The sequence below is a fragment of the Pseudomonas oplopanacis genome (genome assembly GCF_057128725.1).
Genome location: NZ_JBSKHV010000001.1, coordinates 852,846 through 910,516 on the forward strand (window position 1 = coordinate 852,846; position 57,671 = coordinate 910,516).

General features: G+C 60.1%; 46 protein-coding genes (2 of these 46 cut by a window edge). 23 read left to right on the forward strand and 23 right to left on the reverse strand.

What is annotated here, in order from left to right:
* The 4 genes from xdhA to guaD form a co-directional block, all read left to right on the forward strand.
* Nucleotides 1-780, forward strand: the 3' portion of a protein-coding gene (gene xdhA, locus ACWKV5_RS04065) for a xanthine dehydrogenase small subunit (protein ID WP_483840262.1). It extends 675 nt beyond the left edge of the window; 780 of the gene's 1,455 nt are visible here — the last part of the coding sequence; its start codon lies off the left edge, out of view; it ends in the stop codon at nucleotides 778-780.
* Nucleotides 773-3,172 (forward strand): xanthine dehydrogenase molybdopterin binding subunit, encoded by a 2,400-nt coding sequence (gene xdhB / locus ACWKV5_RS04070; protein ID WP_483840263.1) that lies wholly within the window; start codon nucleotides 773-775, stop codon nucleotides 3,170-3,172. Before xdhA ends, xdhB begins: the two co-directional genes overlap by 8 nt.
* Before the next feature lie 116 nt (nucleotides 3,173-3,288).
* Entirely contained in the window at nucleotides 3,289-4,134 is an 846-nt protein-coding gene (gene xdhC, locus ACWKV5_RS04075) for a xanthine dehydrogenase accessory protein XdhC (RefSeq protein WP_483840264.1), read from the forward strand.
* An 8-nt stretch (nucleotides 4,135-4,142) separates the two neighbouring features.
* Entirely contained in the window at nucleotides 4,143-5,447 is a 1,305-nt protein-coding gene (gene guaD, locus ACWKV5_RS04080; protein WP_483840265.1) for a guanine deaminase, read from the forward strand.
* 179 nt (nucleotides 5,448-5,626) lie between these two features.
* Here guaD and ACWKV5_RS04085 read toward each other — a convergent pair whose 3' ends face one another.
* A complete protein-coding gene (locus ACWKV5_RS04085; protein WP_123434268.1) occupies nucleotides 5,627-6,391 on the reverse strand; it encodes a GntR family transcriptional regulator in 765 nt (254 codons plus the stop codon).
* A 271-nt stretch (nucleotides 6,392-6,662) separates the two neighbouring features.
* Between ACWKV5_RS04085 and ACWKV5_RS04090 the strand changes: the two genes are divergently transcribed.
* Entirely contained in the window at nucleotides 6,663-7,853 is a 1,191-nt protein-coding gene (locus ACWKV5_RS04090) for a benzoate/H(+) symporter BenE family transporter (protein WP_483840266.1), read from the forward strand.
* A 65-nt stretch (nucleotides 7,854-7,918) separates the two neighbouring features.
* Here the strand turns inward: ACWKV5_RS04090 and ACWKV5_RS04095 are convergent, their stop codons facing one another.
* Complete coding sequence (locus ACWKV5_RS04095) at nucleotides 7,919-8,263, reverse strand: YggL family protein (RefSeq protein ID WP_007896965.1); 345 nt, start codon at nucleotides 8,261-8,263, stop codon at nucleotides 7,919-7,921.
* A 236-nt stretch (nucleotides 8,264-8,499) separates the two neighbouring features.
* Between ACWKV5_RS04095 and dacB the strand changes: the two genes are divergently transcribed.
* Nucleotides 8,500-9,960 carry a D-alanyl-D-alanine carboxypeptidase/D-alanyl-D-alanine endopeptidase gene (dacB, locus tag ACWKV5_RS04100; protein ID WP_483840267.1) on the forward strand — a complete coding sequence of 487 codons (1,461 nt, stop codon included), beginning with the start codon at nucleotides 8,500-8,502 and terminating at the stop codon, nucleotides 9,958-9,960.
* Nucleotides 9,961-10,095: 135 nt separating this feature from the next.
* Here the strand turns inward: dacB and ACWKV5_RS04105 are convergent, their stop codons facing one another.
* Together ACWKV5_RS04105 and rlmKL are read right to left on the reverse strand one after the other, a co-directional pair.
* Nucleotides 10,096-12,495: a sensor domain-containing diguanylate cyclase gene (locus tag ACWKV5_RS04105; RefSeq protein ID WP_483840268.1), complete on the reverse strand. Its 2,400-nt coding sequence runs from the start codon at nucleotides 12,493-12,495 to the stop codon at nucleotides 10,096-10,098.
* Nucleotides 12,496-12,637: 142 nt separating this feature from the next.
* On the reverse strand, nucleotides 12,638-14,908 hold the full coding sequence (rlmKL, locus tag ACWKV5_RS04110) for a bifunctional 23S rRNA (guanine(2069)-N(7))-methyltransferase RlmK/23S rRNA (guanine(2445)-N(2))-methyltransferase RlmL (protein WP_483840269.1): 2,271 nt from the start codon (nucleotides 14,906-14,908) through the stop codon (nucleotides 12,638-12,640).
* A 531-nt stretch (nucleotides 14,909-15,439) separates the two neighbouring features.
* Here rlmKL and rmf point away from each other — a divergent pair.
* Nucleotides 15,440-15,655: a ribosome modulation factor gene (rmf, locus tag ACWKV5_RS04115; RefSeq protein WP_003223300.1), complete on the forward strand. Its 216-nt coding sequence runs from the start codon at nucleotides 15,440-15,442 to the stop codon at nucleotides 15,653-15,655.
* Nucleotides 15,656-15,872: 217 nt separating this feature from the next.
* Here the strand turns inward: rmf and ACWKV5_RS04120 are convergent, their stop codons facing one another.
* Nucleotides 15,873-16,892: a quinone-dependent dihydroorotate dehydrogenase gene (locus ACWKV5_RS04120; protein WP_483840270.1), complete on the reverse strand. Its 1,020-nt coding sequence runs from the start codon at nucleotides 16,890-16,892 to the stop codon at nucleotides 15,873-15,875.
* Nucleotides 16,893-17,121: 229 nt separating this feature from the next.
* On the opposite strand from ACWKV5_RS04120, the gene ACWKV5_RS04125 reads away from it, so the two are divergent.
* The 8 genes from ACWKV5_RS04125 (at nucleotide 17,122) to cobA (ending at nucleotide 28,739) form a co-directional block, all read left to right on the forward strand.
* On the forward strand, nucleotides 17,122-18,333 hold the full coding sequence (locus ACWKV5_RS04125; protein ID WP_483840271.1) for a CmpA/NrtA family ABC transporter substrate-binding protein: 1,212 nt from the start codon (nucleotides 17,122-17,124) through the stop codon (nucleotides 18,331-18,333).
* Between the two features lie 15 nt (nucleotides 18,334-18,348).
* The gene (locus ACWKV5_RS04130) at nucleotides 18,349-18,924 is read left to right on the forward strand and encodes an ANTAR domain-containing response regulator (protein WP_310260607.1); all 576 of its coding nucleotides are present in this window, start codon (nucleotides 18,349-18,351) and stop codon (nucleotides 18,922-18,924) included.
* Nucleotides 18,925-19,253: 329 nt separating this feature from the next.
* Nucleotides 19,254-20,465, forward strand: a complete 1,212-nt coding sequence (locus tag ACWKV5_RS04135) for a nitrate/nitrite transporter (protein ID WP_483840272.1) — start codon at nucleotides 19,254-19,256, stop codon at nucleotides 20,463-20,465.
* 7 nt (nucleotides 20,466-20,472) lie between these two features.
* Entirely contained in the window at nucleotides 20,473-22,146 is a 1,674-nt protein-coding gene (locus ACWKV5_RS04140) for a bifunctional protein-serine/threonine kinase/phosphatase (RefSeq protein ID WP_483840273.1), read from the forward strand.
* 321 nt (nucleotides 22,147-22,467) lie between these two features.
* Nucleotides 22,468-24,921, forward strand: coding sequence for a nitrite reductase large subunit NirB (gene nirB / locus ACWKV5_RS04145; protein ID WP_483840274.1), 2,454 nt, complete (start codon nucleotides 22,468-22,470; stop codon nucleotides 24,919-24,921).
* Nucleotides 24,918-25,235 (forward strand): nitrite reductase small subunit NirD, encoded by a 318-nt coding sequence (gene nirD / locus ACWKV5_RS04150; protein WP_483840275.1) that lies wholly within the window; start codon nucleotides 24,918-24,920, stop codon nucleotides 25,233-25,235. Before nirB ends, nirD begins: the two co-directional genes overlap by 4 nt.
* Nucleotides 25,235-27,952, forward strand: a complete 2,718-nt coding sequence (locus tag ACWKV5_RS04155; RefSeq protein ID WP_483840276.1) for a nitrate reductase — start codon at nucleotides 25,235-25,237, stop codon at nucleotides 27,950-27,952. Before nirD ends, ACWKV5_RS04155 begins: the two co-directional genes overlap by 1 nt.
* 10 nt (nucleotides 27,953-27,962) lie before the next feature.
* Nucleotides 27,963-28,739, forward strand: coding sequence for a uroporphyrinogen-III C-methyltransferase (gene cobA, locus ACWKV5_RS04160; protein ID WP_483840277.1), 777 nt, complete (start codon nucleotides 27,963-27,965; stop codon nucleotides 28,737-28,739).
* A gap of 76 nt (nucleotides 28,740-28,815) precedes the next feature.
* Here cobA and ACWKV5_RS04165 read toward each other — a convergent pair whose 3' ends face one another.
* The 8 genes from ACWKV5_RS04165 to ppsA form a co-directional block, all read right to left on the reverse strand.
* Nucleotides 28,816-29,859, reverse strand: a complete 1,044-nt coding sequence (locus ACWKV5_RS04165) for an OmpA family protein (RefSeq protein WP_483840278.1) — start codon at nucleotides 29,857-29,859, stop codon at nucleotides 28,816-28,818.
* A 107-nt stretch (nucleotides 29,860-29,966) separates the two neighbouring features.
* Complete coding sequence (gene sigX, locus ACWKV5_RS04170) at nucleotides 29,967-30,557, reverse strand: RNA polymerase sigma factor SigX (RefSeq protein ID WP_008146300.1); 591 nt, start codon at nucleotides 30,555-30,557, stop codon at nucleotides 29,967-29,969.
* Between the two features lie 86 nt (nucleotides 30,558-30,643).
* Entirely contained in the window at nucleotides 30,644-31,468 is an 825-nt protein-coding gene (locus ACWKV5_RS04175) for a mechanosensitive ion channel family protein (RefSeq protein ID WP_008048604.1), read from the reverse strand.
* A gap of 2 nt (nucleotides 31,469-31,470) precedes the next feature.
* Nucleotides 31,471-31,719 (reverse strand): hypothetical protein, encoded by a 249-nt coding sequence (locus ACWKV5_RS04180; RefSeq protein WP_027922557.1) that lies wholly within the window; start codon nucleotides 31,717-31,719, stop codon nucleotides 31,471-31,473.
* Nucleotides 31,720-31,782: 63 nt separating this feature from the next.
* Nucleotides 31,783-32,778 carry a zinc transporter ZntB gene (locus tag ACWKV5_RS04185; protein WP_483840279.1) on the reverse strand — a complete coding sequence of 332 codons (996 nt, stop codon included), beginning with the start codon at nucleotides 32,776-32,778 and terminating at the stop codon, nucleotides 31,783-31,785.
* A gap of 24 nt (nucleotides 32,779-32,802) precedes the next feature.
* Nucleotides 32,803-33,294 (reverse strand): ribonuclease E activity regulator RraA, encoded by a 492-nt coding sequence (rraA, locus tag ACWKV5_RS04190; protein ID WP_027922555.1) that lies wholly within the window; start codon nucleotides 33,292-33,294, stop codon nucleotides 32,803-32,805.
* 121 nt (nucleotides 33,295-33,415) lie between these two features.
* Complete coding sequence (locus ACWKV5_RS04195) at nucleotides 33,416-34,405, reverse strand: alpha/beta fold hydrolase (protein ID WP_483840280.1); 990 nt, start codon at nucleotides 34,403-34,405, stop codon at nucleotides 33,416-33,418.
* Nucleotides 34,406-34,496: 91 nt separating this feature from the next.
* Entirely contained in the window at nucleotides 34,497-36,872 is a 2,376-nt protein-coding gene (gene ppsA, locus ACWKV5_RS04200; RefSeq protein ID WP_046027056.1) for a phosphoenolpyruvate synthase, read from the reverse strand.
* A 174-nt stretch (nucleotides 36,873-37,046) separates the two neighbouring features.
* Here ppsA and ppsR point away from each other — a divergent pair, with 174 nt between their 5' ends.
* Nucleotides 37,047-37,865, forward strand: a complete 819-nt coding sequence (gene ppsR, locus ACWKV5_RS04205) for a posphoenolpyruvate synthetase regulatory kinase/phosphorylase PpsR (RefSeq protein ID WP_483840281.1) — start codon at nucleotides 37,047-37,049, stop codon at nucleotides 37,863-37,865.
* Between the two features lie 113 nt (nucleotides 37,866-37,978).
* Here the strand turns inward: ppsR and ACWKV5_RS04210 are convergent, their stop codons facing one another.
* The gene (locus tag ACWKV5_RS04210; RefSeq protein WP_483840282.1) at nucleotides 37,979-39,388 is read right to left on the reverse strand and encodes an aminotransferase-like domain-containing protein; all 1,410 of its coding nucleotides are present in this window, start codon (nucleotides 39,386-39,388) and stop codon (nucleotides 37,979-37,981) included.
* A 136-nt stretch (nucleotides 39,389-39,524) separates the two neighbouring features.
* Here ACWKV5_RS04210 and ACWKV5_RS04215 point away from each other — a divergent pair, with 136 nt between their 5' ends.
* On the forward strand, nucleotides 39,525-40,433 hold the full coding sequence (locus ACWKV5_RS04215) for a DMT family transporter (RefSeq protein ID WP_483840326.1): 909 nt from the start codon (nucleotides 39,525-39,527) through the stop codon (nucleotides 40,431-40,433).
* On the opposite strand, the gene prpD is transcribed toward ACWKV5_RS04215, so the two are convergent.
* From prpD to ACWKV5_RS04245, 6 genes are all read right to left on the reverse strand, one after another.
* Nucleotides 40,402-41,886 carry a 2-methylcitrate dehydratase gene (gene prpD, locus ACWKV5_RS04220; RefSeq protein ID WP_483840283.1) on the reverse strand — a complete coding sequence of 495 codons (1,485 nt, stop codon included), beginning with the start codon at nucleotides 41,884-41,886 and terminating at the stop codon, nucleotides 40,402-40,404. The two genes, ACWKV5_RS04215 and prpD, sit on opposite strands and share 32 nt — an antisense overlap.
* A 205-nt stretch (nucleotides 41,887-42,091) precedes the next feature.
* Nucleotides 42,092-43,282 (reverse strand): 2-methylaconitate cis-trans isomerase PrpF, encoded by a 1,191-nt coding sequence (gene prpF / locus ACWKV5_RS04225; protein WP_483840284.1) that lies wholly within the window; start codon nucleotides 43,280-43,282, stop codon nucleotides 42,092-42,094.
* Between the two features lie 66 nt (nucleotides 43,283-43,348).
* A complete protein-coding gene (gene acnD / locus ACWKV5_RS04230; protein ID WP_483840285.1) occupies nucleotides 43,349-45,943 on the reverse strand; it encodes a Fe/S-dependent 2-methylisocitrate dehydratase AcnD in 2,595 nt (864 codons plus the stop codon).
* Nucleotides 45,944-46,147: 204 nt separating this feature from the next.
* The gene (prpC, locus tag ACWKV5_RS04235) at nucleotides 46,148-47,275 is read right to left on the reverse strand and encodes a bifunctional 2-methylcitrate synthase/citrate synthase (protein WP_483840286.1); all 1,128 of its coding nucleotides are present in this window, start codon (nucleotides 47,273-47,275) and stop codon (nucleotides 46,148-46,150) included.
* Nucleotides 47,276-47,317: 42 nt separating this feature from the next.
* Complete coding sequence (gene prpB / locus ACWKV5_RS04240; RefSeq protein ID WP_483840287.1) at nucleotides 47,318-48,208, reverse strand: methylisocitrate lyase; 891 nt, start codon at nucleotides 48,206-48,208, stop codon at nucleotides 47,318-47,320.
* Nucleotides 48,205-48,921 carry a GntR family transcriptional regulator gene (locus ACWKV5_RS04245; RefSeq protein ID WP_483840327.1) on the reverse strand — a complete coding sequence of 239 codons (717 nt, stop codon included), beginning with the start codon at nucleotides 48,919-48,921 and terminating at the stop codon, nucleotides 48,205-48,207. Before ACWKV5_RS04245 ends, prpB begins: the two co-directional genes overlap by 4 nt.
* Nucleotides 48,922-49,223: 302 nt before the next feature.
* Here ACWKV5_RS04245 and rloA point away from each other — a divergent pair, with 302 nt between their 5' ends.
* From rloA to pabB, 4 genes are all read left to right on the forward strand, one after another.
* A complete protein-coding gene (gene rloA, locus ACWKV5_RS04250) occupies nucleotides 49,224-49,760 on the forward strand; it encodes a retropepsin-like aspartic peptidase RloA (protein WP_483840288.1) in 537 nt (178 codons plus the stop codon).
* 5 nt (nucleotides 49,761-49,765) lie between these two features.
* The gene (rloB, locus tag ACWKV5_RS04255) at nucleotides 49,766-51,301 is read left to right on the forward strand and encodes an osmotic stress tolerance membrane protein RloB (protein WP_483840289.1); all 1,536 of its coding nucleotides are present in this window, start codon (nucleotides 49,766-49,768) and stop codon (nucleotides 51,299-51,301) included.
* Entirely contained in the window at nucleotides 51,301-52,287 is a 987-nt protein-coding gene (locus tag ACWKV5_RS04260; RefSeq protein WP_483840290.1) for an alpha-L-glutamate ligase-like protein, read from the forward strand. The genes rloB and ACWKV5_RS04260 overlap by 1 nt, the downstream gene beginning before the upstream one ends.
* A gap of 225 nt (nucleotides 52,288-52,512) precedes the next feature.
* Nucleotides 52,513-53,850 (forward strand): aminodeoxychorismate synthase component I, encoded by a 1,338-nt coding sequence (gene pabB / locus ACWKV5_RS04265; RefSeq protein ID WP_483840291.1) that lies wholly within the window; start codon nucleotides 52,513-52,515, stop codon nucleotides 53,848-53,850.
* A 100-nt stretch (nucleotides 53,851-53,950) separates the two neighbouring features.
* On the opposite strand, the gene thrH is transcribed toward pabB, so the two are convergent.
* The gene (gene thrH / locus ACWKV5_RS04270; RefSeq protein WP_483840292.1) at nucleotides 53,951-54,568 is read right to left on the reverse strand and encodes a bifunctional phosphoserine phosphatase/homoserine phosphotransferase ThrH; all 618 of its coding nucleotides are present in this window, start codon (nucleotides 54,566-54,568) and stop codon (nucleotides 53,951-53,953) included.
* A gap of 173 nt (nucleotides 54,569-54,741) precedes the next feature.
* Here thrH and ACWKV5_RS04275 point away from each other — a divergent pair, with 173 nt between their 5' ends.
* Entirely contained in the window at nucleotides 54,742-55,482 is a 741-nt protein-coding gene (locus tag ACWKV5_RS04275; RefSeq protein WP_008027340.1) for a phosphoadenylyl-sulfate reductase, read from the forward strand.
* Nucleotides 55,483-55,650: 168 nt separating this feature from the next.
* Here the strand turns inward: ACWKV5_RS04275 and ACWKV5_RS04280 are convergent, their stop codons facing one another.
* Nucleotides 55,651-56,574, reverse strand: coding sequence for a LysR family transcriptional regulator (locus tag ACWKV5_RS04280; protein WP_483840293.1), 924 nt, complete (start codon nucleotides 56,572-56,574; stop codon nucleotides 55,651-55,653).
* Nucleotides 56,575-56,699: 125 nt separating this feature from the next.
* On the opposite strand from ACWKV5_RS04280, the gene ACWKV5_RS04285 reads away from it, so the two are divergent.
* The gene (locus ACWKV5_RS04285; RefSeq protein ID WP_140667164.1) at nucleotides 56,700-57,446 is read left to right on the forward strand and encodes a 3-oxoacyl-ACP reductase family protein; all 747 of its coding nucleotides are present in this window, start codon (nucleotides 56,700-56,702) and stop codon (nucleotides 57,444-57,446) included.
* Nucleotides 57,447-57,518: 72 nt separating this feature from the next.
* Here the strand turns inward: ACWKV5_RS04285 and ACWKV5_RS04290 are convergent, their stop codons facing one another.
* On the reverse strand, nucleotides 57,519-57,671 hold the end of the coding sequence (locus ACWKV5_RS04290; RefSeq protein WP_483840294.1) for an HAD-IA family hydrolase. It continues 543 nt past the right edge of the window; 153 of the gene's 696 nt are visible here — the last part of the coding sequence; its start codon lies off the right edge, out of view; its stop codon occupies nucleotides 57,519-57,521.

Sequence of the window (57,671 nt, forward strand, 5' to 3'; positions counted from 1 at the left end):
GACCTGGCGCTGGAAGTCACGCAATTCCACCGCACCTTGCCGGTGATGATTTACGTCGGCAACGTGGCCGAGATGAAGCGCATCGAGCGTTTCGACGATCGCCTGGAAATCGGCGCCGCCACCGCCCTCTCCGACTGCTACGAAGCGTTGAAAGCCGAGTACCCGGACTTCGGTGAATTGCTGCAACGTTTTGCCTCGCTGCAGATCCGCAACCAAGGCACCCTCGGCGGCAACATCGGCAACGCCTCGCCCATCGGTGACTCGCCGCCCCTGCTGATCGCCCTGGGCGCGCAAATCGTCCTGTGCAAAGGCGAAACCCGCCGCACTATGGCCCTGGAAGATTACTTCATCGATTACCGGGTCACCGCGCGTCAGGAAAGTGAGTTCATCGAGAAGATCATCGTGCCGCGTGCCAGCGCCGAACAACTGTTCCGCGCCTACAAGGTGTCCAAACGTCTGGACGATGATATTTCCGCTGTGTGCGCCGCGTTCCAGATCCGTCTGGAAAACGGTGTGATCGCCGATGCCCGTGTCGCCTTTGGCGGTATGGCAGCCATCCCGAAACGTGCCAGCGCCTGCGAAAAAACATTGCTCGGGGCGCCGTTCAACAACGCCACCGTCGAACGCGCCTGCGCCGCACTGGCCGAAGATTTCACCCCGCTGTCGGACTTCCGCGCCAGCAAGGAATACCGCCTGCTCAGCGCGCAAAACCTGCTGCGCAAATACTTCATCGAACTGCAAACACCGCACATCGAGACTCGGGTGACCGCTTATGTCTAATCATCACGCTGTAGAGAAGACCCAAGCCGAACTGGCTGAACTGTTCGCCAAGGACCTGACCACCGGTGTCGGCCGCAGCGTCAAGCACGACAGCGCCGCCAAGCACGTGTCCGGTGAAGCGCAGTACATCGACGACCGCCTGGAGTTTCCGAACCAGCTGCACGTTTACGCACGCCTGTCGGACCGCGCCCACGCGAAAATCATCAGCATCGACACCAAGCCCTGCTACGCCTTCGAAGGCGTGCGCATTGCCATCACCCATGAAGATGTGCCGGGCCTGAAAGACATCGGGCCACTGTTGCCGGGCGACCCGTTGCTGGCGATTGATGACGTGCAGTTCGTCGGTCAGCCGGTACTCGCCGTGGCGGCGAAAGACCTCGAAACCGCGCGCAAGGCCGCCATGGCCGCGATCATCGAATACGAAGATCTCGAGCCGGTGCTGGACGTGGTCGAAGCCCTGCGCAAACGCCACTTCGTGCTCGACAGCCACACTCACCAGCGCGGCGATTCGGCCAATGCCTTGGCGACTGCCGAGCATCGCATCCAGGGCACGCTGCACATCGGCGGCCAGGAACACTTCTACCTCGAAACCCAGATCTCTTCGGTGATGCCGACGGAAGACGGCGGCATGATCGTCTACTGCTCGACGCAGAACCCGACCGAAGTGCAGAAGCTGGTCGCCGAAGTGCTTGATGTGTCGATGAACAAAATCGTGGTCGATATGCGCCGCATGGGCGGCGGTTTCGGCGGCAAGGAAACGCAAGCCGCGAGCCCGGCCTGTTTGTGCGCCGTGATCGCGCACCTCACCGGCCAACCAACCAAGATGCGCCTGCCGCGCGTCGAAGACATGCTGATGACCGGCAAGCGTCACCCGTTCTACGTCGAGTACGACGTCGGCTTCGACAGCACCGGCCGCCTGCACGGCATCGCCCTGGAACTGGCCGGCAACTGCGGTTGCTCGCCGGACCTGTCGGCCTCGATTGTCGACCGTGCGATGTTCCACGCCGACAACTCGTACTACCTGGGCGACGCGACCATCAACGGTCACCGCTGCAAGACCAACACTGCGTCGAACACCGCGTATCGTGGTTTCGGCGGCCCGCAAGGCATGGTCGCCATCGAAGAAGTGATGGACGCGATTGCCCGTCATCTGGCCCTCGATCCATTGGCCGTACGCAAGGCCAACTACTACGGCAAGACCGAGCGCAACGTCACGCATTACTACCAGACCGTCGAGCACAACATGCTCGAAGAAATGACCGCTGAACTGGAAGAAAGCAGCCAGTACGCCGAGCGTCGCGAAGCGATTCGTCGCTACAACGCCAACAGCCCGATCCTGAAAAAAGGCCTGGCGCTGACCCCGGTGAAATTCGGTATTTCCTTCACCGCAAGTTTCCTCAACCAGGCCGGCGCGCTGATCCACGTCTACACCGACGGCAGCATCCACTTGAACCATGGCGGCACCGAAATGGGCCAGGGCTTGAACACCAAAGTCGCGCAGGTCGTGGCCGAAGTGTTCCAGGTGGAAATGGACCGCGTGCAGATCACCGCGACCAACACCGACAAGGTGCCAAACACCTCGCCGACCGCTGCATCCAGCGGTGCCGACCTGAACGGTAAAGCGGCACAGAACGCGGCGGAAATCATCAAGCAGCGTCTGGTCGAATTCGCCGCGCGGCACTACAAGGTCAGCGAAGAAGACGTCGAATTCCACAACGGTCACGTGCGGGTTCGCGATCACATCCTGACGTTCGAAGCGCTGATCCAGCAGGCATATTTCGCGCAGGTGTCGCTGTCGAGCACAGGCTTCTACAAGACCCCGAAAATCTTCTACGACCGCAGCCAGGCCCGTGGTCGTCCGTTCTACTACTACGCCTTTGGTGCAGCGTGCTGTGAGGTGATCGTCGACACCCTGACCGGCGAGTACAAGATGCTGCGCACCGACATCCTCCACGACGTTGGCGCCTCGCTGAACCCGGCCATCGACATCGGCCAGGTCGAGGGTGGTTTCATCCAGGGCATGGGGTGGCTGACCATGGAAGAACTGGTGTGGAACAACAAGGGCAAACTGATGACCAACGGCCCGGCCAGCTACAAGATTCCGGCGGTGGCGGACATGCCGCTGGACCTGCGGGTGAAGCTGGTGGAAAACCGCAAGAATCCGGAAGACACGGTGTTCCATTCCAAGGCCGTGGGTGAGCCGCCGTTCATGCTGGGCATTGCGTCGTGGTGTGCGATCAAGGACGCCGTGGCGAGTCTTGGCGACTACAAGCATCAACCGAAAATCGATGCACCGGCGACCCCGGAGCGGGTGTTGTGGGGGTGTGAGCAGATGCGCCAGTTGAAGGCGGTGAAAGCCGTGGAAGCTGAAACCGAACTGGCTTCGCTCTAGACCGAGGCGCGGCCTTCGCGAGCAGGCTCGCTCCCACAGGGAAATGCATTCCAAATGTGGGAGCGAGCCTGCTCGCGAAGAGGCCCGAACAGACAACAGAGATGTCGAGGTGAAACATGTACAACTGGATCGACGCCCTCGCCGACCTGCAATCCCAAGGTGAACCCTGCGTGTTGGTGACCATCATCGAAGAGCTCGGCTCGACGCCGCGCAATGCCGGCTCGAAGATGGTCATCAGCGCCACCCAGACCTTCGACACCGTCGGTGGCGGGCATCTGGAATACAAGGCCATGCAGATCGCCCGCGACATGCTCGCCAGCGGCAAACAGGACACGCACCTGGAGCGCTTCAGCCTCGGCGCCAGCCTCGGCCAGTGCTGCGGTGGTGCGACGGTGTTGCTGTTCGAACCGATGGGCCAGGTCCAGGCGCAGATAGCCGTGTTCGGCGCCGGTCATGTCGGCCGCGCATTGGTGCCGCTGCTCGCCAGCCTGCCCTGCCGGGTGCGCTGGATCGATTCGCGAGATGACGAATTTCCTGAACAGATCCCTCACGGCGTGCGCAAGATTGTCAGCGAAGAACCGGTGGACGAAATCGACGACCTGCCCGCCGGCAGTTACTGCATCGTCATGACCCACAATCACCAGCTCGACCTCGAACTCACCGCTGCGATCCTCAAGCGCAACGACTTCGCCTACTTCGGCCTGATCGGCTCGAAGACCAAACGGGTGAAGTTCGAACACCGCCTGCGCGACCGCGGATTCGACAACAGCGTCGTGCAACGCATGCGCTGCCCGATGGGCATCGGCGAAGTCAAAGGCAAGTTGCCTGTGGAAATCGCCATCTCCATCGCCGGCGAAATCATCGCCACCTATAACGCGAATTTCGGCCAGCAGACCGCCAGTGCCGGATCATCGATTGCCAAACTGCTGCCTGCTTCACGCCGCAGCCAAGCCTCCCATTGAGAACCCTCATGCCTTTGACTCGCAAAGCTTACCGCGCCGCCATTCTGCACAGCATTGCCGACCCAGCCGAAGTCGGTATTGAAGCCTCGTACGAGTATTTCGAAGACGGCTTGCTGGTGGTCGACAACGGCCAGATCAGTGCACTCGGCCACGCCAGCGACTTGCTGCCGACCCTGCCGGCCGACATCGAGATCACCCATTATCAGGACGCACTGATTACCCCCGGCTTCATCGACACCCACATTCACTTGCCGCAAACCGGCATGGTCGGCGCCTACGGCGAGCAACTGCTGGATTGGCTCAACACCTACACCTTCCCGTGTGAAAGCCAGTTCGCTGACAAGGGGCACGCCGACGAAGTCGCGGACATTTTCATCAAGGAATTGCTGCGCAACGGCACCACCACTGCGCTGGTGTTCGGCAGCGTGCATCCGCAATCGGTGAACTCGTTCTTCGAGGCCGCCGAACAGCTCGACCTGCGGATGATCGCCGGCAAGGTGATGATGGACCGCAACGCGCCGGACTACCTGACCGACACCGCCGAATCCAGCTACGTCGAAAGCAAGGCGCTGATCGAGCGCTGGCACGGCAAGGGCCGCTTGCACTACGCGGTCACCCCGCGTTTCGCCCCGACCAGCACCCCGGAACAACTGACCCTCGCCGGCCAGTTGCTCAGCGAATTCCCTGATCTGTACATGCAGACGCACATCAGCGAAAACCTGAAGGAAGTCGAATGGGTCAAGGAGCTGTTCCCGGAGCGCAAAGGCTATCTGGACGTCTACGACCACTACCAACTGCTGGGTGAGCGCTCGGTGTTTGCCCACGGCGTGCACCTGTGCGACGACGAGTGCGCGCGGCTGGCGGAAACCGGCTCGGCCATCGCCTTCTGCCCGACGTCGAACTTCTTCCTCGGCAGCGGTTTGTTCAACCTGCCGATGGCCGAGAAGCACAAACTGAATGTCGGCGTGGGCACGGACGTTGGCGGTGGCACCAGTTTCTCGATCCTGCAAACGTTGAACGAAGCGTACAAAGTCATGCAGCTGCAAGGTGCGCGTCTGAGTCCGTTCAAATCGCTGTACCTGGCCACACTCGGCGGTGCTCGCGCGCTGCGTCTTGAGGACAAGATCGGCACGTTGAAACCGGGCACCGATGCCGACTTCCTGGTGCTGGATTACAACGCCACGCCATTGCTGAGCTATCGTTTGAAGCAGGCCAATAACATTGCCGAGACGTTGTTTGTGTTGATGACGCTAGGGGATGACCGGACTGTTCTGCAGACGTATGCGGCGGGGAATCAGGTGCATCAGCGTTAAGATTTTCCGGGCATAAAAAATCCCCCGCACTTTTCAGTCCGGGGGATTTTTATTGCCGTTGAGGCCGCCTTCGCGAGCAAGCCCGCTCCCACATTAGATCTCCAGTGAACACACTATTTGTGTACGACACAGATTCAATGTGGGAGCGGGCTTGCTCGCGAAGGGCGCGCCTCGGTGTTTCAGAGTTTCGCAGCAGAACGCCCAGGCTTCTTGGTCTGCAACAAATGCGAGAACACCGCATGCAAATCATCCGACGCACTTTCTTCGTCGAGGTTGAGTTTGCTGTCGATGTGATCCATGTGATGCATCATCAAATTCACCGCCAGCTCACCGTTGCGCGCTTCGATGGCGTCAATCAGCTGGGTGTGTTCGTCGTAGGAACAGTGCGAACGGTTGCCACTTTCATACTGGGCAATGATCAACGACGTCTGCGACACCAGGCTGCGCTGGAAGCTGATCAACGGCGCGTTCTTCGCCGCCTCTGCCAACTTCAGGTGAAACTCACCGGATAGACGGATGCCGGCACCGCGATCACCGCGCGAGAAGCTGTCACGTTCGTCGTTGACCATTTGTCGTAATTCGGCGAGATCTTCGGCGGTGGCGTGCTGCACGGCCAGTTCAGTGATCGCTCGTTCCACCAGACGGCGCGCGAGGAACACCTGGCGGGCCTCTTCGACGCTCGGGCTGGCGACGACTGCGCCACGGTTCGGACGCAGCAGCACGACGCCTTCATGGGCCAGTCGCGAGAGTGCGCGGCGGATGATGGTGCGGCTGACCCCGAAAATTTCCCCCAGCGCTTCTTCGCTCAACTTGGTGCCAGGCGCCAGGCGCTGTTCGAGGATGGCCTCGAAGATATGCGCGTAGACAATATCGTCCTGGGTGCCGCTGCGGCCGGCTTTGCCTGCTCGCGGTTGTTTTTTTAGGGGCTGCAACTGTTCGTTCATGGGCACTCGAGTCGGGAGAACTGCGGCGAATTGACGGTGACTGTAATACGGCACAGTGGGTCGCTGGCAAGTATCGCGTAAAAAACACCGCGATTGTACACAATGGAGGGTGGCAACACGACTGTACGGCTGTTTGTCGCTTCCGCTGTATTGCAACGATCCCTTACGTTTGAGTTTAGGCTTGAACGCAGAATCTGCCGCTCGAACACAAGCCCGCTCCCACAGGGTTCAGCGGCGCTTCGGACATCTTTATAAAAGGAACACCGCTGTCATGAACGACGCCACGCACACGCAGCTTCGCCCACTGGCTGACACTTCCCCTTCGGCCATCGTCGCCGGTTTCATCGCGATGATGACCGGTTACACCAGTTCCCTGGTCCTGATGTTCCAGGCCGGACAAGCGGCGGGCCTGACCAGTGGGCAGATTTCATCGTGGATCTGGGCGATCTCGATTGGCATGGCGCTGTGTTCGATCGGTCTGTCATTGCGATATCGCACGCCGATCACCATCGCCTGGTCGACCCCCGGCGCGGCGTTGCTGATCACCAGCCTCGGCGGTGTCAGTTATGGCGAAGCCATCGGCGCCTACATCACCTGCGCAGTGCTGGTGACGATTTGCGGGTTGACCGGCAGCTTTGAACGGCTGGTGAAAAAGATTCCAGCCTCCCTGGCCGCCGCGTTGCTGGCAGGGATTCTGTTCAAGATCGGCAGCGAGATTTTCGTCGCCGCGCAGCATCGCACCGGGCTGGTGCTGGGCATGTTCTTCACCTATCTGGTAATCAAGCGCTTGTCACCGCGTTATGCCGTGCTGGCTGCGCTGTTGATCGGCACGGCGCTGTCAGGATTCATGGGGTTGCTGGATTTCAGTGGCTTTCATCTGGAAGTGGCGACGCCGGTCTGGACCACGCCGCACTTCTCGCTGGCCGCGACCATCAGCATCGGCATTCCGCTGTTCGTGGTAGCCATGACCTCGCAGAACATGCCGGGCATCGCCGTGCTGCGCGCCGACGGTTACACCGTGCCGGCCTCACCGTTGATCACCACCACCGGCATCGCCTCGTTGCTGCTGGCCCCGTTCGGCTCCCACGGCATCAACCTGGCGGCCATCAGCGCAGCGATCTGTACCGGGCCGCATGCCCATGAAGATCGCAACAAGCGCTACACGGCAGCGGTCTGGTGCGGGATTTTCTACGGGATTGCCGGGGTGTTCGGCGCGACATTGGCGGCGTTGTTTGCCGCGTTGCCTAAAGAGCTGGTGCTGTCGATTGCGGCGCTGGCGCTGTTTGGCTCGATCATCAATGGCTTGAGCATTGCCATGAACGAGGTGAAGGAACGGGAAGCGGCGCTGATCACCTTTATGGTCACGGCATCGGGATTGACGTTGTTTTCCATCGGTTCGGCGTTCTGGGGGATTGTCGCGGGGGTGTTGACGCTGGTGATTCTGAATTGGCGTAAAAGCTGAATTCTGCGCATAAAAAAACGGCGACCCTTGGGTCGCCGCTTTTTTCAAGACAAAAAGCTAAGACATCAAGCTACCGGATTGATCGGCTTTTCCGGGTACCAGACGTCGATCAGCGGGCTGACGGTTGCTTCGGTCAGTTCGCTGCGGCCTTTGAGCCAGGCTTCAACAGCAGCGCGCTGCTCTTCGGACACCGAGCCACGCTTCTGCAGGCAAACCAGACCGAAGTCGTCGCCGCCAACATAACCCAGACCGTTGGCTTCCATGGCTTCTTTCAGGAACGCGTCGAGGAAAGCATCAATGGCTTCATCAGCCAAATCTTCTTTGAAATCCAGGTTCAGTTCGAAACCCAGCTCTTGAAATTCATCGACGCACAGTTTTTTGCGCAGACGCTGGGAACGGTTAGTCGCCATTGGAACAATCCTCAAAAGTAATAACGGGCGGCACTTTAGCAGTTTAAGCCGCTAATTGCCCGACTCTCTGGGGCGCATCGCTGACCGCCGGTAAAAAAAATAGCAGATTTGAAGGTCATGGCACGGCACACGCTTTCAAGCCTTGGGGCATAATGCCGACACTTTCATGACCACTGAGGGATTTTATCGCCATGCCCTCGTCTTTTTTCCCCCTCGGCTGTAGGGTTTTATTACACATGATCAAATCTTTGCGTCCATTGCTGCTGGCCAGCTTCATTCTTCCACTGGCCCTCTCCGTTTCCGCCGCTCCGATCAACACTGCGCTTACACCCAACGTCGAAAAGGCCCTCAAGGCCAGCAAGCTGCAGGACAGCGCCCTGTCGCTGGTGATGATCCCGCTCACCGGCCCGGGCACACCGACCATTTTCAACGCTGACGTTTCGGTCAACCCGGCCTCGACCATGAAGCTGGTCACCACCTATGCCGCGCTGGAAATGCTCGGCCCGAACCACCAGTGGAAAACCGAGTTCTACACCGACGGCACCCTCAGCGGCGGCATCCTCAATGGCAACCTCTACCTCAAGGGCGGCGGCGATCCCAAGCTGAACATGGAAAAACTGTGGCTGCTGATGCGTGACCTGCGTGCCAACGGCGTGACGCAAATCACCGGCGACCTGGTGCTGGATCGCAGTTTCTTCACGCAGCCGCAGTTGCCCGAGTTCAATGACGATGGCAATGACGAGAACAAGCCGTTCCTGGTCAAGCCCGACTCGCTGATGGTCAACCTCAAGGCCCTGCGCTTTGTGGCGCGCAACGACAATGGCCGGGTGTTGGTGTCGGTGGAACCGCCGATTGCCAGCATCCGCATCGAAAACCAGGTCAAGGCTGTCAACTCCAAGCAATGCACCGGCGGCGTGCGCTACAACCCGGTGACCCAGCCCGATGGCAGCGTGACCGTGACGGTCGGCGGCCAGTTGGGCGATGGCTGCAGCTCGCAGACGTACCTGTCGCTGCTTGACCACGCGACCTACACCGCCGGCGCCGTGCGGGCCATCTGGAAAGAGCTGGGCGGCAGCATTCAGGGCAAGGATGTGCTGGCCCCGACCCCGAGCAGCGCAAAATTGCTGGCCCGGGCCTATTCGCCGGACCTGGCGGAAATCATCCGCGACATCAACAAATACAGTAACAACACCATGGCTCAGCAGCTGTTCCTGAGCCTGGGCCAGAAATTCCGTACCGATGCCGATGGTGATGATGCCAAGGCTGCCCAGCGCGTAGTACGTCAGTGGCTGGCGAAGAAAGGCATTACCGCGCCGCACCTGGTGATGGAGAACGGTTCCGGCCTGTCCCGCGCCGAACGCGTCAGCGCTCGTGAAATGGCGGCGATGCTGCAAGCCGCGTGGCACAGCCCGTATGCCGCCGAGTTCATCAGTTCGATGCCGATTGCCGGCACCGACGGCACCATGCGCAAACGCCTGAAGACCACCGCGATGCGCGGCGAAGCCCACGTCAAGACCGGCACCCTGAACACCGTACGCGCGATCTCCGGCTTCAGCCGCGATGTCAATGGCAACACGTGGGCAGTGGTGGCGATCCTCAACGACAAGGCACCGTTTGGCGCGTCGTCGGTACTCGATCAAGTGCTGCTGGACCTGTATCGCCAACCGAAACTGCCAGATACCGCTTCGGTGCTCTGACCCGGTTTACAGTTCACCGTAGATCAACTGTGGGAGCGAGCCTGCTCGCGAAGGCGCTGTATCAGTCAACTAATAAGCTGAATGACACACCGATTTCGCGAGCAGGCTCGCTCCCACAGGGGGCCGTGTCAGGCCTCAGGCTTTCTGCGCCTCGACCCGATCACGTCCCGCCTGCTTCGCCGCATACACCCCCGAATCCGCCCGCAGCAACAGCGCATCCGCACCTTCCCCGACGCGCCAACTGGCAATCCCGAAACTCGCGGTAACGAACCCCACGCTGTCGATCGGCGAACTGCGCAGCCCTTGCCACAATTGCATCGCCAGCACGTGCGCCTGCTCGCGGTCAGTGTCCGGGCAGAGCACCATGAATTCTTCACCGCCGAGGCGACAGAACACGTCCGTGCGCCGCAGCCGATGACCGATGCGCTCGCACACCGCCTGCAACACCCGATCCCCCACGGCGTGGCCATGCTGGTCATTGATGCGTTTGAAGTGGTCGATGTCGAGCATGATCACCGACAACTCGCCCACGCCACGCTGGACCCTCGCCATTTCGGTGGTCAGGCGCTCCTGGAAATAGCGGCGGTTGTGGATCCCGGTCAGCGAGTCGGTGATCGACAGCGCGCGCAGTTCCTCTTCCACCCGCTTCAGGTCAGAGATGTCGGAAATGTAGCCATGCCAGAGCACGCCGCCACCGGGCAGTTCTTCGGGGGTTGCCTCACCGCGAACCCAGCGCAGACCGCGCATGGGCAGCTGCACGCGGTATTCCTCGCGCCACGGGCTGAGGGTGTCCGCCGAGGCGCGGATCGAGGCACGGACCCGGGTCGTGTCCTGTGGATGGATGCGCGTGAAGATCGCTTCGGCGTTGAGCAGCAGCACGTCCGGTTCCAGTTCGTAGATCTCGCGAATACCGTCGCTGGCATAGATCACACTGAAGCGGCCGTCGAATTCCATCTTGAACTGGTAGATGCCACCGGGCACATGGGCGCTGAGTTTCTTCAACAACAGGTCCCGTGCCGCCAGCGCCTCATGCACTCGCTTGCGCTCAGTAATGTCGATGCAGATCGCCAGATGACCGACCCACAACCCCTGCTCATCGAGCACCGGGGTGGCGAGCATGTTCACCGCCAAATGGCTGCCATCGCTGCGCACCAGGGTCCACTCCCGCGCCTCGCTACCGCCCTCCTCGCCCCCTTCGACCAGCATCGCCTGACAGGTCGGAATCGGTTTGCCATACCGCGCACTCAACTCCGCGGCCCGTGCCACCAGCTCCCGGGGGAGGTGCAGGTTTTCCAGGGTCATGTGCCCCACGACCTCAACGCTGGCGTAACCCAACATCTGCTCGGCGCCGGCGTTGAACGTGCTGATGACCCCGCGCAGGTCAGTGGCGATGATCGCCACCTGAGTCGCCGCATTCAGCACGCCACGCAACTGGCCGTGGGTACCGCGCAGCTCTTGCTCACGGGCACGCAGTTCCTCGGTCCGCTGCTCCACCATTTTCAGTGCGCGTTGGCGCTGGCTGACCAGCACATACAGCAACGCGCTGAGCAGCAGACTGAGCAAACCGCCCAGCACCATCAGGGTCGTCACCGAGGAATGGTTGGCTTGTATAAAGGCTTCGCTCGGTGTGATGTCGACCTGGTAATCGTGATCGGCCAATCGCAACAGCCGGCTCGCGGACAAATCACTGGCCGCCGGCGGGTTCAAGGATTCGTAGAGCACTTCGTGCTGATCGTCGATCGACAAGTCGAGAATGCGCACCGAAAGATAGTCGTAGTTGGCGTCCGGCAATCCATCGGCCAGTAACTGGCGCATGCTGATCACCGCCATCACATAACCGAAGGGTTTTACCTGCGCAGCGCTGGGTGGGTTACGCGACATCACCGGGGCCACCAACAGTACGCCACGCGCATAGGCCGGTTCGATGCTGACCAGATGCATCGGTTGCGACACCGCCATGGTGCCCAGTTTATCCGCCCGCTCAAGGGTGGCGCGGCGCATCGGCTGGGCCAGCAAGTCGTAACCCAGCGGCGAGCCCAGTCGACTTTGCGTCTGGCTGTACAGCACCGCCACGTATTCATCGCGCTCGGCGGCCAATTGCAGCTGACCGTTGCCGTCGAGCTCACGAAGGGTGAAATTGCTGAAGCCCTCGTCCCGCACCCTTTGCTCGAATGCCGCACGCTCGACACGGGTCACTCGGGCCGCGAAGGAATAGGCCTGGGTTCGGTGCAACAGGGGTTTGGTGTAACCGTCGAACTCCTCGCGGGAGACCGAATCGGAATTGGCGAAGAACCGGCGCAGACCGTCGAGGCGCTGCTCCTGATCCTCGAAACGTTCTTCAATGCGGCTGTAACGCTCACTGGCCAGCAGTTGGAAGCGTTGCTTGAGTTGATGGTGAAACACATTGACAGTCGACCAGGCCAGTAACCCGGTGAGCACGCCGCCCATGAGCAATACCAGCAGCGCGACCAGCCAGGCCGACACATCTTCGCTGATAAAACCCAGGATCTTGGGGCGGACGGCCTGAAACGACATAAAGGCAACTCAAAATGCCAGGTGCCGGAAAAGCCCATTGGCCATGAGTGAGTTATAGCCATTAGCCACTAATTTGGCCAGCACTGAAATGGTCCAAGAGCCTTTAAAAATCAAGGCTCTGTGGATCCAATCAGCTCAAGTGTCAACGCGCAGTGATTTTCCAGGCACGGTGGATCTTGCCATTACGGGCGAAATCCGGATCGATGGTCTGGGCGGTGATTTCTTCAACGGCGTAACGCTCAGTGAGGTTTTCCTCAAGGGTGAACTTGCGGAAGTTGTTGGAGAAGTACAACACGCCACCGGGTGCCAGACGCGCCATGGCCAGGTCGATCAACTGCACCTGGTCGCGCTGGACGTCGAAGATCCCTTCCATGCGCTTGGAGTTGGAGAACGTCGGCGGGTCGATGAAGATCAGGTCGTATTCGTCACGGCTAGCCTCGAGCCAGGCCATCACGTCGCCCTGCTCCAGACGGTTTTTGTCAGAGAAACCGTTCAGCGACAGGTTACGACGCGCCCAGTCGAGGTAGGTTTTCGACAAGTCGACGCTGGTGGTGGTGCGTGCGCCGCCCTTGGCCGCGTGAACACTGGCCGTTGCGGTGTAGCAATACAGGTTGAGGAAGCGCTTGCCGGCCGCCTCTTTCTGAATGCGCATGCGCATCGGGCGGTGGTCGAGGAACAGCCCGGTGTCGAGGTAGTCGGTGAGGTTGACCAGCAACTGCACGCCACCTTCGTTGACCTCGACGAACTTGCCCTGCGCGGCCTGACGCTCGTACTGCTTGGTGCCGCTCTGACGTTCGCGACGCTTGACCACCACGCGGCTCTTGTCGATGTTCAAGGCCTGCGGAATCGCGGCCAGGGCATCGAACATGCGGGCAGAAGCTTTTTCCGGATCGATGGATTTCGGCGCAGCGTATTCCTGGACGTGGACCCAATCCTGATAGAGGTCGATGGCCATGGAATATTCCGGCATGTCGGCGTCATACACGCGATAGCAGTCGATGCCTTCACGCTTGACCCACTTGCCCAGCGCCTTGAGGTTTTTCTGCAGACGGTTGGCAAACATCTGCCCGCCTTCGCTCAAGCGCGGTTGCTCGATCACCGGTGCGGGTGCCGGGGTCGGTTTGATCGGGTTGCCGTTTTTGTTGTACTTGCGTTCTTCCGGCTCGCTCGGCGCCTGATCATAGGCCGCCTGCTCGCGCTCGACCTGACGCTGTTCCGGGGTGCGACGCTCGCCGGTGACGAACTGGTCGGGCGTGACCTTGATCAGCAGCAGCTTGCACGGCAGCGCGCCGTTCCAGAACGAATACTGTTTGTGGCTGCGAATGCCCATGCGCTTGCCGAGGTCCGGGGCGCCGGTGAACACCGCGGCTTCCCAGTTCAAGCAAGCCTGACGCAGGCGCTCGCCGAGGTTCTGATAGAGGTAGAGCAAGCTCGCCTCGTCGCCCAGACGCTCGCCGTACGGCGGGTTGCAGATCACCAGGCCTTTCTGGTTCTGGTCCGGACGCGGCTCGAACGTACCGACTTCGCCCTGGTAGATCTTGATCCACTCGCTCAGGCCGGCACGTTCGACGTTGTTGCGGCCCGGTTGAATCAGGCGCGGGTCGGCTTCGTAACCGCGAATCCACAACGGTGGCTTGGCCAGGCCGGCCGCACAGCGCTCGGTGGCTTCTTCGTGAAGTTTTTTCCACAGCGCCGGGACGTGACCGAGCCAGGCGGTGAAGCCCCACTGCTCGCGACGCAGGTTCGGCGCCATGTCGGCGGCGATCATCGCTGCTTCGACGAGGAACGTACCCACACCGCACATCGGGTCAGCCAGCGCGCCGCCTTCGGCCGCAATGCGTGGCCAGCCGGAACGGATCAGGATCGCGGCCGCGAGGTTTTCCTTCAGCGGCGCCGCGCCTTGCTGCAAGCGATAACCGCGCTGGTGCAGGCTGTGGCCGGACAGGTCGAGGGAAAGAATCGCTTCGCCACGGTCCAGGCGCAGGTGAATGCGCAGGTCCGGGTTGAGCTTGTCGATCGACGGACGGTCGCCTTGCGGGGTGCGCAGTTTGTCGACGATGGCGTCTTTGACTTTCAAGGCGCCAAAGTGGGTGTTATCGATACCCGAGCCATGACCGCTGAACTCGACGGCCAGGGTGCCGTCGTTGAGCATGTGGTCTTGCCACTCGATGTCGAGCACGCCGTGGTACAGGTCTTCGGCGTCTTTCATCGGGAAACGCTTGAGCACCAGCAACACCCGGTTCGCCAGACGCGACCACAGGCACAGGCGATAAGCGGTTTCCATGGTGGCCATGCCGCGCACGGCAGAGGTGTGCTCACGTGCTTCTTCAAGGCCAAGCCCGACGGCTTCCTCGATCAGCAGGCCTTCAAGGCCTTTGGGGCAAGTGAGGAAGATTTCGAATTGATCGGACATTGGAGTTTCAAAGCCTTTAGCTAAGTGAACCGGCAACGCATTGCCGGTCCGGTTTTCAATCAGGCGCTTTTCTAAAAGAGCGCCCGCGTGGCACGAAGGTGTGCCGTCCCACCTGTGCTGCTCAGGTTAGAAGAGCTTAGATGCACAGGCAGATAAAAAAGTTGATGCAACAAAATGTCATAAGTCGACCCTTCGTCGAATAATGCCTCTGCGCAACAGAAGTCATTCTCACTAAAGGATTAACCCCGTCATCCTGCGGGGGGCTGATCATACAGGGCTTTGACCAATAAACACGGGCAAACATCGTGTTACTTATGGCCATAGCATCTTTATGGTTACGTCCTTATGACAAAACGATCATTCCCTCGATGTGACGCATTGGTTAGAACTCAACACAGGTTGACGCCGCAACGACGTCAACACCTTGGCTCGCGACGCCGGCAGCGGGCCCCAACGGCAGAAGTTTTTTTCTGCCAGACCTCGATTGAGGTCTACGCGATAAATACAGTCAACAAGTGAGGGCAACACCCTATGAGAAGACTTAAGCGTGATCCGTTGGAAAGAGCATTTTTGCGCGGATATCAATATGGCGTTGGTGGCAAATCCCGTGAGCTTTGCCCATTTACTCTACCGTCAGTACGCCAAGCCTGGATTAACGGCTGGCGCGAGGGACGCGGCGACAACTGGGACGGTATGACCGGCACTGCGGGAATCCACAGACTCAACGAACTTCACGCCGTCGGCTAATTTACAGGGCCTAACACTCCGACACGACAATCTGATGACTGAATGAATTAACCACGCACGTCCCATCCGGACGGCGGGCTCCGGCCCAGGGGCTCCTTCGAGGAGCCCTTTTTTATGCCTGCCCTTCGCCGAAACCCAATCCCTTGTAGGAGCCCGGCTTGCCGGCGATAGCGATCTCAAGGACGCAATCGCCGGCAAGCCGGGCTCCTACAGGGGTTTAGCGTAATGCGGCGATGGCGTCGACGGACTCACGAATCAGCGCCGGGCCTTTGTAGATAAAGCCGGAGTAGATCTGCACCAGGCTCGCACCCGCAGCGATTTTCTCCGCGGCGTGTTTGCCTTCGGTGATCCCGCCCACGGCGATGATCGGCAAGCGACCGGCCAGCTCCGAGGCCAGCACCTTCACAGTGTGGGTGCTCTTGTCACGAACCGGTGCGCCGGACAGACCGCCCGCCTCGTCACCGTGTTCCATGCCTTCGACGCCGACGCGGCTCAGGGTAGTGTTGGTGGCGATCACCGCGTCCATCCCGGTTTCGATCAGCGCTTGTGCGACCTGAGCGGTTTCTTCGTCGGTCATGTCCGGCGCGATCTTGATCGCCAGCGGGACGTGTTTACCGTGACGCAACGCCAACTCGGCGCGGCGCGTGGCCAGGTCAGCGAGCAACTGCTTGAGCGAATCGCCGAACTGCAGGCTGCGCAGGCCCGGGGTGTTCGGCGAGCTGACGTTGACCGTCACGTAGCTGGCGTGAGCGTAAACCTTGTCCAGGCAGATCAGGTAATCGTCGACCGCACGCTCGACCGGGGTGTCGAAGTTCTTGCCGATGTTGATGCCCAGCACGCCCTTGTACTTGGCGGCGGCTACACGAGCCAGCAGGTGATCGACGCCAAGGTTGTTGAACCCCATGCGGTTGATGATCGCCTCGGCTTCCGGCAGGCGGAAAATCCGTGGTTTCGGGTTACCCGGTTGCGGACGCGGGGTAATGGTGCCGATTTCGACAAAACCAAAACCCAACTGGGCAAAACCGTCGATGGCCGCGCCGTTCTTGTCCAGACCGGCCGCCAGACCCACCGGGTTCGGGAAGTCCAGGCCCATGACCGACACCGGCATTTTCGCCGGGGCCTTGCACAGCAAGCCGTTGAGGCCCAAACGTCCGCCCGCGCCGATCAGGTCCAGGGACAGATCGTGGGAGGTTTCCGGGGAAAGTTTGAACAACAGCTGACGGGCCAGGGTGTACATGGGCGGGTTTGACTCTGGGCTACGAAAAGTGGCGGCAATTATAGCCGCGCATCGGGGCCGCAGGCGAGGCGCGCGACAAAATCAGCGAGCGATGGCATATGCCTTGCACCACCACCGGTATCAGCACTCATGCCAACGGCGGAATGGGTCGAAAGACAACGGCGTCGTCACTGGCCCTTGCCCTGGCAAGGCGCCCGGTACGGCGTTTTTTTATGCAAGGTGCTTAACGATGATTGAAGTTCCAGCGAACCCTCTGGCGTGGATCAATGGCAGCGATGCCCCGGAAAAGACCGACATCAACCTCGGCTTCATGGCCCTGAGCGATTGCGCCTCGGTGGTGGTCGCCGCCACACAGGGGTTCGCCCAGCCCTATGGCTTGACCCTGAACCTCAAGCGCCAGTCGTCCTGGGCCAACCTGCGGGACAAACTGGTCAGCGGCGAACTCGACGCCGCCCACAGCCTGTACGGCCTGATTTATGCCGTCCATCTGGGCATCGGCGGCGTGGCTTCTACCGACATGGCCGTGCTGATGGGCCTGAACCAGAATGGCCAGAGCATCAATCTCTCCCACGGTTTGCAGGCGCTCGGCGTGACCAGTCCTGAAGCACTCGACCGCCACGTGCACCAAACTCGCCCGAAACTCACCTTCGCCCAGACCTTTCCCACCGGCACCCACGCCATGTGGCTGTATTACTGGCTGGCGAGCCAGGGCATTCATCCGTTGCAGGATGTTGACAGCGTCGTGGTACCGCCCCCGCAAATGGTCGCGCACCTGCAAGCCGGGCGTATCGATGGCTTTTGCGTGGGTGAGCCGTGGTCCGCCAGCGCAGTGCAACAGAATCTCGGCTTTACCCTGGCGACGACCCAGACCATCTGGCCCGATCACCCGGAAAAAGTCCTCGGCTGCACCCGTGCGTTTGTCGAGCGGTACCCCAACACCGCGCGGGCCTTGGTAATGGCGATCCTGGAAGCCAGCCGGTTTATCGAGCAAAGCACGGAAAACCGCCGCAGCACCGCACAACTGCTGAGCGCGCCCGACTACCTCGACGCCCCCCTCGACTGCATCGAACCGCGCCTGCTGGGCGATTACGCCGACGGTTTGGGACATCGCTGGCAGGACCCGCATGCGTTGCGTTTCCATGCGGGTGGTGAGGTCAACGTGCCGTACCTGTCCGACGGCATGTGGTTCATGACCCAGTTCCGGCGCTGGGGTTTGTTGCGCGACGATCCGGATTACCTCGGCGTGGCCCGTCAGGTCCAGCAACTGGATCTGTACCGCGAGGCCGCCAGTGTCGTCGGTGTCGATATCCGGAGGCAGGACATGCGCAGCAGCCAGTTGATCGACGGAAAAATCTGGGACGGTTCCGACCCGGCCGGCTATGCCCGCAGCTTCAAGTTGCACGCCCTGAGCGACAGCTCTCACCGATTCGCCCAGCGCTGACAGGAGATTGCGAACATGTTGCGTATCCTGCTGATCAACGACACCGCGAAGAAAGTCGGTCGACTGAAAGCCGCCCTGACCGAAGCCGGGTTCGAGGTGATCGACGAATCGGGCCTGACCATCGACCTGCCCGAACGCGTCGAAACGGTGCGCCCGGACGTGATCCTGATCGATACCGAGTCACCGAGCCGCGATGTGCTGGAGCAAGTGGTGCTGGTGACCCGCGACCAGCCACGACCGATTGTGATGTTTACCGATGAACACGACCCCGGCGTCATGCGTCAGGCGATCAAGTCCGGGGTCAGTGCCTACATCGTCGAAGGCATTCACGCACAGCGCCTGCAGCCGATTCTCGACGTGGCCATGGCGCGGTTTGAAAGTGACCAGGCCCTGCGCGCCCAGCTGCATGCCCGCGACCAGCAACTGGCCGAGCGCAAGCGCATCGAGCTGGCCAAGGGGTTGTTGATGAAGATGAAAAGCTGCAACGAGGAAGAGGCCTACACCCTGATGCGCCGGCAGGCCATGAGCCGGCAGCAGAAATTGATCCAGGTGGCGGAGCAGATCATTGCCATGAGTGAGTTGCTTGGCTGAGGTTTTGTGGTGCCTTTGAAGGCTCCTTCGCGAGCAGGCTCGCTCCCACATTAGACCGCGATCCACTGTGGGAGCGAGCCTGCTCGCGAAGGGCCGCGACTCGGTCCCGAACTGTTGGCACAAATCTAGCTTAGTAATCACCACAGGTAACCAACGGCGGTTGCCCCACCTACGACAAAGACGTCGCTCACCTCATTTGCCCTTGGCGAATCCGGTAGCGGCGTTTTTTCGTTTTGGCCCCACAGCCCGGGGCCGGTGGTGCGGCCCACAGGCGCCCCACCTGCTAGCTCATGACTCCTTCTCGAGACTCTTCACAGCTGAGGTGCGCGATGAATTCAAGCTTCTGGAAATCCGGCCATACGCCAACACTGTTTGCGGCCTTCCTCTATTTCGACCTGAGTTTCATGGTCTGGTACCTGCTCGGGCCGTTGGCCGTGCAGATCGCCGCCGACCTGCACCTGACCACCCAACAACGCGGGCTGGTGGTGGCCACGCCGATCCTGGCCGGGGCCGTGCTGCGCTTTATCATGGGCATGCTGGCGGATCGTCTGTCGCCAAAAACCGCCGGGCTGATCGGCCAGGTGATCGTCATCTGCGCGCTGTTCGGCGCCTGGAAACTGGGGATTCACAGCTACGAGCAAGCGCTGGTGCTGGGCCTCTTCCTCGGCATGGCCGGTGCGTCCTTCGCCGTCGCCCTGCCGCTGGCCTCGCAGTGGTATCCGCCACAGCATCAAGGCAAAGCCATGGGCATTGCCGGTGCCGGTAACTCGGGCACCGTGCTTGCCGCACTGATTGCTCCAGTATTGGCCGCCGCGTTCGGCTGGAGCAACGTGTTCGGCTTCGCCCTCATTCCGCTGATCCTGACAATTATCGTTTTCGCCTGGCTGGCGAAAAATGCGCCGGAGCGGCCAAAAGCCAAGTCGATGGCCGACTACTTCAAGGCCCTCGGTGATCGTGACAGCTGGTGGTTCATGTTTTTCTACAGCGTGACCTTCGGCGGTTTCATCGGCCTGGCCAGCGCCCTGCCCGGCTACTTCAACGACCAGTACGGACTGAGTCCGGTGACGGCCGGTTACTACACGGCGGCCTGTGTGTTCGGTGGCAGCCTGATGCGCCCATTGGGCGGTGCGCTGGCAGACCGTTTCGGCGGGATACGCACGTTGCTGGCGATGTACACAGTCGCGGCGATCTGCATTGCGGCGGTAGGTTTCAATCTGCCGAGTTCCTACGCGGCGCTGGCGCTTTTCGTCTGCACCATGCTCGGTTTGGGCGCAGGCAACGGCGCGGTGTTCCAGTTGGTGCCGCAGCGGTTTCGTCGCGAGATCGGCGTGATGACTGGTTTGATCGGCATGGCCGGCGGTATCGGTGGTTTTGCACTGGCGGCCGGCATGGGCGCGATCAAGCAGAGCACCGGCAGCTATCAACTGGCCCTGTGGTTGTTCGCCAGCCTCGGCGTCCTCGCGTGGTTCGGTCTGCACGGGGTCAAACGTCGCTGGAGAACCACCTGGGGTTCGGCCGCTGTGACGGCGGCGCGGGTCTGAGGCCTCAATGAGCCTGCAACTGAGCTTTGCCGAAGCCAGCGCCATTGGCCCGCGGGAGGAAAACCAGGACGCCCTGCGCCTCGTGACGCCCGCCCCGGCGCTGGCGGCCAGCAAAGGCTACTTGTTCGCCATTGCCGACGGCGTCAGCCAATGCGCCGACGGCGGTCTCGCCGCCCGTTCGACCTTGCAGGCGCTGGCGCTGGACTATTACGCCACCCCGGAAACCTGGGGCGTCGCGCAAGCATTGGACCGCCTGCTGCTGGCGCAAAATCGCTGGTTGCAGGCCAATGGTGGCGGGCAACCGCTGCTGACCACGGTCAGTGCATTGGTCATGCGCGGCAGGCGTTTTACCCTGGCCCATGTCGGCGACTGCCGGGTGTATCGCTGGCATGCGGATCAGTTGCAGCGCGTCAGCGAGGATCATGTCTGGGACCAGCCGGGCATGCAGCATGTGCTGAAACGGGCACTGGGACTGGATCAGCATCTGGTGCTGGATTTTCTCGATGGCGAATTGCGCCTGAACGAGAGTTTCGTGCTGCTCAGCGACGGCATCTGGGCCGTGCTCGGTGACACTGCGATTGCCGCGATTCTGCGAGATCAACCCGATCTGGACAGTGCGGCAAACACTCTGGTGCAGGCCGCCCATCTGGCCGGCAGCCAGGACAATGCCAGCGCCCTGCTGGTGCGGGTCGATGCCTTGGGTGAAACGAGCATCGGTGATGCGCTGATTCATTTACAGCAATGGCCATTGCCACCGGCGCTGAAACCCGGTCAATCCTTCGAAGGCTGGCACGTTGAAGGGATACTCGGCCAGAGCCAGCAATCGCTGCTCTATCGGGTTCGCGACGGGCAACAGCAACCCTGGCTGTTGAAAACCTTGCCCGCTGCGCTGCACGACGATCACTTGGCCGGGCAAGCATTGCTGTCGGAGGAATGGTTTCTCAAGCGCGTGGCCGGACGGCATTTCCCTGAAGTCCATGCCACCAGTCAGCGTCAGCATTTGTACTACGTGATGCGTGAATATTCCGGAACGACGCTGGCAAACCTGCACGCCAGTGTCGGACCTTTGCCGTTGGCACAATGGCAAGACCTGGCCGAGCGCTTGCTTCGCGCGGTTGGCTTATTACATCGACGGCAGATTCTGCATCGCGACATCAAGCCGGAAAACCTGCTGCTGGGTGACGACGGCGAATTACGCCTGCTGGATTTCGGCCTCGCGTATTGCCCCGGCCTGTCCGAGGATCAAGCCTCCGCCCTGCCTGGAACGCCCAGTTACCTCGCACCGGAAGCCTTTCGCGGGGACATCCCGACGCCGCAACAGGATTTGTATGCGGTGGGCGTGACGTTGTATTTCCTGCTGACCGGGCATTACCCCTACGGAGAAATCGAAGCGTTCCAGCGACCACGGTTTGGTGTACCGGTCAGCGCCAGTCGCTATCGACCGGATTTGCCGGAATGGATAACGCAATGTCTGGAACGTGCCGTTGTGGCGGATCCGGGTCAGCGGTTTGAAACGGCGGAAGAATGGTTGCTGGTGCTGGAACAGGGCGAGCGGCGCAGCTTGAGCGTGCGACCCAGACCGTTGATGGAGCGGGAGCCGTTGAAGGTTTGGCGGACATTGGCAGTGGTGTCGTTGCTGCTGAATCTGGTGCTGCTATTTCTGTTGCTCCACTCATCTTGACTCGCCACAGGTTTCATATGCTCCAGGACCGGGCAACCCGCCTCTAATCGGTGCACAAACATTCGCTCCGCTCCTGTCACGCCTGCCTGAAACCCAACAAATCCGCAGTTCTGAATACTTGGCACAACCACTGCATTACCCTTTCCACCACACATAAAGCCCAGCCTTCAACGATGAAGGCTGCGCTTCCCGAGAGAACGGGACCAGGACAAAGGCGTCCTCGCTAGGCAACTAGCGGGACGCCTTTTTTTGTTTGCGCAAAATTTGTCGAGCCAGACCTGAAGCCCTGATGAGGCGGGTCACCGCTCCCCGGAGAACCTGATGAAAAAATTAAAACTGGTGATGATCGGCAACGGCATGGCCGGGGTTCGCACCCTGGAAGAACTGCTCAAACTGAGCAACGAGCTGTACGACATCACGGTCTTCGGTGCCGAACCCCATACCAACTACAACCGCATCCTGTTGTCGCCCGTTCTGGCCGGTGAGCAAACGTTCGAAGAGATCGTGCTCAACGACCTCGACTGGTACCTGGACAACCACATCAAGCTGCTGCTCAACCGCAAAGTGGTGCAGATCGACCGGGTCAAACGCCGGGTCATTGCCGAAGACGGCACCGAGGCCGAATACGATCGCCTGCTGATCGCCACCGGCTCGACCCCGTTCATTCTGCCGATTCCGGGCAACACCTTGCAGGGCGTGATCGGCTACCGCGACATCGCCGACACCCAGGCCATGATCAACACCGCCAAAACCCATAAGCACGCCGTGGTCATCGGCGGTGGTTTGCTCGGCCTGGAAGCCGCGAACGGCTTGATGCTGCGCGGCATGCACGTGACCGTGGTGCATATCGGCGAATGGCTGCTGGAACGGCAACTCGACAAGACCAGCGGCCAGTTGCTGCAGACCGCCCTTGAAGCGCGCGGCCTGCACTTTCGCCTGTGCGAACAAACCCAGGCCCTGCACGATGCCGGCAATGGTCGCGTCGGCTCGGTGGAATTCAAGAATGGCGACATCATTCCCGCCGACTTGGTGGTGATGGCCGCCGGTATTCGCCCCAACACCGAACTCGCGGAAAAATCCGGTATTCCCTGCAATCGCGGGATTCTGGTCAACGACACGATGCAAACCTACGATCCACGGGTCTACGCCATCGGCGAATGCGCCAGCCATCGCGGCATCGTCTACGGCCTGGTCGCGCCGCTGTTCGAACAAGCCAAGGTCTGCGCCAATCATCTCGCCCAATTGGGCTTCGCCCGTTATCAAGGCTCGGTGACGTCGACCAAACTGAAAGTCACCGGGATTGACCTGTTCTCTGCCGGCGACTTCATGGGCGGCGAAGGCACGGAAACCATCACCCTCTCCGACCCGATCGGCGGGGTCTACAAAAAACTGGTGATCAAGGATGACGTGCTGGTCGGCGCCTGTCTGTACGGCGATACGGCAGATGGCGGTTGGTATTTCCGGCAGATTCGTGAGAATCACGCCATTGGCGAGATCCGCGATCACCTCATGTTTGGTGAAAACGCCTTGGGCGACGTAGGACATCAGGGCCAGGACAAAGCCATGAGCATGGCCGACACCGCTGAAGTCTGCGGCTGCAACGGCGTGTGCAAAGGCACCATCGTCAAGGCGATTCAGGAACACGGGCTGTTCAGTGTCGACGAGGTGAAAAAACACACCAAGGCTGCCAGCTCTTGCGGTTCGTGCGCCGGCCTCGTCGAGCAGATCCTGATCAACACCGTGGGCGGCGCGGCAGACGTGAAGCCCAAAAGCGAAAAAGCCATCTGCGGTTGCAGCGACCTCAACCACGGGCAAATCCGCCAGGCCATTCGCGAACAACACCTGCTCACCATCGCCGGCACCCAGAGCTACCTGAACTGGCGCACCCCGAACGGCTGCGCCACCTGCCGCCCGGCGCTCAACTACTACCTGATTTCCACCTGGCCGGGCGAAGCCAAGGATGACCCGCAATCGCGCCTGATCAACGAACGCGCCCACGCCAACATCCAGAAAGACGGTACCTACTCGGTGGTCCCGCGGATGTGGGGTGGCGTGACCAACCCTTCGGAATTGCGCCGCATTGCCGACGTCGCCGACAAGTACAACGTGCCGATGGTCAAGGTCACCGGCGGTCAGCGCATCGACTTGTTGGGGATCAAGAAGCAGGACCTGCCGGGTGTCTGGAAAGACCTCGACATGCCGTCCGGCCATGCCTACGGCAAATCCATCCGCACCGTGAAGACCTGCGTCGGCAGTGAGTTCTGCCGTTTCGGCACGCAGAACTCCACGCAGTTGGGCATCGAGCTGGAGCATGACCTGTTCAACATGTGGTCACCGCACAAAGTCAAACTGGCTGTCTCCGGTTGCCCGCGCAACTGTTCGGAAGCAGGCATCAAGGACGTAGGCATTATCGGTGTCGATTCCGGCTGGGAGATGTACATCGGCGGCAACGGCGGGATCAAAACCGAAGTCGCCGAGTTCTTCGTCAAACTGAAAACCGCTGAAGAGGTGCGCGAATACAACGGCGCGTTCTTGCAGCTTTATCGCGAAGAAGCCTTCTACCTCGAACGCACCGTGCATTACCTGCAACGGGTCGGCATGGACCACATCAAGAAAGCCGTGCTGGAAGACCCGGAACGGCGCAAGGCGCTCAACGACCGGCTGCAATTCTCGCTGTCGTTCGAACAGGACCCGTGGAAGGAACGCCTGACCCAGCCATTGCTGAAGAAAGAATTCGACGTCATTCCCGTGAAGAACCTGGAGGTGCTGGCATGAACTGGCTGGATATCTGCGCACTGGAAGAGATCAACGCCCTGGGCTCGCGGATCATTGCCGGCCCCAAAGGTGACATCGCGATTTTTCGTACCAGCGACGATGAAGTGTTCGCCCTCGACGACCGTTGCCCGCACAAGGGCGGGCCGCTGTCTCAAGGCTTGATCTACGGCAAGCGCGTGGCGTGCCCGCTGCACAACTGGCAAATCGACCTGGAAAGCGGCGAAGCCCAAGCCCCGGACGTCGGCTGCGCCCATCACCACCCGGCGCGGGTCGAAAATGGCCGAGTGATGCTGGCCCTGCGGGACGCAGGCTAATGGACCGCCAGATCACCGCGTCCACCTGCTGCTATTGCGGGGTCGGCTGCGGCGTGCTGATCGAACATGACGGCGAGCGCATCCTCGGCGTCAGCGGCGATCCGGCGCACCCGGCAAATTTCGGCAAATTGTGCAGCAAGGGATCAACCCTGCATCTGACCGGCGACTTGACGGCACGGGCGCTGTACCCGCAACTGCGCCTGGGCAAAGGCCTGGCGCGCAGCCGCACCGACTGGGACACCGCCCTTGATCACGCCGCCAGCGTCTTCGCCCAAACCATTGCCGACCATGGCCCGGACAGCGTCGCGTTCTACATTTCAGGGCAGTTGCTGACTGAGGACTACTACGCCTTCAACAAACTGGCGCGGGCGCTGGTGGGCACCAATAACATCGACAGTAATTCGCGGCTGTGCATGTCGTCGGCGGTGGTCGGTTACAAGCGCAGCCTGGGCGCCGATGCGCCACCGTGCAGCTATGAAGACCTGGAGTTGAGCGACTGCGTGATGATCGTCGGCAGCAACATGGCCTACGCCCATCCGGTACTGTTTCGCCGCCTCGAAGAGGCCAAATCCCGCCGACCACACATGAAAGTCATCGTCATCGACCCACGTCGTACCGACACCTGCGATTTGGCTGACCTGCACCTGGCGATTCTTCCGGGGACCGATGTCGCCTTGTTCCATGGGATTTTGCACCTGCTGCTGTGGGAAGACTGGATCGATCGCGACTACATCAAGGCCCACACCGAAGGCTTGCCCGAGCTGAAAAACCTGGTGCGCGATTACACCCCGCAGATGGTGTCGCAGCTGTGCGGAATCAGCATTGAGCAATTGCAGCAATGCGCCGAATGGGTCGGGAATTCACCGAGCTTCCTGTCGTTGTGGTGCATGGGGCTGAACCAGTCCACCGCCGGCAGCGCAAAGAACAGCGCACTGATCAATTTACACCTGGCCACCGGGCAAATCGGCCGTCCCGGTGCAGGACCTTTCTCCTTGACCGGTCAGCCGAATGCCATGGGCGGCCGGGAAACCGGCAGTCTGTCGAACCTGTTACCCGGCCATCGCGATGCCGCCAATGCCGAGCACCGCGCTGACGTGGCGGCTTATTGGGGTGTCGATCAACTGCCAGAAAACCCCGGGCTGACCGCCATCGAGTTGTTTGAGCAGGTGGGCAGCGGAAAGATCAAAGCCTTGTGGATCGCGTGCACCAACCCCGCTCAATCGCTTCCCGATCAGACTGCCGTGCGCGCGGCGCTGGAAGCGTGTCCGTTCGTGGTATTGCAGGAGGCCTTTCGCACCACTGAAACCGCGAGGTTTGCCGACCTGTTGTTGCCCGCCGCCAGTTGGGGCGAGAAGGACGGTACGGTCACCAACTCCGAGCGGCGTATTTCCCACGTCCGCCAGGCAATCGTCGCACCGGGTGAAGCGCGTCCAGACTGGGCGATCACCGTGGATTTCGCACAGCGTCTGGAGAAACGTCTGCGCCCCGACGCAACCAGCCTGTTTGCCTTTGAAACCCCGGCGCAGGTGTTCGACGAATACAAACAACTGACCCGTGGTCGGGATCTGGATTTGTCCGGGATCAGCCACGCATTGATCGACCAGATTGGCCCGCAGCAATGGCCCTTTCCTGCGGGCGCCAGCGCAGGCACGGCGCGTCTCTATCTCGACGGTAATTTCCCGACTGTCAGCGGCCGCGCGCAGTTCGTGGCTGATCCGTATCGCGCCGCCAAGGAACAGCGCGATGCACGTTTCCCGCTGACGCTGATCACCGGTCGCCTGCGTGATCAATGGCACGGCATGAGCCGCACTGGCACTGCCGCGCAGCTGTTCGGTCATGTCAGCGAAGCCGTGTTGAGTCTGCACCCGGATGAGTTGCGCCGGCATCGCCTGCAATCCGGGGATTTGATCAGCCTGAAAAGTCGCCGCGGCGCAGTGATCGTGCCGGTCGCCAGTGACGACAGCGTGCGCCCCGGCCAAGCCTTTTTGCCGATGCATTTTGGTGACCGTTTTCTCAAGGGGGGCGTGAACAGCCTCACCCTGCCAGCCTTCGACCCTCTGTCAAAACAACCTGAGCTTAAACACAGCGGCGTGCGCCTCGAACCGGTGCAATTGCCCTGGCACCTTTTCGCGCTGGTAGAGGGTGATGTCCAACAGCATTTTGAGACGCTACGACCCCTTTGCGAGGCGTTTTCCTACGTCAGCCTCAGCCTGACAGGTCGTGAGCGCCCTGCGCTGCTGATACGCGCTGCCAACGCCACAGCACCCGGTCCACAACTGCTGCGCGATATCGATCAAGGCCTGGGGCTCAACGACGGCCCGGTGCTGGCCTACGACGATCCACGACGCTCCATCGGCAAACGCGTGCGGATCGAGAACGGCCGGATCACCGCGATCCGCCTGGCGGGTGAAACCCTTGCCCGGCACTGCCTGCAAAACCTCTGGCTCGAAGGTCGCGCCGATGAACAGCTGCGGCGCTGGCTGCTAGCGCCACTGAGTGCCCCACCTGGCCAGGTCGACGCCGAAGCTATCGGCAACAAAACCCTGTGCAACTGCAAAAACGTCAGCCAAAACGCGGTCTGTGCCGGCATCCGCCGTGGCCTGGACTTGCAGGGCTTGAAACAGGAGTTGGGTTGCGGCACGCAATGCGGCTCCTGCGTTCCGGAAATCAAGCGTTTGCTGGCCGCCACCGCGCAGCCGGTCGCCGTCATCTCGTGAGGAAAACACAATGAGTGCAAAAGTCTGGCTGGTGGGCGCGGGCCCCGGTGACCCTGAATTGCTCACGCTCAAAGCTGTTCGCGCGTTGAGAGAAGCAGATGTGGTGCTGATCGACGATCTGGTCAACGACGCGGTGCTTGAGCACTGCCCCGGAGCACGGATTATTCCGGTGGGTAAACGCGGTGGCTGCCGCTCTACGCCACAGGCGTTCATTCATCGTTTGATGCTGCGTTATGCCCGTCAGGGCAAATGCGTGGTGCGGCTCAAGGGGGGTGACCCGTGCATCTTCGGGCGTGGCGGTGAAGAAGCGCAGTGGTTGCGAGCGCGCGGGGTCGAGGCCGAACTGGTCAATGGCATCACCGCCGGCCTGGCAGGCGCGACTCAATGCGATATTCCGTTAACCCTGCGCGGTGTGGCCCGAGGCGTGACGCTGGTGACCGCCCACACTCAGGATGGCAGCAGCCTGAACTGGCAAGCACTGGCTCAAGGTGGCACGACGCTGGTGATCTACATGGGCGTGGCGAAGCTCAGCGAGATCCGTGAGCAACTGCTGGCGGGCGCAATGGCGGCGGATACGCCGGTGGCGATGATTGAAAACGCATCGTTGCCGCATCAACGGGAATGTCGGAGCAGCCTGATGGCGATGGAAGAAGATGCCTTGGCCTTCGAGTTGAAAAGCCCGGCCATCCTGGTGATTGGTGCAGTCGCTGGCAACTGTGGGAGCGAGCCTGCTCGCGAAGAGGCCCTGATCAACGACATCAACGTCGTCGGATGCCAACGCGCCTGACGCATCCCTGCCTCACCAAATCGCAGACAAAGAAAAGCCCGGCCTAAGCCGGGCTTTTACTTAAAGCGGCGGGTAATTACTTACCTTGAGCTTCAACCTGCGCTTCTACGCGACGGTTTACAGCGCGGCCAGCTTCAGTTTTGTTGTCAGCAACTGGGCGAGTTTCGCCGTAGCCGATCGACTGAACGCGGGACGATTCAACACCGTACTGGTTGGTCAGAACTTGTTTAACGGCGTTTGCACGACGCTCAGACAGTTTCTGGTTGTAAGCGTCAGGACCGACGGAGTCAGTGTGACCTTCAACAGTAGTGGTGGTGGATGGGTACTGCTTCATGAAATCAGCCAGGTTCTTGATGTCGCCGTAGCTGTTTGGCTTGACTACCGACTTGTCGAAGTCGAATTTCACGTCCAGCTCAACACGAACAACTTCAGCAACTGCCGGGCAGCCATCAGCGTCAACAGTTACGTTGGCTGGGGTGTCTGGGCACTTGTCAACGTTGTCGCAAACGCCATCGTTGTCGCTGTCGGAGCAGACTTCTGGAGCTGGAGCAGCAGCGACTGGCTTGTTGCCGCCACCGAAGTTCACGCCCAGACCAACGGATGGGATGTAGTCCCAACGGCCGTTGTCCAGTTTGTAGTCAGCTTCTACGCCAGCACGAGCGTAGACGTTTTCCAGGAAGTAGTACTTCAGGCCAGCGCCAGCAGTCAGGAAAGTCGACTGATCACGACCGCTGTGGCCGTCAGCGCGCACGTTGGTCAGGCTGCCGTGCTTAACACCACCTTGAACGTAAGGACGCAGAGCGTCGCCAGCGTTGTTGAAGTGGTACTGAGCGTTCAGACCGAACTGATCGCCTTCGATTTTCTGCTTGCCGGTGTTGTTGTCCGAACGGGTGTAGTCATCGTTGTTGTAGGTGAAGTTCAACGATACGTCGTCGGTCAAGAAGTAACCGATGGAGGCGCCAGGAGTGTAGCCGTCTTCAACGTTGTTAACGCTGTCGTTGTACTTTTTCCCGTAGTTGAGCTCGCCTTCAACTGCGCCTTGGCCTTGTGCCAGAACGCCGAACGAAGTAGCGGCAATAAGAGTACCAATGGCCAAGCCCAAGGTGTTTTTCAGTTTCATCCGTTAAATCCCCATCTGGTGATTGTAAAGCAGTCCCTCAAACCGGGGGACAACTCGGCGGCTAGTCTATCAGAACTAGCCTACACGTAAGAGATATTTGCGCTGAACTAAGTTTCAGCAATGCCTGCAAATTTCTCACGCAATTTATCAAGAGCACGTTTGTACCGCATTTTTGTCGCACTCAAACCCATATGCATGATATCCGCGATCTCTTGAAATTCCAGCTCTGCGACAAATCGTAGCACCAGAATTTCCCGGTCAATCGGGTTTACATACACCAGCCAGCGATCAAGTCCACCCTTATCCTCGGGTTTCGGCGCCTTCTCTTCAGACGCTTCCTCGAGGGGGTCCAGACTCAAAGCGTCCATCAAGCGACGCTTTCGCCGTTCCTTCCGATACTGTGTGATGCATTCGTTGTACGTGATGCTATATAGCCATGTCTTGAACTTCGATTTCCCCTCGAAGTTCTTCAAGCCGTACAGCACCTTCAACATCACTTCCTGACAGACATCGTCTGCGTCGCGATCGTTCCCAAGGTATCGGGCACAGACGTTAAATAATGTTCGCTGGTAACGCCGCATCAGTTCTTCATAGGCGCGCGTTACGTGAAACAGCTCGGTATGCGAGCGCGCGACCAACTCCTCATCAGAGAGCTCGCGGGGGTCGTAGCGCGTGGAGAGCGATTGAGCTTTATTCAAAACAAGTCGGGCCGACAGTCAGGTCAATGTCCGCCGCTGCCCTTTCGGGCAATTTGCGGCGGCATACATTAGCAGGGTTTGCCGGGTTAGCGGCTACTCACATGCTGCTCCAGGAGAATCCGATTGGAGAGAGAGACTAGCTCACCCTCATCGGTCAGCAATGTGGTTTTAACCGTGCCGATCTCTTCGATCTGGCCTTCGACCTCGCCAACACGCACTTGTTGCCCAACCTGATATAGCTCACGCACATAGATTCCCGCAAGAATCTGACCGGCAATTTCCCGGCTTCCCAAACCCATGGCCAATGCTACCGCCAGACCAACGGTGATCAACACAATGACGATCACATGGTTGAGCAGGTCAGTCTTGACCTCCAACTGGCTGATCGCTACCGAGATACTGATGATAATCACCAGACCCTGAGCGATTCGTCCCAACCCCGAAGCATAGTCCAGCCCTACGCCTTCTGCCGCGCCGCGCACCAGCCCATTGGCCAATTGCGCCAGCAAAACACCCACCAGCAACACCAGCGCCGCGCCGAATACCTTGGGCAAATACAGAGCCAGCATATCCAGCGTAGCTGAAACTCGCTCAAGTCCAAGGGATTCTGCTGCAGAAACCAGAAAAATCAGCAGGACGAACCAATAGACAATCTTGCCGATCAAGGTCGAGATCGGTACTTGAAGACCGGCCCGGGACAGTAATTTAGTCAGACCGGTGCCGCCCATCAGGCGATCGAGACCCAGCTTGGCGAGCAGCTTGGACAACAAAGTGTCCAAAAGTTTCGCAACGACGAAACCCAACAGCAGCACGACCAGTGCGCCGAACAGGTTCGGAATGAAGTTCGCAACCTTTGTCCATAACGCAGTCATTGCAGTGACGAGGCTCTGAGTCCAGAGATCAAGTTCCATATTCAATCAGCCTTATCAGCAGTGCGAACGGTAGGTTTACGGTGGCGGGAGACCGGAGCGACGTGGGCCGAGCCGTTGTTGAGGGCGATCATCAGCGCGGGCAACCAGCGGCCCAGCAGGCTGAACAGATCGCCGGCGCCGACCTGGCGGTTGGCGGTTTTCAGTACACGCCCAAGGCACGCATCGTCGTCCCGGGTGGACGGTGATGCATTGAGCATGTCGCGCAAAGACTGTTCAAACGGATCGTGCATACGCACCTCTCGTGATGTCTGTGAAAGACGCGATCAAATTTGCCCGGGTCACATGACGCATGCTCACACCCAACGCAAACGTCGAAATAACCACCACTGCCCGAGCGCCACCGAGATCATCATCAGGCACGCAATCAGGAAGCCATACGGGCTCGCCGAGAATGGAATACCACCGACGTTGATCCCCAAAAGACCGGTCAGGAAACTCATCGGCAAAAAGATCCCGGTGATGATCCCGAAGCGGTACATCGTGCGGTTCATTCGCACGCTCAAACGTCTGTCTTCAGCCTCGAGGACCAGCCCCACCCGCTCCCGGGTCAATTCCAGCTCCTCAAGGTAGCGGGTCAGGCTGTTGTTCAATTCGTTCCAGTAATCGCCATCGTCTTCGACAAACCACGGCAGCTTTATACGCGTCAGTTGCCCGAAAATATCCCGCTGAGGTGCAAGGAAACGTTTCAGAGCTGCCGCCCTGCGACGGATCTGCAATATGGCGCCGTGTTCGGGCGTATACCGTTCGTCGGCATCCAGTTTTTCTTCTTCCTCATCGACCACTTCCGAGAGGCAACTGACCAGGTCCTGCACTTTATTGGTGAGGTACTGCGCCATATACAGGACGAGTTCGGACGCTGTTTTTGGTCCTTTACCTTCGGCGAGTTGCACCAACAATTCATCGGTGGCGCGCAATGGACGCAAACGCAGGGAAATAACACGCTTGGCCGAGGCAAAAATCCGTACCGAGACCATATCTTCCGGCTCTGCGCCGGGATTCAAATTGACCCCACGCAAAAATAGCAGCAGTTCGCTGTCCGAAAGCTGTAGAAGACGCGGTCGGGTATTTTCTTCGAGCAGGAGGTCACAGCTGAATTCACTCAGACCGCTGGTTTTACGCAGCCAGGTCTGGGTTTGCGGATGACTGCGATCCCAATGCAGCCACAGGCTCTCATGAGCCTGAAGCTGCAAGTCATCGAGTTCAGTCCGGGCTATCGAACGCGCACTGCCTTTACCGTCCAGCACCAGGGCATGCACCAGGCCCCACTGCGCGTTTTCTTCCTCGAACATCCGCATCCCTTTGTTGGTTTCCGTTTATTCAGGCATTTTCAGCGGGCTTGGCGAGATGATCACGCCGTTGTTGTCCGCATAAATGTAATGGCCGGGATGGAACGTCACGCCGGCAAAGGTCACCGCTACGTTGAGATCGCCGATGCCGCGCTTGTCGGTTTTCATCGGGTGGCTGGCCAGGGCCTGAACACCCAGGTCGGTTTGTGCAATGACGTCGACGTCACGGATGCAACCGTAGATCACCAGCCCTTCCCAACCGTTCTTCGCGGCTTTCTCGGCGATCATGTCGCCCAGCAGCGCACGACGCAGGGAACCGCCACCGTCGACCACCAACACCTTGCCATTGCCCTTGAGCTCGGCTTGTTCCTTGACCAGCGAGTTGTCTTCGAAGCACTTGATGGTCACGATTTCGCCGCCGAAGGAATCACGGCCACCGAAATTGCTGAACATCGGTTCCAGCACCTGCACCAGCTCCGGATAGGCGTCGCACAGGTCAGGCGTGAGGTAATGATTCATCGAGAAACTCCTGTAAAGAGGAAGACAATCGAGGGTGTCGAAACGTGACCAAAACTGCTCAATGCGTCATATCTTAGCCGCAAGCCGATCAGAGCGAAATGCCCTTGTTAGAGCATCAGGCTCAAACTGCCGTCGCCAGATCCGGCTTGTCGCCCATCAAGGGCGTCTGTTGATCAACCAACCACCGCGCCACCAGCGGCCAGACCTCGGCTTGAGCGGCTTTGCTGACCAGCATTTCAACGTGACCAAAATTATCGCCAAAGCCCTGCTCAGGTCCCAGGTTGATGAATTGCTTGTGCTCGGAACCGATCTGCTCGAACAGTTTGCGACAGGCCCACGCCGGGTCTTGATGATCGCCGACTGCGCTCACGGCCAGCACTGGCATCGCAACGTTGGCCAATCCGGCCCACCAGTCTTTGTCGGCATCGCCAAAACGCCCGAACAGTCCGTACCAGCGCATGCTTTCCAGGGCCAGGCCAATCGGCTCGTCCTCCGGGCCGCGCTTGAGTCGTGATCCCGACAGTTGCGCAAAGCGCTTGAGAATAAAGCGCCCGCTCCACTCCACCGGGGGAATCTTCAACGGCCAATAGGTACGGCTGACTTGCGTGCCAAAAAACGCCGCCGACGCCACCACAGGCTCACCGATGTACTCACCACCCAATGCCGCCGCCAGCGTAATCCCGCCCAGCGAATGACCGATCCAGTGCGGGACCTGGCCACTTTGCTCACGCACGAACGCGCCAATGGCCGGCAGATCGTAACGCGCGTAGTCGGCGACACGGTTCTTGCGGTAGTTCTGGTTACGCTGGGACAGGCCGTGACCGCGCATTTCGGGAATCCATACATCGAATCCCAGACGCGTCAGATAAGCACCCAACCCCAACCCTTTCGGGGAAAACCAGAAGCGCCGATTGGAGAAGCTGCCGTGCAACAGGATCACCGGCACGCCACGTACCGCCGGCTCATCGGCCATGCCCAGCCGGGTAACGGCCAGCTCGACGCTGATGTCGGGACTGTTTGCCGGCTTCAAACGGTAAACATCTTCGCTCAAATCACCACGCCGTTCGGCGCTGATCAGGGCGACAGGAAATAGGTTGCTGCTGCTTTGCATAATGCTCTTGCACAAAAAAGGGCGGCATCCAGAGGAGCCCGCCCTACTCAAATCGTAAAGCCCCGGCCACTTGACCGGGGCTTCATTCACATCACGCCTGCGCCTGACCTTCAGCCAGGAAGAACCAGGTTTCCAGTACGGAGTCCGGGTTCAACGAAACGCTTTCAATGCCCTGCTCCATCAGCCACTTGGCCAGATCAGGGTGGTCCGAAGGACCCTGACCGCAAATGCCGATGTACTTGCCAGCCTTGTTGCACGCGGCAATGGCGTTCGCCAGCAGCTTCTTGACCGCCGGATTACGCTCGTCGAACAGGTGCGCAATGATCCCGGAGTCACGGTCCAGGCCCAGCGTCAGCTGAGTCAGGTCGTTGGAGCCGATCGAGAAGCCGTCGAAGAATTCGAGGAACTCTTCAGCGAGGATCGCGTTGGATGGCAGTTCGCACATCATGATGATGCGCAGACCGTTTTCGCCGCGAGCCAGACCGTTTTCGGCCAGCAGATCGATCACCTGGCTGGCTTCGCCCAAGGTACGGACGAACGGCACCATGATTTCGACGTTGGTCAGGCCCATCTCGTTGCGCACGCGCTTGAGGGCACGGCACTCGAGTTCGAAGCAGTCACGGAACGATTCGCTGATGTAACGCGAGGCGCCACGGAAGCCCAGCATCGGGTTTTCTTCTTCCGGCTCGTAGAGCTTGCCGCCGATCAGGTTCGCGTATTCGTTGGACTTGAAGTCCGACAGACGCACGATGACCTTTTTCGGGGTGAACGCTGCAGCCAGGGTGCTGATGCCTTCGACCAGTTTGTCGACGTAGAAATCGACCGGATCGTTGTAACCGGCGATGCGCTTGTCGACGCTGTCCTTGATGTCCTGCGGCAGACCGTCGTAGTTCAACAGCGCTTTGGGGTGAACCCCGATCATGCGGTTGATGATGAATTCCAGACGGGCCAGACCCACACCAGCGTTCGGCAGTTGCGCGAAGTCGAAGGCGCGGTCCGGGTTGCCGACGTTCATCATTATCTTGAACGGCAGGTCCGGCATGGCGTCGACGGAGTTTTTCTTGATGTCGAAGCCCAGTTCGCCTTCGAAGATGTAACCGGTGTCGCCTTCAGCGCAGGAAACGGTCACGCCCTGGCCGTCTTTCAACAGCTGGGTGGCGTTGCCGCAACCGACCACGGCCGGGATGCCCAGCTCGCGAGCGATGATCGCCGCGTGGCAGGTACGACCGCCACGGTTGGTGACGATGGCACTGGCGCGCTTCATGACCGGTTCCCAGTCCGGGTCGGTCATGTCGGAGACCAGCACGTCGCCCGGTTGGACTTTGTCCATCTCGGACACGTCCTTGATGATGCGGACCTTGCCGGCGCCGATGCGCTGGCCGATGGCGCGACCTTCAACCAGCACGGTGCCGGTTTCTTTCAGCAGGTAACGTTCCATGACGTTGGCCTGGGTGCGGCTCTTCACGGTTTCAGGACGGGCCTGAACGATGTAGAGCTTGCCGTCGTCACCGTCTTTGGCCCATTCGATGTCCATCGGGCACTGGTAGTGCTTCTCGATGATCATCGCTTGCTTGGCCAGTTCGCTGACTTCGGCATCGCTCAGGCAGAAACGTGCGCGATCAGCCTTGTCAACGTCGATGGTCTTGACCGATTTACCGGCCGTGGCGACTTCGCCGTAGATCATCTTGATGGCTTTGCTGCCCAGGTTGCGACGCAGGATGGCTGGGCGACCGGCGGCCAGCGTGCCTTTGTGGACGTAGAACTCATCCGGGTTCACCGCGCCTTGTACGACGGTTTCACCCAGGCCGTAGGCGCCGGTGATGAACACCACGTCACGGAAACCCGATTCGGTATCAAGGGTGAACATCACGCCGGCGGTGCCGGTTTCGGAGCGGACCATGCGTTGAACGCCAGCCGACAGGGCCACCAGCTTGTGGTCGAAGCCCTGGTGCACGCGGTAGGAAATCGCACGGTCGTTGAACAGCGAAGCGAACACCTCTTTGGCGGCGCGAATGACGTTTTCGACACCACGGATGTTCAGGAAGGTTTCCTGCTGACCGGCGAAGGAAGCGTCCGGCAAGTCTTCGGCGGTAGCGGAAGAACGCACGGCCACGGCCATGTCAGGGTTGCCGGCCGACAGCGTGGCGAACGCGGTGCGGATTTCGGCGTTGAGCTTCTCGGGGAACTCGGCTTCCATGATCCATTGACGGATCTGGGCGCCAGTGCGGGCCAGGGCGTTGACATCGTCGACATCCAGGGCATCGAGGGCGGCGTGGATCTGATCGTTCAAGCCGCTCAGTTCCAGAAAATCACGATAAGCCTGAGCTGTCGTGGCGAATCCACCGGGCACCGAAACACCGGCACCTGCCAGGTTACTGATCATCTCGCCCAGGGATGCGTTCTTGCCCCCCACATGCTCAACATCGTGTTTGCCGAGCTTATCGAGGGAAACTACGTACTCTACCAAGGTGATCTCTCCACTAACTGTGTTGGAAAAGCTCAGGAGCCGGCTGCTCGGGGGAGCGTTTGCCAGCTGTATGGCCTGGACCTGGAAAATAAGTGAGAATGCGGGCCACTGGCGGCCAACAAATCGCGCCTATCATATCCAAGATTCGTCTTTAGCTTAAGGCCCAAGGTGCAAATGAAACGATCTGCTTTCTTTATTTCCGACGGCACGGGCATCACTGCCGAAACTCTGGGTCAAAGCCTCCTGGCGCAGTTCGAAAACATTACCTTCAGCAAATTCACGCGACCGTATATCGACAACGTGGATAAAGCGCGGGCCATGGTACAACAAATCAACAAAGCCGCCGAAAATGACGGCTTCCGGCCGATTATTTTCGACACGATCGTCAATCAGGACATTCGTGAGATCCTCGCTACCTCCAATGGTTTCATGATCGATATTTTCTCGACCTTCCTGGCACCGCTTGAGCAGGAATTGACCGAGCATTCTTCCTACACCGTCGGCAAGTCCCACTCCATTGGCGCCAACACCAATTACATGGAACGCATCGAGGCGGTGAACTTCGCCCTCGACAACGACGACGGGGCCCGCACCCACTACTACGACAAGGCCGATCTGATCCTGGTCGGCGTGTCGCGTTGCGGCAAAACCCCGACCTGCCTGTACATGGCCATGCAATTCGGCATCCGCGCGGCCAACTACCCGCTGACCGAAGACGACATGGAACGCCTGACCCTGCCCAGCGCCCTGCGCGCCCACCAGCACAAGCTGTTTGGCCTGACCATCGACCCGGACCGCCTCACCGCGATCCGCAACGAGCGCAAGCCCAACAGCCGTTATTCGAGCTATGCCCAGTGCGAGTTTGAAGTGCGCGAGGTGGAGAATCTGTTCCGTCGCGAGAACATCCCGCACATCAACTCCACGCATTTCTCGGTGGAAGAGATTTCGGCGAAGATTCTTGTTGAGAAAGGTGTGGAACGGCGGTTCAAGTAATTCTGCGGCGTCTGTCCGGCCGCCTTCGCGAGCAGGCTCGCTCCCACATTTGACCGAGTTCCTTCAGCAGTAATGCGGTCAAATGTGGGAGCGAGCCTGCTCGCGAAGAACGATCACACGGTCTCGGCTAGAGCCCCGGCCAACGCTTCAAACCCGCGCAGCAACAACCGATCATCCCCCGCCGAATTGCACACACTCGCCCGAATGAACTGCGGCACCGCCCCATGCCCCACCGCAAACGCCTCCGCCGTCGCCACCAGGTAATTTTTCTCCTTGAGCTCCGCCGCAATCTGCGACGCCCGCCACGGCTCGGGCACCTCGATCCAGAAGTGCGGGCTGTGGGAATGAGTCTTGTACACCAACCCATCCAGCAACCCCGCGACCAATGATTTACGTCGACTGATCTCGACAATCTGTTGCCCAGACAACTGCTCGGCAACACCGTTTTCGATCCACTGAGTCGCCACTTCCAACGTCAGCGGGCTGGCCATCCAGCATGTCCCCCGCACCGCCGCGCTCAAGCGTCCGATCAACGGTAGCGGCACGTGCAGATAACCGACGCGCAAACCGGCCGAAACGGCCTTGCTCAAGCTGCCAATCAACACCGAGCGCTCCGGAGCAAAATGGCTCAGGGGCAGCGGTCGCTGCTGTGCCAAAACCGCGTGGGCTTCGTCCTCAAAAATCAGCAGATTGTGCTGTCGACAAACCTCCGCAATCGCTTCGCGCCGTGGGACGGACATCACCGCCGCCGTAGGATTCTGGATCGTCGGCGTGCAATACAACGCCGACACGCGATGGCTGCGGCAAACATCCTCCAGTGCATCCGGCATCAGCCCTTCATCATCCATCGCGACACCGATCAACTTGATGCCGAGCATGCGCGCAACGCTGATCAAACCCGGATAGGTCAGGTGCTCCGTGACCACGGTATCGCCCGCCTTCAGCAACGCCATCAAGGCACACAACAGACCGTGCTGACCGCCATTGACGCAGACGATCTGCTCGGCATTCGGCTCAAATGCCTGGTGCCGCAACCAGTGCGCGCCGGCTGCTCGATGGCGCGGCAAACCGGCGTCGGCGGTGTAGCCACTGAGGTGCCGCAACGCCTGTGGATCAAGGGCCAGCGTTTGCAGGCTCTTACTCAGAAGCAGCGCCTCCTGCCCTGGAATCGGCTGGTTGCGGCTCATGTCAAAAAACACCTGCGGCGCTTCGCTGACATTGCGAAACCCACCGTCACGCGCACGTTCCATTCCGCGCTGACGCACATAGGTGCCATCTCCTACACGAGCGACGACCAGGCCCACGCGTTCAAGCTCGCCATACGCACGACTGATGGTGCCGATGGTCACGCCCAGGCTGTCCGCCAACAATCGATGAGGCGGCAATTTGCTGCCGGGTTCGATCACCCCTTCGGCGATGGCTTTTTCCACGGCATCCGCCAGGCGCTTGTACTTCACGCCCAGCCCGTTGGCGAGGCCATCGCGCAGGATTGACACCATGGCAATACTTGCTTTGACAGTCATTGCATCCCCGAATAGCGTGCTTGAAACAGGTGCAATCAGGGATAGACCTTTTGCGGTTGCAGGTCAATTCCGACGATAAGGGAGCCGAGTCATGTCCATCGCCATCAGTGCCACTTCAAGTGTTCGAAAACCCTGGCTGACCGCGCTGGTCACCAGCGTACTGTTCCTGATCGTGTGCCTGAGCTGGGGCACGACATGGCTGGGCATCAAGATTGCCGTCGAAACCGTGCCGCCGCTGACGGCTGCCGGTTTGCGCTTTCTGATCGCGTTTCCGTTGTTCCTCGGCTTCGCCCTGATCCGGCGTGAACCGCTGTTGTTTCCCAAGGAAAGCCGATGGTTTTTCGTGTTCGTCACGCTGTCGTATTTCAGCCTGCCGTATTACTTGCTCAACTACGGCGAGATGCACGTTTCGTCCGGGCTGACGGCGCTGCTGTTCAGCTGTATGCCGGTGTTCATCCTGTTGTTTTCCGCGCTGTTTCTGCGCGAGAAAATCTACCCGTCGCAAGTGCTCGGCATCGCCATCGGCTTTGGCAGTCTGTTCATGATTATCCGCAGCCAAGGCCTGCACCTGGACCATGCGGAATTGTTCGGGGTATTGGCGATTCTCTGCGCGGCGGTGATGCATGCGTTGTGTTACGTGGTGACCAAAAAACACGGCACCGCGATCAGCGTGATTACCTACAACACCCTGCCCATCGGCATCGCCGGGCTGATGTTGTTTCTCGCCGGTTTGCAGATTGAAACGCCCGTGTTCACCGCCATCAGCGCGCGGTCGTGGAGCGCCCTGTTCTATCTGGGACTGGTCGCGTCGGTGGGCGGATTCATCGTTTATTTCCTGCTGCTCAAACGCCTGAGCCCGATCATTTTGTCCTTCGTGTTTATCATCTTCCCGGTGTTCGCCGTGATCATCGGCGCCTGGTACGAGGGGCAACCCTTGTCCCAGGAACTGATGATGTATTCGGCGATTTTGCTGACCGGATTTGCGATCACCAAATTGCCATTGGAAAAGTGGCTCAAAGCACGAACAAATCCACGAAGCGATTGACCGGCGTGGCTTCCAGGGCCGCCTGATCCGTGCACAACGCAACAATCTGCGCACTGCGCTGGGCGGTAAAACGCGTGGCCAGGTTGGCCTTGAATTTCTCTTCCAGCAGCGGGATACCGTCGGCGCGACGACGGCGATGGCCGATCGGGTATTCGACCACCACGTTCTCGGTGCTGGAGCCGTCCTTGAAGAACACTTGCACCGCATTGGCGATGGAGCGTTTGTCGGCTTCGAGGTATTCGCGAGTGAAGCGCGGGTCTTCGACGATGACCATTTTCTCGCGCAGCACATCGATGATCGGATGTGCTGCGTGGAAGTCGTCTTCGTAGTGCTCGGCCACCAGATTGCCGAACGCCAGCGGCACGGCGGTCATGTACTGGAGGCAGTGATCGCGGTCCGCCGCATTGGCCAGTGGTCCGACTTTGGAAATGATGCGGATCGCCGACTCGTGGGTGGTGATGACGATGCGGTCGATTTCATGCAGCCGATTACGAACGTGCGGGTGCAATGTCACGGCTGCTTCGCAGGCGGTTTGCGCATGAAACTCTGCCGGAAAACTGATTTTGAACAGCACGTTTTCCATCACGTAACTGCCGTACGGACGCGAGAAACTGAAGGCCCGTTTGCCTTCGGGCTTGAGCGCCAGATCGTTGTTGGTGTGGCTGAACAACACATCGTAAAAGCCCCACTGTTTGGCCGTCAGCACACCGGGAATGCCCATCTCGCCACGCATGGCGATATCGGCCAATCGCACGCCGCGACTGGTCGCATCGCCGGCCGCCCAGGATTTGCGCGAACCGGCATTTGGCGCATGCCGATACGTGCGCAGCGCCTGGCCGTCGGCGAACGCGTGGGACAACGCCGACAACATTTGTTCGCGGCTGGCGCCCATGAGTTTGGCGGTGACGGCGGTCGAGGCCACTTTCACCAGGATGACGTGATCGAGGCCGACGCGATTGAAGGAATTTTCCAGGGCGATCACGCCTTGAATTTCGTGGGCCATGATCATCGCTTCGAGCACCGCGCGAACGGTCAGCGGTGCCGCGCCATTGGCCAGGTGTTTTTGCGAGAGGTGATCGGCCACCGCGAGAATGGCGCCAAGGTTATCCGACGGATGCCCCCACTCGGCGGCGAGCCAGGTGTCGTTGTAATCGAGCCAGCGCACGATGCAGCCGATGTCCCACGCAGCTTTGACCGGATCGAGGCGATAACTGGTGCCGGGCACGCGGGCACCGAACGGCACGACGGTGCCTTCGACGATGGGGCCCAGGTGTTTGGTGCATTCGGGAAAGCGCAGCGCCAACAGACCGCAGCCCAACGTGTCGATCAGGCAGTTGCGGGCGGTGTCGAGGGCTTCGGCGGATTGGATTTTGAAGGTGAGGACGTAGTCGGCAATGTCCTGCAGGACACGGTCGTACTCGGGGCGGATGTTCTGGTCGACGTTGGCACTCATGTTCGATTCACTCTTGAAGTGGTTCGTTGATGGGACCTCGGTTCAGGTTTTTGTCTCGGCGGTTTGCTGCTTTCTTATTCTGGAAATGGAGATCAACTGTGGGAGCGAGCCTGCTCGCGAAAGCGGTGGATCAGTCGACATCAATGTTGAATGTCAGTCCGTCTTCGCGAGCACGCTCGCTCCCACAGGGTTTTGCGTGAATCAGTTAGAACGAATCACCCGGCACGCGAACGCAACCTTCCATCAACACCCGCGCACTGCGGCTCATGATGGCTTTGTTCACGGTCCATTCACCGTCGACCAGGCTGGCTTCCGCACCCACGCGCAGCGTGCCGGACGGATGACCGAAACGTACTGCATTGCGTTCGATACCGCCCGCCGCGAGGTTCACCAGCGTACCGGTAATCGCCGCTGCCGTGCCGATAGCCACCGCCGCCGTACCCATCATCGCGTGGTGCAATTTGCCCATCGACAACGCACGCACCAGCAAGTCGACATCGCCTGCCGCAATGGCCTTGCCGCTGGACGACACGTAGTCCGCCGGCTTGGCGACGAAGGCTACTTTTGGGGTGTGTTGACGCTTGGCCGCTTCGTCGATGTTCGAGATCAGGCCCATGCGCAATGCGCCGTAAGCACGGATGGTTTCGAACATCAGCAACGCTTTCGGGTCGCTGTTGATCGCGCCCTGCAACTCGGTGCCGGTGTAACCGATGTCTTCGGCATTGACGAAAATCGTCGGGATGCCGGCATTGATCATGGTCGCCTTGAAGGTGCCGACGCCGGGTACTTCGAGGTCATCCACCAGGTTGCCGGTAGGGAACATCGAACCACCGCCGCCCTCCTCTTCCGCCGCCGGGTCCATGAATTCGACTTGCACTTCGGCAGCCGGGAAGGTCACGCCATCGAGTTCGAAATCACCGGTTTCCTGTACTTCACCGTTGGTGATCGGCACATGGGCGATGATGGTCTTGCCGATGTTGGCCTGCCACACGCGAACCACCGCCACGCCGTTGTGCGGGATGCGGCTGGCGTCGACCAGACCGTTGCTGATCGCGAAGGAACCGACCGCCGCCGACAGGTTGCCGCAGTTGCCGCTCCAGTCCACGAAAGGCTTGTCGATGGACACCTGACCGAACAGGTAATCGACATCGTGATCGGCCTTGAGGCTTTTCGACAGGATTACGGTTTTGCTGGTGCTGGAGGTTGCACCGCCCATGCCGTCGATTTGCTTGTCGTACGGGTCGGGGCTGCCGATCACGCGCAGCAACAAAGCGTCGCGGGCCGGGCCAGGAATTTGTGCCGTTTCAGGCAAGTCTTTGAGGCTGAAAAACACGCCTTTGCTGGTGCCGCCACGCATGTAGGTGGCAGGGATTTTGATCTGAGCTGCGTGAGCCATGTGTTCGTTACTCCTTACCTTGAAAACAGACACGGGACTTGAAGTCCCGTGTCTGTACAGCGTGTGTTAGACGGCGACTGCCGACTCTTCGAGGAAGTCCTGGGCAAAGCGTTGCAACACGCCGCCGGCTTCGTAGATCGACACTTCTTCGGCGGTGTCGAGGCGGCACATCACCGGCACATCGAGGCGTTCGCCGTTCTTGCGATGGATCACCAGCGTCAGCTCGGCGCGTGGTGTGCGCTCGCCGATCACGTCGTAGGTTTCGCTGCCGTCGATGGCCAGGGTGTGACGGTTGGTGCCGGCCTTGAACTCCAGCGGCAACACGCCCATGCCCACCAGGTTGGTGCGGTGAATGCGCTCGAAACCTTCGGCGGCAATCGCTTCCACACCCGCCAGACGCACGCCCTTCGCGGCCCAGTCGCGGGACGAACCCTGACCGTAGTCGGCGCCGGCAATGATGATCAGCGGCTGTTTGCGTTCCATGTAGGTTTCGATGGCTTCCCACATGCGCATGACCTGGCCTTCCGGCTCGACACGCGCCAGCGAACCCTGCTTGACCTTGCCGTTTTCCAGAACCATTTCGTTGAACAGTTTCGGGTTGGCGAAGGTCGCGCGCTGCGCGGTCAGGTGGTCACCACGGTGAGTCGCGTAAGAGTTGAAGTCCTCTTCCGGCAGGCCCATTTTCGCCAGGTATTCACCGGCGGCGCTGTCGAGCATGATCGCGTTCGATGGCGACAGGTGATCGGTGGTGATGTTGTCCGGCAGCACCGCCAACGGGCGCATGCCCTTGAGCGGACGTGCGCCGGCCAGCGCGCCTTCCCAGTACGGCGGACGGCGGATGTAGGTGCTCATCTCGCGCCAGTCGTACAGCGGCGCCACTTTCGGGCCGGTGTCTTCGTGGATGGCGAACATCGGGATGTAGACCTGACGGAACTGCTCCGGCTTCACCGAGGCCTTGACCACGGCGTCGATTTCTTCGTCGCTCGGCCAGATGTCCTTCAGGCGGATTTCCTTGCCATCGACCACGGCCAGCACATCCTTTTCGATGTCGAAACGGATGGTCCCGGCGATGGCGTAAGCGACTACCAGTGGCGGCGAAGCGAGGAACGCTTGCTTGGCGTACGGGTGAATCCGGCCGTCGAAGTTGCGGTTACCGGACAGCACGGCAGTGGCGTACAGGTCACGATCGATGATCTCTTGCTGGATCACCGGGTCCAGTGCACCGGACATGCCGTTGCAAGTGGTGCAGGCGAAGGCGACGACGCCGAAACCGAGCTGTTCCAGTTCGTCGGTCAGGCCGGCTTCATCCAGGTACAGCGCGACGGTTTTCGAACCCGGTGCCAGGGACGATTTGACCCATGGCTTGCGGGTCAGGCCGAGCTTGTTGGCGTTGCGCGCCAGCAGGCCGGCAGCGATCACGTTGCGCGGGTTGCTGGTGTTGGTGCAGCTGGTGATGGCGGCGATGATCACGGCGCCATCCGGCATTTGCCCAGGCACGTCATCCCACTTGCCGGAGATGCCTTTGGCAGCCAGATCGGAAACCGCTACACGGGCGTGCGGGTTGCTCGGGCCAGCCATGTTGCGCACCACGGTGGACAGGTCGAAGGTCAAGCCGCGCTCGTATTGCGCGCCCTTCAGGCTGTCGGCCCACAGGCCGGTGGTCTTGGCGTAGTGCTCGACCAACTGCACCTGATCGTCTTCACGGCCGGTGAGCTTGAGGTAGTCGATGGTCTGCTGGTCGATGTAGAACATCGCGGCAGTAGCGCCGTATTCCGGAGCCATGTTGGAGATGGTTGCGCGGTCGCCGAGGGTCAGCGCGGCGGCGCCTTCACCGAAGAACTCCAGCCATGCGCCCACGACTTTTTGCTTGCGCAGGAATTCGGTCAACGCCAGCACCATGTCGGTGGCGGTGATGCCCGGTTGCAGCTTGCCAGTCAGTTCGACGCCGACGCTTTCTGGCAGGCGCATCCAGGAAGCACGACCGAGCATGACGCTCTCGGCTTCGAGACCACCGACGCCGATGGCGATCACGCCCAGCGCATCAACGTGCGGGGTGTGGCTGTCGGTGCCGACGCAGGTGTCGGGGAACGCCACGCCGTCACGGACCTGGATCACCGGAGACATTTTCTCCAGGTTGATCTGGTGCATGATGCCGTTGCCTGGCGGAATCACGTCGACGTTCTTGAACGCCTTCTTGGTCCAGTTGATGAAGTGGAAACGGTCTTCGTTGCGGCGGTCTTCGATGGCGCGGTTCTTCTCGAACGCCTCCGGATCAAAACCACCGCGCTCGACGGCCAGGGAGTGGTCGACGATCAATTGTGTCGGCACCACCGGGTTCACTTGCGCAGGATCGCCGCCTTGCAGGGCGATGGCGTCACGCAGGCCGGCGAGGTCGACCAGTGCGGTCTGGCCGAGGATGTCGTGGCACACCACGCGGGCCGGGAACCACGGGAAATCGAGGTCGCGCTTGCGTTCGATAAATTGCTTCAGGGATTCGGTGAGCGTGGCCGGGTCGCAGCGACGCACAAGGTTTTCCGCCAGCACGCGGGAGGTGTACGGCAGGGTGTCGTAGGCGCCAGGTTGAATGGCTTCGACAGCCGCACGGACGTCGAAGTAATCCAGATGGCTGCCGGGCAGCTGTTTGCGAAATTCTGTGTTCATCGTCAGGACTCGGGTCACGGTAAATACAAAGGGTGGGGCCTGGCGCCAGGCCTGAAATTCACACGGTCCATTGTGGGAGCGAGCCTGCTCGCGAAAGCGGTGTATCAGTCGACATTTGTTTTGAATGTCAGTCCGTCTTCGCGAGCAGGCTCGCTCCCACAGGGTTCCCGGTTCCTTCAGTTAACGGCCTCAGGCCCCCACCATTCAGCGTTGTTCGATTGGCACGAACTTGCGCTGTTCAACGCCGGTGTACTCGGCGCTCGGGCGGATGATGCGGTTGTTGGCGCGTTGTTCGAACACGTGGGCGGCCCAGCCGGTCAGGCGCGAGCAGACGAAAATCGGTGTGAACAACTTGGTCGGGATACCCATGAAGTGGTACGCCGAGGCATGGTAGAAGTCGGCGTTCGGGAACAGTTTCTTTTGCTCCCACATGGTCTTGTCGATGGCTTCGGACACCGGGAACAACACCTTGTCGCCCACTTCGTCAGCGAGTTTTTTCGACCAGCCCTTGATCACTTCATTGCGCGGATCGTTGTCTTTGTAGATCGCGTGACCGAAGCCCATGATCTTGTCTTTGCGCTCGAGCATGCCGAGGGTGCCTTCGATCGCCGCTTGCGGCGAGCTGAAGCGCTCGATCATTTCCATTGCCGCTTCGTTGGCGCCGCCGTGCAGTGGACCGCGCAGCGAACCGATGGCAGCGGTGATGCAGGAGAACAGATCCGACAGCGTGGAGGCGCACACACGGGCGGTGAAGGTCGACGCGTTGAACTCGTGTTCTGCGTAGAGGATCAGCGAAACGTTCATCACCTTGACGTGCAACTCGCTCGGCTTCTCGCCGTGCAGCAGGTGCAGGAAATGACCGCCGATGGTCGGCTCGTCAGTCACGCAGTTGATGCGCTTGCTGTCGTGGCTGAAGCGATACCAGTAGGTCATGATCGCCGGGAATGCAGCCAGCAGACGGTCGGTTTTGTCGTGTTGCTCGGAGAAGTTGTTCTCCGGCTCCAGGTTGCCCAGGAACGAGCAGCCGGTACGCATCACGTCCATCGGGTGGGCGTCGGCAGGGATGCGCTCCAGTACTTCTTTCAATGCTTGTGGCAGGTCACGCAGCTTGCTCAGCTTGCTGACGTAGGCGTCCAGTTGCGCTTTGCTCGGCAGTTCGCCGTACAGCAGCAGGTAGGCAACTTCTTCGAACTGCGCGTCAGCCGCCAGTTCGCGAACGTCGTAGCCACGATAGGTCAGGCCAGCGCCCGATTGACCCACGGTGGACAGTGCAGTTTGCCCGGCAACCTGACCACGGAGCCCGGCGCCACTGAGTACTTTTGCTTCGGCCATTGCTGTCTCCAGTTTCTTGAATTTGTTAGGGAGTAAATCGACTTACTTCTTCGCGGCGAACAACGCATCGAGCTTCTGCTCGAAGGTGTGGTAGTCGATGCGATCGTAAAGCTCCATGCGGGTCTGCATGGTGTCGATGACATTCGCCTGCGTGCCGTCGCGGCGGATGGCGGTGTAGACGTTTTCCGCGGCTTTGTTCATCGCGCGGAAAGCGGACAGCGGGTACAGCACCAGCGATACATCGGCACCGGCGAGTTGCTCGGTGGTGTACAGCGGCGTTGCGCCGAATTCGGTGATGTTGGCCAGGATCGGCGCTTTCACACGGTTGGCGAACAGCTTGTACATGTCCAGTTCGGTGATGGCTTCCGGGAAGATCATGTCGGCGCCGGCCTCGATGCACGCAGCCGCGCGATCCAGGGCAGATTCCAGACCTTCGACCGCCAGGGCGTCGGTACGCGCCATGATCACGAAGCTGTCATCGGTACGCGCATCCACCGCGGCTTTAATGCGGTCGACCATTTCCTGCAGCGAAACGATTTCTTTGTTCGGACGGTGGCCGCAACGCTTGGCGCCGACCTGGTCTTCGATGTGAACGGCGGCAGCGCCGAACTTGATCATCGATTTCACGGTACGGGCGACGTTGAACGCCGAGGAACCGAAACCGGTGTCCACGTCCACCAGCAGCGGCAGGTCGCAGACGTCGGTGATGCGACGTACGTCGGTCAGCACGTCATCCAGGCCAGTGATGCCCAGATCCGGCACGCCGAGGGAGCCCGCGGCCACACCGCCACCGGACAGGTAAATCGCCTTGAAACCGGCGCGCTTGGCCAACAACGCGTGGTTGGCGTTGATCGCGCCGACCACTTGCAATGGATGCTCGCTGGCGACCGCATCGCGGAAACGCTGGCCTGGAGTGCTCTTGTTCAAACTCATGACTCACCTCGTTTGGCTGTCGGGTTAGCGCCGTCCTGGTAATGACGGGCGATATTGCGTTTGGAGGCGCCGATGTGGCGGCGCATCAACAACTCGGCCAGCTCACCGTCACGGTCGGCGATGGCATCGAGAATTCTGTGGTGCTCGGCAAATGCCTGGTGCGGGCGATTGGGTACGGTGGAAAACTGGATGCGGTACATGCGCACCAGTTGATACAGCTCGCCACAGAGCATTTGAGTCAGCGTGCGGTTGCCGCTGCCCTGGATAATCCGGTAGTGGAAGTCGAAATCGCCTTCCTGCTGGTAGTAGCCTCGCCCGGCCTGAAACGCTTCGTCACGCTCATGGGTTTCGAGGACGCGGCGCAGTTCGTCGATTTCTTCGAGGGTCATGCGCTCGGCGGCCAGGCGGCAAGCCATGCCTTCAAGGGATTCACGGATCTCGTAGAGTTCCAGCAACTCGGCATGATTGAGCGAAACCACCCGTGCCCCGACATGCGGCACACGCACCAGCAGGCGCTGGCCTTCGAGGCGGTGGATCGCCTCGCGCAGCGGCCCGCGGCTGATGCCGTAGGTGCGCGCCAGCTCTGGCTCGGAGATCTTGCTGCCCGGGGCGATCTCGCCCTTGACGATGGCCGCCTGAATACGCCGGAAGACGTTTTCGGAAAGTGTCTCCGAATCGTCTTGGGTAATGAGCGGGGGATCCAGTTGATCCAACATATTGTCGACACCTTGAAAGCTGATGCCGCAAAAACTAGCGAAAACAGGCGGCACAGTCAAAGGATAATTCGATATTGTCGACAATCGTCTAATAACCCGCCGCACCATAACAAAGCAGCACAGTGGTTTATAGCCGCCTGCCAGCGCTGGCGCCAGCAAACCACCGTGCTAGAATGCCGCCCGCATTTGTTTGTGACATCTGCACTGTTTGTCACAAACAGGTGATAGGCATACGAGGGAGCTTGCGCAGCAATGCCAGGGCCTTGAATCGACGTACGGACCGCTGCGCGCCAGGATTTATGAGACTCAAGCCCTTCCCGACATTCCTTTATCTACTGTGTCTGCCCGGTTTTGCCGCGGCGGGGGAAAAGACGGTGTACGGCCTCAACGAGTACGCCTCCCTGGACGGCATCGACCTTGAAGTCGCGGCCAAACTCGACACCGGGGCGAAGACCGCCTCACTGAGTGCCCGCGACATCAAACGCTTCAAACGCAATGGCGAGTCCTGGGTGCGCTTTTACCTGGCTATCGACACCGCCCATTCGCACCCGATCGAACGGCCACTGGCCCGAGTCAGCAAGATCAAGCGCCGGGCCGGTGACTACGATCCGGATGAAGGCAAGAAGTACACGGCCCGTCCGGTGATCGAGCTCGACATCTGCATGGGTTCGGCATTACGCAGCATCGAAGTGAACCTGACCGACCGCAGCGCCTTCCAATACCCGCTGTTGATTGGCTCCGAAGCGCTCAAGCGCTTCGACGCGCTGGTCGACCCCAGTCTTAAATACGCCGCTGGCAAACCCGCCTGCGCCACCGACGTACATACCGCAGAGTAATTCCAATGCGCTCTCTTACCCTCCATCTGAAATTGCTGATCGCCATCCTGGTGGTGCTGGGCATTTCAGTTACGGCCTATCAGATCTTCGTGCTCGGCATTCCCGTGACCGAAGACGCCACCGACGACTTGTGGAACATCGACGCCAAGGTCGAGTTCGTCGCCAGTGCCAAGGACCCGGTCAAGATCCAGATGTTCGTGCCGCCCCTGAGCCGCGACTTCGTCAGCCTCAACGAGAGCTTCATTTCCAATAACTACGGCGTGGCGGTGAACCGGGTCGACGGCAATCGCAAGGTCACCTGGTCGGCGCGTCGGGCCAAGGGCAATCAGACCCTTTATTACCGCCTGGTGCTGACCAAGCGTTACTCCGGCGAAAAATCCAAGGTCAAAGGCCCGACCTTCCGCGACAGCATCGCTGTCGAAGGCGCGGAAAAAGTCGCCGCCGAAGCCCTGCTCGCGCCGATCCGCCAGCACTCGGCCGACGTCGAAACCTTCGTCGGCGAAGCGATCAAGCGAGTCAACAACCTCAGCGACGACAATGTGAAACTGCTGCTGGGCGGCGACCCGTCCACTGCGAACAAAGCCAGGATCGTCGAGCTGGTCTTGTCCATCGCCCACGTCCCGGTGGAAAAGGTCCACACCATTCGTCTGGTGGCCGACCAGCCGCAACTGCCTGAACTGTGGTTGCGCAGCTTCAATGGCACTGACTGGCTGTACTTCAACCCGGAAACCGGTGAGCAAGGCCTGCCGACCGACCGCCTGCTGTGGTGGACCGGCGACGAAAACCTGATCACCGTCGATGGCGGCAAAAAAGCCAACGTGACCTTCAGCCTGAACAACAGCGAAATGAACGCCATTCGCCTGGCCAAGCTGACCGACGAAAACACCGACGCCAACTTCCTCGAATACTCGCTGTACGGCTTGCCGCTGCAAACCCAGCAGACCTTCATGATCATGGTGATGATCCCGATTGGCGTGCTGGTGATCCTGATCCTGCGCAACCTGATCGGCATCCAGACCCTCGGCACCTTTACCCCGGTGCTGATCGCCCTCGCCTTCCGCGAAACCCAGCTCGGCTTCGGCATCGTGCTGTTTACGATCATCACGGCGCTGGGGCTGTCGCTGCGTTCCTACCTTGAACACCTGAAGCTGCAAATGCTGCCGAGGCTGTCGGTGGTGCTGACCTTCGTGGTGGTGCTGATCGCGGCCATCAGCCTGTTCAGCCATAAACTCGGCCTGGAACGCGGGTTGTCGGTGGCGCTGTTCCCGATGGTGATTTTGACCATGACCATCGAACGCCTGTCGATTACCTGGGAAGAACGCGGTTCGGGACATGCCATGAAAGTGGCGATCGGTACCCTGTTCGCGGCGTCCCTGGCGCACTTGATCATGACCGTGCCGGAACTGGTGTACTTCGTGTTCACGTTCCCGGCGATCCTGTTGATCCTGGTGGGCTTCATGCTGGCAATGGGTCGTTATCGCGGCTACCGCCTGACCGAACTGGTGCGATTCAAGGCGTTCCTGAAGAAGGCTGACGCCTGATGTTCGGTTTCTGGAAGACCTGGAAGGCCCTGGAAGCCCGGGGCATCATGGGCATCAACCGGCGTAACGCCGACTACGTGCTCAAGTACAACAAGCGCAGCCTGTACCCGATTGTCGATGACAAGATCATCACCAAGGAGCGCGCCATTGCCGCCGGCATTCACGTGCCGGAACTGTATGGCGTGATCTCCACCGAGAAGGAAATCGACAACCTCGATTCGATCATCGGCGGCCGCACCGATTTCGTGATCAAACCGGCCCAGGGCGCGGGCGGCGACGGCATCATTGTGGTCGCCGACCGTTTCGAGGGCCGCTATCGCACGGTGTCGGGCAAAATCCTCGCCCACGAAGAGCTTGAGCACCACATCTCCAGCATTCTCACCGGCCTGTATTCCCTGGGCGGCCACCGCGACCGCGCGCTGATCGAATACCGGGTGATCCCGGACCAGATCTTCAAGAGCATCAGCTACGAAGGCGTGCCGGACATTCGCATCATCGTGCTGATGGGCTACCCGGTGATGGCCATGCTGCGCCTGCCGACCCGGCAATCCGGCGGCAAGGCCAACCTGCACCAGGGCGCCATCGGCGTCGGTGTCGACCTCGCGACCGGGGAAACATTGCGTGGCACCTGGCTGAACAACATCATCACCAAACACCCGGACACCACCAACGCCGTCGATGGCGTGCAACTGCCCTACTGGGACGGCTTCATGAAACTCGCGGCCGGCTGTTATGAGCTGTGTGGGTTGGGTTACATCGGCGTTGACATGGTGCTGGACCAGGAAAAAGGCCCGTTGATCCTTGAGCTCAATGCCCGGCCGGGGTTGAACATCCAGATCGCCAACGATTGTGGGCTGACGCTGCGTACGCATGCGGTTGAAGCGCGACTGGAAGAATTGAAGGCTCGCGGAGTTACCGAGACGGTGAAAGAGCGAGTGGAGTTTGTTCAGGAGATGTTTGGGCATATTCCGGCGATTGAGGGCTGATCAGAGACCGAGTCGCCCCTTTCGCGAGCAGGCTCGCTCCCACACTGGGTCTATGTCGCACCGAAGATCCCCTGTAGGAGCGAGCCTGCTCGCGAAGACTGACTGCCAGCCACTACAGCCCCCAACCCTGCCTCCAATCTACCCAACACCGACATCCCCTCTAGGAGCAAATCCTGCAGAGGACTACAATCGCCACCCCGCCTCGATGGCTGACCCGCCCCGCCCATGTTGACCTGTTCCGTACACCCGCTTCCTTATCGCGCCAACCCCGCCGACTACTTCGCGGCGATTCGTCATGCCCCCGGCGCCGTGCTGCTGGATAGCGGTCGGCCGACCGCAGAGCGCGGCCGTTTTGATTTGCTCAGCGCCTGGCCGCTGGAGCAATTGGCTGTATTGCCCGACGAAAGCGGCGGCGACTTCCTGCAACGCCTGCGCGAGAATCTGACACGCCTCGGTGAAGCGGCGGTTCCTGATGAACTGCCCTTCGCCGGCGGCCTGATCGGTTACCTGAGCTACGACTTCGGTCGGCACCTGGAACACCTGCCGAGCCAGGCGCAGGACGACCTGCAACTCCCCGACGCGCGTTTCGGCTTGTACGACTGGGCCCTGATCAGCGATCACCACGTAAAAACCAGTCAACTGGTGTTTCACCCGTCGTTGATCGACAGCGAGCGCCAGCGTCTGATCACACTGTTCAGCCAGCCGACCGCAAACGCCGTTGAACCTTTCACATTGAAAGCGCCGATGCGTGCCGACCTGAGCGCCGACCAATATCGCCAGGCGCTGGAACGCATTCAGAACTACATCCAGGCCGGTGACTGCTACCAGGTCAACTTCGCCCAGCGCTTCCGGGCTGAGTGCCAAGGTGATCCATGGGCGGCGTACGTTGCGTTGCGCGCCGCATGCCCGACGCCATTTTCCGGGTTCCAGAGCCTGCCCGAGGGTGGCGCGGTACTGAGCCTGTCGCCGGAGCGCTTCGTCAAAGTCAGCGAACGGCAGGTGGAAACCCGGCCGATCAAAGGCACCCGCCCTCGCGGCCTGACCGCCACCGAAGACGCAGCGAACGCCGCCGAACTACTGGCCAGCCCCAAGGATCGCGCGGAAAACCTGATGATTGTCGACCTTTTGCGCAATGACCTCGGCCGCACCTGCCGCATCGGTTCGGTGCGGGTGCCGGAGTTGTTCAGTCTGGAAAGCTATCCGAATGTGCATCACCTGGTGAGCAGCGTGACCGGTGAACTGGCGGATGACCGCGATGCGCTGGACCTGATCGCCGGCAGCTTCCCCGGAGGCTCGATCACCGGTGCGCCGAAGATTCGCGCGATGCAGATTATTGACGAGCTCGAGCCGACCCGGCGCGGATTGTACTGCGGGTCATTGCTGTATCTGGATGTGCGCGGCGAGATGGACAGCTCCATCGCGATTCGCAGCTTGCTGGTCAAGGATGGGCAGGTGTGTTGCTGGGGCGGCGGCGGGATTGTCGCTGACTCCGAGTGGCAGGCCGAGTATCAGGAATCGATAACCAAGGTCAAAATCCTGCTCGATACCCTGCAAAACCTCTAAAAGCTTCGTCGGAACGCCGCCCGGAGCCGGCTCGCTCCCACAGTTGAAATGCAATCCAATGTGGGAGCGAGCCTGCTCGCGAAAGCGTCCTTCCGGACGACTACAAACTCAAAGCCCGATTCGAAGCCTTGATGAACTCCTGCTTCAACTCCTCAAACGTATGCACTGCCGGGAACTGCGGAAACTCGCGGATCACGTTGTCCGGCGCATGGAACAGAATCCCCGCATCCGCCTCACCCAGCATTGTCGTGTCGTTGTAGGAATCCCCCGCCGCGATCACCCGGTAGTAAAGGCTCTTGAAGGCCAAAACCGACTGACGCTTGGGATCTTTCTGACGCAACTGATAGCTGGTCACCCGACCGGAATCGTCAGTAATCAAGCGATGGCACAGCAACGTCGGGAAGCCCAGCTGGCGCATCAACGGCTGCGAAAATTCGTAGAACGTGTCCGACAGAATCACCACTTGAAAGCGCTCGCGCAGCCAGTTGACGAACTCGATGGCGCCATCGAGTGGCTTGAGCGTGGCGATCACTTCCTGGATGTCGGCGAGTTTCAAGCCGTGTTCATCGAGGATTCGCAGGCGCTGCTTCATCAGCACGTCGTAGTCGGGAATGTCCCGAGTGGTGGCCCGGAGCGATTCGATCCCGGTTTTTTCGGCGAAAGCGATCCAGATTTCCGGGACCAGTACACCTTCAAGATCCAGACAGGCAATTTCCACAAGACACTCCCATTTGTATTGATTATTGAGTCGAGCGAGCAAAAAGACTGCCGAACTCTAGCGATTCGGGCTGACCGGCGCAACGCAGAGGGCGCGCCAGCGGCTGCAGGATTTTGTTACCATCGCAGCCATATAGAGCGCCAAGCGCCACCGACCTGTAGGAAGCCGCCCTGATGAGCCCAACGTTCGACGTCGTGGAACTCGCCACGACCTATGCCAACAAATCCGCCCAGGACATCCTGAAACTCGCGTTCGCCGAGTTTGGCGATGATCTGTGGATATCTTTCAGCGGCGCCGAAGACGTGGTGCTGGTAGACATGGCCTGGAAGCTGAACAAGAACGTCAAAGTGTTCAGCCTCGACACCGGCCGTTTGCACCCAGAAACCTACCGCTTCATCGATCAGGTGCGTGAGCACTACAAGATCGACATCGAACTGGTGTCGCCGGACTACACGAAACTTGAACCCTTCGTGAAGGAAAAAGGCCTGTTCAGCTTCTACAAGGACGGCCATGGCGAATGCTGCGGCATCCGCAAGATCGAGCCGCTGCGCCGCAAGTTGTCCGGCGTCACCGCCTGGGCCACCGGCCAGCGCCGCGACCAGAGCCCCGGCACCCGCAGCGCCGTCGCCGTGCTGGAAATCGACACCGCGTTCTCCACCCCGGAACGCACCCTGTACAAATTCAATCCGCTGGCGCAAATGACCAGCGAAGAGATCTGGGGCTACATCCGCATGCTGGAGCTGCCCTACAACAGCCTGCATGAGCGCGGGTTCATCAGCATTGGCTGCGAACCGTGCACCCGTCCGGTGCTGCCGAACCAGCATGAGCGCGAAGGTCGCTGGTGGTGGGAAGAGGCGACGCAGAAAGAATGCGGGTTGCATGCCGGGAATATCATCAGCAAGTCCAAGGCCTGATCCCGAGCCGTGTAGAGATCCCAATGTGGGTGCGAGCCTGCTCGCGAAGGCGTCGTGTCAGGCGCCATCCATGTTGAACGTGAGTCTATCTTCGCGAGCAGGCTCGCACACAAGTTCTGTGTGGGCCGGGCTTGCCCGCGATGGCAGCACCTCGGTTTCCTGCCAGGCTCAAACCGCACTAAACCTGCGCCCCAATCCCTGCTCCGCAAACTGCTCGATGATGAAATCCACAAACGCCCGGGTCTTGCCCGGCAACAGTTTGTGTTCCGCGTAATAGATCGAAATATTGCCATCGTCGACATACCAGTCTGGCAGCACCCGCTGGAGCTTCCCGTTCTCCAGAAACCCCGAGGCGAACGGCATGCTTACTAGCGCAATCCCCAGTCCCTGGGCCGCCGTCGCGCACGCAGCTTCCGAATCACTCATGGTCATTCGCGCCCTCAACGTCAGCGGACTGTGTTGCTGCGTGCGACTGGTCAACTGCCAAGAGCGCACTCGACCGGTCTGCGGCGAACGAATCAGGATGCCGTCGTGATGCTTGAGGTCATCGGGCTCGGCGATCGCATCATGCGACTCCAGATAACCGGCTGACGCCACCAACACCCGATGCGCCGGCGTCAGTTTGCGCGCCACCACCCCTTGGGGCAGTTCGAAGCCGCCGCCAATGGCCGCATCGAAGCCCTGCGCAATCAAATCGACCTGACGGTTATCGAAATGCCAGTCCGGATTGATCGCCGGAAAGCGCCGCAAAAACTCCCCCAGCAACGGCACGATATACAAACGCCCGAACACCGTGCCCATGCTGACCTTCAGCGTCCCCGCCGGTCGGCCTTCGGCGCTCGCCAGATTGGCCACGGCATTCTGGATCGTGTGCAGGCTGGAACTGACCTCGCCGAGGAACAACTGACCGGCCTCCGTCAACGTCAGGCTGCGCGTGCTGCGCTGAAACAGCCGCACACCGAGCCGTGCTTCGAGTTTTGCCACACTCTTGCCCACCGCGGCCGGGGTCAGGCTTAAGCGCCGCGCGGCTTCGGCAAAACTGCCGACCTCGGCGCTGCGCACAAAGCATTCGATACTGCTGAAGGTTTCCATACGCGTCACTATAAACTTTTGGTTTACACAGACTATCGCAATTACCGTCTACACAGCGCCTGATCCTCAATCGATACTAGGCTCCATCAACCGAGGCATCTCGCCTCGGGACTTTGGAGATCGTTATGACTACTCAGAACCTCAGCGGCAAAGTGGCTTTGATTCAAGGCGGTTCCCGCGGTATCGGCGCAGCCATCGTCAAACGCCTGGCCGCTGAAGGCGCAACCGTTGCCTTCACCTACGTCAGCTCCACGGCCAAAGCCGAAGAATTGCAAAACAGCATCACCAGCAGCGGCGGCAAAGCCCTGGCCATCAAGGCGGACAGCGCCGACGCTGAAGCGATCCGAAACGCCGTGAGCGCCACGGTTAAAGCCTTCGGTCGCCTGGACATCCTGGTCAACAACGCCGGCGTGCTGGCCGTTGCGCCACTGGAAGATTTCAAACTCGAAGACTTCGACCAAACCCTCGCCATCAACGTACGCAGCGTGTTCATCGCCACCCAGGCCGCCGCCGCACACATGACCGAGGGCGGTCGCATCATCAACATCGGCAGCACCAACGCCGACCGCATGCCCTTCGCCGGTGGTGGCCCGTACGCCATGAGCAAAGCAGCGCTGGTCGGCCTGACCAAAGGCCTGTCCCGTGACCTCGGCCCACGCGGCATCACCATCAATAATGTGCAGCCCGGCCCGGTCGACACCGACATGAACCCGGCTGACGGTGACTTCGCGGAAAGCCTGATCCCGTTGATGGCAGTGGGTCGCTACGGCAAAGCCGAAGAGATCGCCAGCTTCGTTGCCTACCTCGTCGGACCGGAAGCCGGTTACATCACCGGGGCCAGCCTGACCATCGACGGTGGTTTCGGCGCCTGATCCACGGTTTGATTGAAACAAAAACGCCGGCAACCTTTAACAGGTTGTCGGCGTTTTTGTTTGTTTGTCACTTCAAGCCCATTCGAGGGCCGGTAAACCACACGCACTTGGCATGAACGCCTTCAGCGTACGAAGAATGCCATCGGCATGTGCGTATTTTTCATCAGCCATGGCCGCGTCCGGGATGGCTATCGCGGTCATCCCCGCCGCTTTCGCCGCGGTGAC

Excerpts from the sequence above, each read along its gene's own strand:
- prpC (WP_483840286.1), bottom strand. The coding sequence starts at position 47,275 with ATGGCCGAAGCAAAAGTACTCAGTGGCGCCGGGCTCCGTGGTCAGGTT.
- xdhC (WP_483840264.1), top strand. The coding sequence starts at position 3,289 with ATGTACAACTGGATCGACGCCCTCGCCGACCTGCAATCCCAAGGTGAA.
- ACWKV5_RS04135 (WP_483840272.1), top strand. The coding sequence starts at position 19,254 with ATGAATTCAAGCTTCTGGAAATCCGGCCATACGCCAACACTGTTTGCG.
- cobA (WP_483840277.1), top strand. The coding sequence starts at position 27,963 with ATGAGTGCAAAAGTCTGGCTGGTGGGCGCGGGCCCCGGTGACCCTGAA.
- rlmKL (WP_483840269.1), bottom strand. The coding sequence starts at position 14,908 with ATGTCCGATCAATTCGAAATCTTCCTCACTTGCCCCAAAGGCCTTGAA.
- ACWKV5_RS04210 (WP_483840282.1), bottom strand. The coding sequence starts at position 39,388 with ATGACTGTCAAAGCAAGTATTGCCATGGTGTCAATCCTGCGCGATGGC.
- acnD (WP_483840285.1), bottom strand. The coding sequence starts at position 45,943 with ATGAACACAGAATTTCGCAAACAGCTGCCCGGCAGCCATCTGGATTAC.
- prpF (WP_483840284.1), bottom strand. The coding sequence starts at position 43,282 with ATGGCTCACGCAGCTCAGATCAAAATCCCTGCCACCTACATGCGTGGC.
- ACWKV5_RS04140 (WP_483840273.1), top strand. The coding sequence starts at position 20,473 with ATGAGCCTGCAACTGAGCTTTGCCGAAGCCAGCGCCATTGGCCCGCGG.
- dacB (WP_483840267.1), top strand. The coding sequence starts at position 8,500 with ATGATCAAATCTTTGCGTCCATTGCTGCTGGCCAGCTTCATTCTTCCA.
- rraA (WP_027922555.1), bottom strand. The coding sequence starts at position 33,294 with ATGAATCATTACCTCACGCCTGACCTGTGCGACGCCTATCCGGAGCTG.
- rmf (WP_003223300.1), top strand. The coding sequence starts at position 15,440 with ATGAGAAGACTTAAGCGTGATCCGTTGGAAAGAGCATTTTTGCGCGGA.
- ACWKV5_RS04275 (WP_008027340.1), top strand. The coding sequence starts at position 54,742 with ATGAGCCCAACGTTCGACGTCGTGGAACTCGCCACGACCTATGCCAAC.
- ACWKV5_RS04260 (WP_483840290.1), top strand. The coding sequence starts at position 51,301 with ATGTTCGGTTTCTGGAAGACCTGGAAGGCCCTGGAAGCCCGGGGCATC.
- ACWKV5_RS04130 (WP_310260607.1), top strand. The coding sequence starts at position 18,349 with ATGTTGCGTATCCTGCTGATCAACGACACCGCGAAGAAAGTCGGTCGA.
- ppsR (WP_483840281.1), top strand. The coding sequence starts at position 37,047 with ATGAAACGATCTGCTTTCTTTATTTCCGACGGCACGGGCATCACTGCC.
- ACWKV5_RS04155 (WP_483840276.1), top strand. The coding sequence starts at position 25,235 with ATGGACCGCCAGATCACCGCGTCCACCTGCTGCTATTGCGGGGTCGGC.
- ACWKV5_RS04105 (WP_483840268.1), bottom strand. The coding sequence starts at position 12,495 with ATGTCGTTTCAGGCCGTCCGCCCCAAGATCCTGGGTTTTATCAGCGAA.
- ACWKV5_RS04120 (WP_483840270.1), bottom strand. The coding sequence starts at position 16,892 with ATGTACACCCTGGCCCGTCAGCTGTTGTTCAAACTTTCCCCGGAAACC.
- ACWKV5_RS04165 (WP_483840278.1), bottom strand. The coding sequence starts at position 29,859 with ATGAAACTGAAAAACACCTTGGGCTTGGCCATTGGTACTCTTATTGCC.
- ACWKV5_RS04195 (WP_483840280.1), bottom strand. The coding sequence starts at position 34,405 with ATGCAAAGCAGCAGCAACCTATTTCCTGTCGCCCTGATCAGCGCCGAA.
- nirB (WP_483840274.1), top strand. The coding sequence starts at position 22,468 with ATGAAAAAATTAAAACTGGTGATGATCGGCAACGGCATGGCCGGGGTT.
- ACWKV5_RS04090 (WP_483840266.1), top strand. The coding sequence starts at position 6,663 with ATGAACGACGCCACGCACACGCAGCTTCGCCCACTGGCTGACACTTCC.
- ACWKV5_RS04085 (WP_123434268.1), bottom strand. The coding sequence starts at position 6,391 with ATGAACGAACAGTTGCAGCCCCTAAAAAAACAACCGCGAGCAGGCAAA.
- prpB (WP_483840287.1), bottom strand. The coding sequence starts at position 48,208 with ATGAGTTTGAACAAGAGCACTCCAGGCCAGCGTTTCCGCGATGCGGTC.
- xdhB (WP_483840263.1), top strand. The coding sequence starts at position 773 with ATGTCTAATCATCACGCTGTAGAGAAGACCCAAGCCGAACTGGCTGAA.
- rloB (WP_483840289.1), top strand. The coding sequence starts at position 49,766 with ATGCGCTCTCTTACCCTCCATCTGAAATTGCTGATCGCCATCCTGGTG.
- nirD (WP_483840275.1), top strand. The coding sequence starts at position 24,918 with ATGAACTGGCTGGATATCTGCGCACTGGAAGAGATCAACGCCCTGGGC.
- ACWKV5_RS04180 (WP_027922557.1), bottom strand. The coding sequence starts at position 31,719 with ATGCACGATCCGTTTGAACAGTCTTTGCGCGACATGCTCAATGCATCA.
- ACWKV5_RS04280 (WP_483840293.1), bottom strand. The coding sequence starts at position 56,574 with ATGGAAACCTTCAGCAGTATCGAATGCTTTGTGCGCAGCGCCGAGGTC.
- ACWKV5_RS04185 (WP_483840279.1), bottom strand. The coding sequence starts at position 32,778 with ATGTTCGAGGAAGAAAACGCGCAGTGGGGCCTGGTGCATGCCCTGGTG.
- ACWKV5_RS04285 (WP_140667164.1), top strand. The coding sequence starts at position 56,700 with ATGACTACTCAGAACCTCAGCGGCAAAGTGGCTTTGATTCAAGGCGGT.
- rloA (WP_483840288.1), top strand. The coding sequence starts at position 49,224 with ATGAGACTCAAGCCCTTCCCGACATTCCTTTATCTACTGTGTCTGCCC.
- ACWKV5_RS04095 (WP_007896965.1), bottom strand. The coding sequence starts at position 8,263 with ATGGCGACTAACCGTTCCCAGCGTCTGCGCAAAAAACTGTGCGTCGAT.
- pabB (WP_483840291.1), top strand. The coding sequence starts at position 52,513 with ATGTTGACCTGTTCCGTACACCCGCTTCCTTATCGCGCCAACCCCGCC.
- guaD (WP_483840265.1), top strand. The coding sequence starts at position 4,143 with ATGCCTTTGACTCGCAAAGCTTACCGCGCCGCCATTCTGCACAGCATT.
- ACWKV5_RS04125 (WP_483840271.1), top strand. The coding sequence starts at position 17,122 with ATGATTGAAGTTCCAGCGAACCCTCTGGCGTGGATCAATGGCAGCGAT.
- prpD (WP_483840283.1), bottom strand. The coding sequence starts at position 41,886 with ATGAGTGCCAACGTCGACCAGAACATCCGCCCCGAGTACGACCGTGTC.
- ACWKV5_RS04175 (WP_008048604.1), bottom strand. The coding sequence starts at position 31,468 with ATGGAACTTGATCTCTGGACTCAGAGCCTCGTCACTGCAATGACTGCG.